Source organism: Pseudoneobacillus rhizolycopersici (genome assembly GCF_054786815.1).
Genome location: NZ_JBTOOE010000015.1, coordinates 1 through 57,671 on the forward strand (window position 1 = coordinate 1; position 57,671 = coordinate 57,671).

58 protein-coding genes, 5 tRNA genes and 1 pseudogene (1 of these 64 running past the window's edge) are annotated in these 57,671 nt (G+C 39.5%); 21 read left to right on the plus strand and 43 right to left on the minus strand.

Going from position 1 to position 57,671, the window contains the following annotated elements:
- Both ACX9YW_RS14920 and ACX9YW_RS14925 read left to right on the plus strand, forming a co-directional pair.
- Positions 1-264: hypothetical protein (locus ACX9YW_RS14920; protein ID WP_460347766.1), on the plus strand; the 264-nt coding region annotated here is incomplete at its 5' end.
- A 136-nt stretch (positions 265-400) separates the two neighbouring features.
- On the plus strand, positions 401-751 hold the full coding sequence (locus ACX9YW_RS14925) for an ASCH domain-containing protein (protein ID WP_460347768.1): 351 nt from the start codon (positions 401-403) through the stop codon (positions 749-751).
- A gap of 62 nt (positions 752-813) precedes the next feature.
- On the opposite strand, the gene ACX9YW_RS14930 is transcribed toward ACX9YW_RS14925, so the two are convergent.
- From ACX9YW_RS14930 to ACX9YW_RS14945, 4 genes are all read right to left on the minus strand, one after another.
- The gene (locus tag ACX9YW_RS14930; protein ID WP_460347770.1) at positions 814-1,143 is read right to left on the minus strand and encodes an ArsR/SmtB family transcription factor; all 330 of its coding nucleotides are present in this window, start codon (positions 1,141-1,143) and stop codon (positions 814-816) included.
- Positions 1,144-1,575 carry an SRPBCC family protein gene (locus ACX9YW_RS14935; protein WP_460347772.1) on the minus strand — a complete coding sequence of 144 codons (432 nt, stop codon included), beginning with the start codon at positions 1,573-1,575 and terminating at the stop codon, positions 1,144-1,146.
- A 148-nt stretch (positions 1,576-1,723) separates the two neighbouring features.
- On the minus strand, positions 1,724-3,331 hold the full coding sequence (locus tag ACX9YW_RS14940; protein WP_460347774.1) for a M20/M25/M40 family metallo-hydrolase: 1,608 nt from the start codon (positions 3,329-3,331) through the stop codon (positions 1,724-1,726).
- 177 nt (positions 3,332-3,508) lie between these two features.
- The gene (locus tag ACX9YW_RS14945; RefSeq protein WP_460347776.1) at positions 3,509-3,853 is read right to left on the minus strand and encodes a hypothetical protein; all 345 of its coding nucleotides are present in this window, start codon (positions 3,851-3,853) and stop codon (positions 3,509-3,511) included.
- 457 nt (positions 3,854-4,310) lie between these two features.
- Between ACX9YW_RS14945 and ACX9YW_RS14950 the strand changes: the two genes are divergently transcribed.
- Complete coding sequence (locus tag ACX9YW_RS14950; RefSeq protein ID WP_460347778.1) at positions 4,311-4,847, plus strand: DUF1643 domain-containing protein; 537 nt, start codon at positions 4,311-4,313, stop codon at positions 4,845-4,847.
- 36 nt (positions 4,848-4,883) lie between these two features.
- On the opposite strand, the gene ACX9YW_RS14955 is transcribed toward ACX9YW_RS14950, so the two are convergent.
- Positions 4,884-5,366: a PaaI family thioesterase gene (locus ACX9YW_RS14955; RefSeq protein ID WP_460347780.1), complete on the minus strand. Its 483-nt coding sequence runs from the start codon at positions 5,364-5,366 to the stop codon at positions 4,884-4,886.
- A 179-nt stretch (positions 5,367-5,545) separates the two neighbouring features.
- On the opposite strand from ACX9YW_RS14955, the gene ACX9YW_RS14960 reads away from it, so the two are divergent.
- The 3 genes from ACX9YW_RS14960 to ACX9YW_RS14970 all read left to right on the plus strand — a co-directional run bounded on the left by ACX9YW_RS14960 (position 5,546) and on the right by ACX9YW_RS14970 (position 8,410).
- On the plus strand, positions 5,546-6,331 hold the full coding sequence (locus ACX9YW_RS14960; protein WP_460347782.1) for an ABC transporter ATP-binding protein: 786 nt from the start codon (positions 5,546-5,548) through the stop codon (positions 6,329-6,331).
- Positions 6,328-7,968: a hypothetical protein gene (locus ACX9YW_RS14965; protein WP_460347784.1), complete on the plus strand. Its 1,641-nt coding sequence runs from the start codon at positions 6,328-6,330 to the stop codon at positions 7,966-7,968. The genes ACX9YW_RS14960 and ACX9YW_RS14965 overlap by 4 nt, the downstream gene beginning before the upstream one ends.
- Positions 7,969-8,059: 91 nt before the next feature.
- Positions 8,060-8,410 carry a hypothetical protein gene (locus ACX9YW_RS14970; RefSeq protein ID WP_460347786.1) on the plus strand — a complete coding sequence of 117 codons (351 nt, stop codon included), beginning with the start codon at positions 8,060-8,062 and terminating at the stop codon, positions 8,408-8,410.
- Positions 8,411-8,458: 48 nt separating this feature from the next.
- Here the strand turns inward: ACX9YW_RS14970 and ACX9YW_RS14975 are convergent.
- From ACX9YW_RS14975 to ACX9YW_RS14990, 4 genes are all read right to left on the minus strand, one after another.
- Positions 8,459-8,532 (minus strand) — tRNA-Gly (locus tag ACX9YW_RS14975).
- Between the two features lie 6 nt (positions 8,533-8,538).
- Positions 8,539-8,614, minus strand: a tRNA-His gene (locus ACX9YW_RS14980).
- Between the two features lie 113 nt (positions 8,615-8,727).
- Positions 8,728-9,477: an oxygen-insensitive NADPH nitroreductase gene (gene nfsA, locus ACX9YW_RS14985; RefSeq protein WP_460347788.1), complete on the minus strand. Its 750-nt coding sequence runs from the start codon at positions 9,475-9,477 to the stop codon at positions 8,728-8,730.
- A 66-nt stretch (positions 9,478-9,543) separates the two neighbouring features.
- Positions 9,544-10,161 carry a LysE/ArgO family amino acid transporter gene (locus ACX9YW_RS14990; protein ID WP_460347790.1) on the minus strand — a complete coding sequence of 206 codons (618 nt, stop codon included), beginning with the start codon at positions 10,159-10,161 and terminating at the stop codon, positions 9,544-9,546.
- A 113-nt stretch (positions 10,162-10,274) separates the two neighbouring features.
- Between ACX9YW_RS14990 and ACX9YW_RS14995 the strand changes: the two genes are divergently transcribed.
- Positions 10,275-10,550, plus strand: a complete 276-nt coding sequence (locus ACX9YW_RS14995) for a YqhV family protein (protein WP_460347792.1) — start codon at positions 10,275-10,277, stop codon at positions 10,548-10,550.
- Positions 10,551-10,579: 29 nt separating this feature from the next.
- Here the strand turns inward: ACX9YW_RS14995 and desA are convergent, their stop codons facing one another.
- The 7 genes from desA to ACX9YW_RS15030 form a co-directional block, all read right to left on the minus strand.
- Positions 10,580-11,614, minus strand: coding sequence for a Delta(5) desaturase DesA (gene desA / locus ACX9YW_RS15000; protein ID WP_460347794.1), 1,035 nt, complete (start codon positions 11,612-11,614; stop codon positions 10,580-10,582).
- Positions 11,615-12,250: 636 nt separating this feature from the next.
- Positions 12,251-14,038, minus strand: coding sequence for an oligoendopeptidase F (gene pepF, locus ACX9YW_RS15005; RefSeq protein ID WP_460347796.1), 1,788 nt, complete (start codon positions 14,036-14,038; stop codon positions 12,251-12,253).
- Between the two features lie 15 nt (positions 14,039-14,053).
- On the minus strand, positions 14,054-14,797 hold the full coding sequence (locus tag ACX9YW_RS15010; protein ID WP_460347798.1) for an HAD family hydrolase: 744 nt from the start codon (positions 14,795-14,797) through the stop codon (positions 14,054-14,056).
- Positions 14,798-14,884: 87 nt separating this feature from the next.
- Positions 14,885-14,955, minus strand: a tRNA-Gly gene (locus ACX9YW_RS15015).
- Positions 14,956-14,964: 9 nt separating this feature from the next.
- Positions 14,965-15,038, minus strand: a tRNA-Trp gene (locus tag ACX9YW_RS15020).
- A gap of 24 nt (positions 15,039-15,062) precedes the next feature.
- A tRNA-Asn gene (locus tag ACX9YW_RS15025) sits at positions 15,063-15,137 on the minus strand.
- Between the two features lie 126 nt (positions 15,138-15,263).
- A complete protein-coding gene (locus ACX9YW_RS15030) occupies positions 15,264-15,404 on the minus strand; it encodes a hypothetical protein (RefSeq protein WP_460347800.1) in 141 nt (46 codons plus the stop codon).
- Positions 15,405-15,575: 171 nt separating this feature from the next.
- Here ACX9YW_RS15030 and ACX9YW_RS15035 point away from each other — a divergent pair, with 171 nt between their 5' ends.
- Entirely contained in the window at positions 15,576-16,400 is an 825-nt protein-coding gene (locus ACX9YW_RS15035; RefSeq protein ID WP_460347802.1) for an STAS domain-containing protein, read from the plus strand.
- A 53-nt stretch (positions 16,401-16,453) separates the two neighbouring features.
- Here the strand turns inward: ACX9YW_RS15035 and ACX9YW_RS15040 are convergent, their stop codons facing one another.
- From ACX9YW_RS15040 to ACX9YW_RS15060, 5 genes are all read right to left on the minus strand, one after another.
- Complete coding sequence (locus tag ACX9YW_RS15040; protein ID WP_460347804.1) at positions 16,454-17,176, minus strand: amino acid ABC transporter ATP-binding protein; 723 nt, start codon at positions 17,174-17,176, stop codon at positions 16,454-16,456.
- Positions 17,169-17,828 carry an amino acid ABC transporter permease gene (locus tag ACX9YW_RS15045; RefSeq protein WP_460347806.1) on the minus strand — a complete coding sequence of 220 codons (660 nt, stop codon included), beginning with the start codon at positions 17,826-17,828 and terminating at the stop codon, positions 17,169-17,171. Before ACX9YW_RS15045 ends, ACX9YW_RS15040 begins: the two co-directional genes overlap by 8 nt.
- A 24-nt stretch (positions 17,829-17,852) precedes the next feature.
- The gene (locus ACX9YW_RS15050; RefSeq protein WP_460347808.1) at positions 17,853-18,629 is read right to left on the minus strand and encodes an ABC transporter substrate-binding protein; all 777 of its coding nucleotides are present in this window, start codon (positions 18,627-18,629) and stop codon (positions 17,853-17,855) included.
- A gap of 182 nt (positions 18,630-18,811) precedes the next feature.
- The gene (locus ACX9YW_RS15055; protein WP_460347810.1) at positions 18,812-18,970 is read right to left on the minus strand and encodes a hypothetical protein; all 159 of its coding nucleotides are present in this window, start codon (positions 18,968-18,970) and stop codon (positions 18,812-18,814) included.
- Between the two features lie 44 nt (positions 18,971-19,014).
- Positions 19,015-20,184 carry a M20 family metallopeptidase gene (locus tag ACX9YW_RS15060; RefSeq protein WP_460347812.1) on the minus strand — a complete coding sequence of 390 codons (1,170 nt, stop codon included), beginning with the start codon at positions 20,182-20,184 and terminating at the stop codon, positions 19,015-19,017.
- 201 nt (positions 20,185-20,385) lie between these two features.
- Here ACX9YW_RS15060 and ACX9YW_RS15065 point away from each other — a divergent pair, with 201 nt between their 5' ends.
- The gene (locus ACX9YW_RS15065) at positions 20,386-20,532 is read left to right on the plus strand and encodes a hypothetical protein (protein WP_460347814.1); all 147 of its coding nucleotides are present in this window, start codon (positions 20,386-20,388) and stop codon (positions 20,530-20,532) included.
- A gap of 54 nt (positions 20,533-20,586) precedes the next feature.
- Here ACX9YW_RS15065 and ACX9YW_RS15070 read toward each other — a convergent pair whose 3' ends face one another.
- The 5 genes from ACX9YW_RS15070 to ACX9YW_RS15090 form a co-directional block, all read right to left on the minus strand.
- Positions 20,587-21,762 carry a M20 family metallopeptidase gene (locus ACX9YW_RS15070; protein WP_460347949.1) on the minus strand — a complete coding sequence of 392 codons (1,176 nt, stop codon included), beginning with the start codon at positions 21,760-21,762 and terminating at the stop codon, positions 20,587-20,589.
- Complete coding sequence (locus tag ACX9YW_RS15075; protein ID WP_460347816.1) at positions 21,762-22,997, minus strand: Zn-dependent hydrolase; 1,236 nt, start codon at positions 22,995-22,997, stop codon at positions 21,762-21,764. The genes ACX9YW_RS15070 and ACX9YW_RS15075 overlap by 1 nt, the downstream gene beginning before the upstream one ends.
- 61 nt (positions 22,998-23,058) lie before the next feature.
- Positions 23,059-24,264 (minus strand): hypothetical protein, encoded by a 1,206-nt coding sequence (locus tag ACX9YW_RS15080; RefSeq protein WP_460347818.1) that lies wholly within the window; start codon positions 24,262-24,264, stop codon positions 23,059-23,061.
- Positions 24,265-24,468: 204 nt separating this feature from the next.
- Entirely contained in the window at positions 24,469-26,241 is a 1,773-nt protein-coding gene (locus ACX9YW_RS15085) for an ABC transporter ATP-binding protein (protein WP_460347820.1), read from the minus strand.
- Between the two features lie 146 nt (positions 26,242-26,387).
- Positions 26,388-26,900, minus strand: coding sequence for a YcxB family protein (locus ACX9YW_RS15090; RefSeq protein WP_460347822.1), 513 nt, complete (start codon positions 26,898-26,900; stop codon positions 26,388-26,390).
- A gap of 178 nt (positions 26,901-27,078) precedes the next feature.
- Between ACX9YW_RS15090 and ACX9YW_RS15095 the strand changes: the two genes are divergently transcribed.
- Complete coding sequence (locus ACX9YW_RS15095) at positions 27,079-28,464, plus strand: phospholipase D-like domain-containing protein (RefSeq protein ID WP_460347824.1); 1,386 nt, start codon at positions 27,079-27,081, stop codon at positions 28,462-28,464.
- A gap of 105 nt (positions 28,465-28,569) precedes the next feature.
- Here the strand turns inward: ACX9YW_RS15095 and ACX9YW_RS15100 are convergent, their stop codons facing one another.
- Positions 28,570-29,100, minus strand: coding sequence for a nucleotidyltransferase domain-containing protein (locus tag ACX9YW_RS15100; RefSeq protein WP_460347826.1), 531 nt, complete (start codon positions 29,098-29,100; stop codon positions 28,570-28,572).
- Between the two features lie 143 nt (positions 29,101-29,243).
- Here ACX9YW_RS15100 and ACX9YW_RS15105 point away from each other — a divergent pair, with 143 nt between their 5' ends.
- Positions 29,244-29,750 carry a GNAT family N-acetyltransferase gene (locus tag ACX9YW_RS15105; RefSeq protein WP_460347828.1) on the plus strand — a complete coding sequence of 169 codons (507 nt, stop codon included), beginning with the start codon at positions 29,244-29,246 and terminating at the stop codon, positions 29,748-29,750.
- Between the two features lie 33 nt (positions 29,751-29,783).
- Here the strand turns inward: ACX9YW_RS15105 and ACX9YW_RS15110 are convergent, their stop codons facing one another.
- Together ACX9YW_RS15110 and ACX9YW_RS15115 are read right to left on the minus strand one after the other, a co-directional pair.
- Positions 29,784-30,191, minus strand: coding sequence for a GNAT family N-acetyltransferase (locus tag ACX9YW_RS15110; RefSeq protein WP_460347830.1), 408 nt, complete (start codon positions 30,189-30,191; stop codon positions 29,784-29,786).
- A gap of 20 nt (positions 30,192-30,211) precedes the next feature.
- Positions 30,212-30,592 carry a YkvA family protein gene (locus ACX9YW_RS15115; protein WP_460347832.1) on the minus strand — a complete coding sequence of 127 codons (381 nt, stop codon included), beginning with the start codon at positions 30,590-30,592 and terminating at the stop codon, positions 30,212-30,214.
- A gap of 195 nt (positions 30,593-30,787) precedes the next feature.
- Between ACX9YW_RS15115 and ACX9YW_RS15120 the strand changes: the two genes are divergently transcribed.
- Complete coding sequence (locus tag ACX9YW_RS15120) at positions 30,788-30,967, plus strand: Spo0E family sporulation regulatory protein-aspartic acid phosphatase (RefSeq protein ID WP_460347834.1); 180 nt, start codon at positions 30,788-30,790, stop codon at positions 30,965-30,967.
- Positions 30,968-31,229: 262 nt separating this feature from the next.
- On the opposite strand, the gene ACX9YW_RS15125 is transcribed toward ACX9YW_RS15120, so the two are convergent.
- From ACX9YW_RS15125 to ACX9YW_RS15135, 3 genes are all read right to left on the minus strand, one after another.
- Positions 31,230-31,715: a tetratricopeptide repeat protein gene (locus ACX9YW_RS15125; RefSeq protein WP_460347836.1), complete on the minus strand. Its 486-nt coding sequence runs from the start codon at positions 31,713-31,715 to the stop codon at positions 31,230-31,232.
- 16 nt (positions 31,716-31,731) lie between these two features.
- Positions 31,732-31,869: a hypothetical protein gene (locus ACX9YW_RS15130; protein ID WP_460347838.1), complete on the minus strand. Its 138-nt coding sequence runs from the start codon at positions 31,867-31,869 to the stop codon at positions 31,732-31,734.
- A gap of 84 nt (positions 31,870-31,953) precedes the next feature.
- Entirely contained in the window at positions 31,954-32,436 is a 483-nt protein-coding gene (locus ACX9YW_RS15135; protein WP_460347840.1) for a hypothetical protein, read from the minus strand.
- Between the two features lie 205 nt (positions 32,437-32,641).
- Between ACX9YW_RS15135 and ACX9YW_RS15140 the strand changes: the two genes are divergently transcribed.
- The gene (locus ACX9YW_RS15140) at positions 32,642-34,363 is read left to right on the plus strand and encodes a S41 family peptidase (RefSeq protein WP_460347842.1); all 1,722 of its coding nucleotides are present in this window, start codon (positions 32,642-32,644) and stop codon (positions 34,361-34,363) included.
- A 60-nt stretch (positions 34,364-34,423) separates the two neighbouring features.
- Here the strand turns inward: ACX9YW_RS15140 and ACX9YW_RS15145 are convergent, their stop codons facing one another.
- Together ACX9YW_RS15145 and ACX9YW_RS15150 are read right to left on the minus strand one after the other, a co-directional pair.
- Positions 34,424-34,762, minus strand: a complete 339-nt coding sequence (locus ACX9YW_RS15145; protein ID WP_460347843.1) for a YmaF family protein — start codon at positions 34,760-34,762, stop codon at positions 34,424-34,426.
- Between the two features lie 127 nt (positions 34,763-34,889).
- Positions 34,890-35,354 carry a GNAT family N-acetyltransferase gene (locus ACX9YW_RS15150; RefSeq protein WP_460347845.1) on the minus strand — a complete coding sequence of 155 codons (465 nt, stop codon included), beginning with the start codon at positions 35,352-35,354 and terminating at the stop codon, positions 34,890-34,892.
- Positions 35,355-35,476: 122 nt separating this feature from the next.
- On the opposite strand from ACX9YW_RS15150, the gene ACX9YW_RS15155 reads away from it, so the two are divergent.
- Positions 35,477-35,854, plus strand: coding sequence for a hypothetical protein (locus ACX9YW_RS15155; RefSeq protein ID WP_460347847.1), 378 nt, complete (start codon positions 35,477-35,479; stop codon positions 35,852-35,854).
- A 107-nt stretch (positions 35,855-35,961) separates the two neighbouring features.
- On the opposite strand, the gene ACX9YW_RS15160 is transcribed toward ACX9YW_RS15155, so the two are convergent.
- The 6 genes from ACX9YW_RS15160 to ACX9YW_RS15185 form a co-directional block, all read right to left on the minus strand.
- A complete protein-coding gene (locus tag ACX9YW_RS15160; RefSeq protein ID WP_460347849.1) occupies positions 35,962-37,368 on the minus strand; it encodes a M20/M25/M40 family metallo-hydrolase in 1,407 nt (468 codons plus the stop codon).
- Between the two features lie 190 nt (positions 37,369-37,558).
- Positions 37,559-38,725 (minus strand): ABC transporter permease, encoded by a 1,167-nt coding sequence (locus ACX9YW_RS15165; RefSeq protein WP_460347851.1) that lies wholly within the window; start codon positions 38,723-38,725, stop codon positions 37,559-37,561.
- A 13-nt stretch (positions 38,726-38,738) separates the two neighbouring features.
- The gene (locus tag ACX9YW_RS15170) at positions 38,739-39,941 is read right to left on the minus strand and encodes an ABC transporter permease (protein ID WP_460347853.1); all 1,203 of its coding nucleotides are present in this window, start codon (positions 39,939-39,941) and stop codon (positions 38,739-38,741) included.
- A gap of 13 nt (positions 39,942-39,954) precedes the next feature.
- A complete protein-coding gene (locus ACX9YW_RS15175; RefSeq protein WP_460347855.1) occupies positions 39,955-40,890 on the minus strand; it encodes an ABC transporter ATP-binding protein in 936 nt (311 codons plus the stop codon).
- Between the two features lie 154 nt (positions 40,891-41,044).
- Entirely contained in the window at positions 41,045-41,716 is a 672-nt protein-coding gene (locus ACX9YW_RS15180) for a response regulator (protein ID WP_460347857.1), read from the minus strand.
- Positions 41,713-42,906 carry a sensor histidine kinase gene (locus ACX9YW_RS15185; protein ID WP_460347858.1) on the minus strand — a complete coding sequence of 398 codons (1,194 nt, stop codon included), beginning with the start codon at positions 42,904-42,906 and terminating at the stop codon, positions 41,713-41,715. Before ACX9YW_RS15185 ends, ACX9YW_RS15180 begins: the two co-directional genes overlap by 4 nt.
- A 185-nt stretch (positions 42,907-43,091) precedes the next feature.
- Between ACX9YW_RS15185 and ACX9YW_RS15190 the strand changes: the two genes are divergently transcribed.
- Both ACX9YW_RS15190 and ACX9YW_RS15195 read left to right on the plus strand, forming a co-directional pair.
- The gene (locus ACX9YW_RS15190; RefSeq protein WP_460347859.1) at positions 43,092-44,204 is read left to right on the plus strand and encodes a BsuPI-related putative proteinase inhibitor; all 1,113 of its coding nucleotides are present in this window, start codon (positions 43,092-43,094) and stop codon (positions 44,202-44,204) included.
- A 155-nt stretch (positions 44,205-44,359) separates the two neighbouring features.
- A complete protein-coding gene (locus tag ACX9YW_RS15195) occupies positions 44,360-47,536 on the plus strand; it encodes a DEAD/DEAH box helicase (RefSeq protein ID WP_460347861.1) in 3,177 nt (1,058 codons plus the stop codon).
- 40 nt (positions 47,537-47,576) lie between these two features.
- Here the strand turns inward: ACX9YW_RS15195 and ACX9YW_RS15200 are convergent, their stop codons facing one another.
- Both ACX9YW_RS15200 and ACX9YW_RS15205 read right to left on the minus strand, forming a co-directional pair.
- Positions 47,577-47,915 (minus strand): zinc ribbon domain-containing protein YjdM, encoded by a 339-nt coding sequence (locus ACX9YW_RS15200; protein ID WP_460347863.1) that lies wholly within the window; start codon positions 47,913-47,915, stop codon positions 47,577-47,579.
- A gap of 25 nt (positions 47,916-47,940) precedes the next feature.
- Positions 47,941-48,900, minus strand: coding sequence for a GNAT family N-acetyltransferase (locus tag ACX9YW_RS15205; protein WP_460347865.1), 960 nt, complete (start codon positions 48,898-48,900; stop codon positions 47,941-47,943).
- 137 nt (positions 48,901-49,037) lie between these two features.
- Between ACX9YW_RS15205 and ACX9YW_RS15210 the strand changes: the two genes are divergently transcribed.
- Complete coding sequence (locus ACX9YW_RS15210) at positions 49,038-49,946, plus strand: nuclease-related domain-containing protein (protein ID WP_460347867.1); 909 nt, start codon at positions 49,038-49,040, stop codon at positions 49,944-49,946.
- 925 nt (positions 49,947-50,871) lie between these two features.
- Here the strand turns inward: ACX9YW_RS15210 and ACX9YW_RS15215 are convergent.
- Positions 50,872-52,531: pseudogene (locus ACX9YW_RS15215) on the minus strand (hypothetical protein).
- A gap of 138 nt (positions 52,532-52,669) precedes the next feature.
- On the opposite strand from ACX9YW_RS15215, the gene ACX9YW_RS15220 reads away from it, so the two are divergent.
- The 4 genes from ACX9YW_RS15220 to ACX9YW_RS15235 all read left to right on the plus strand — a co-directional run.
- Positions 52,670-53,128 carry a hypothetical protein gene (locus tag ACX9YW_RS15220; protein WP_460347869.1) on the plus strand — a complete coding sequence of 153 codons (459 nt, stop codon included), beginning with the start codon at positions 52,670-52,672 and terminating at the stop codon, positions 53,126-53,128.
- Positions 53,112-55,598, plus strand: a complete 2,487-nt coding sequence (locus ACX9YW_RS15225; protein WP_460347871.1) for a molybdopterin oxidoreductase family protein — start codon at positions 53,112-53,114, stop codon at positions 55,596-55,598. The genes ACX9YW_RS15220 and ACX9YW_RS15225 overlap by 17 nt, the downstream gene beginning before the upstream one ends.
- Before the next feature lie 123 nt (positions 55,599-55,721).
- Entirely contained in the window at positions 55,722-56,618 is an 897-nt protein-coding gene (locus tag ACX9YW_RS15230) for an LppY/LpqO family protein (protein WP_460347873.1), read from the plus strand.
- Positions 56,619-56,806: 188 nt separating this feature from the next.
- Positions 56,807-57,671: the 5' portion of a nuclease-related domain-containing protein gene (locus ACX9YW_RS15235; protein WP_460347875.1), read on the plus strand. The gene runs 65 nt beyond the window's last position; 865 of the gene's 930 nt are visible here — the first part of the coding sequence; the start codon lies at positions 56,807-56,809; the stop codon falls past the right edge of the window.

Here is a 57,671-nt window from a genome sequence, read left to right on the forward strand (position 1 = left end):
CTCGGTCCGGTAGAACTCGGTCCGGTAGAACTCGGTCCGGTAGAACTCGGTCCGGTAGAACTCGTAGAACCAGCAGAACTTGTAGAACCAGCAGAACTTGTAGAACTTGTAGAACTAGCAGAACTTGTAGAACCAGCAGAACTTGTAGAACCAGCAGAACTTGTAGAACCAGCAGAACTTGTAGAACCGGTAGAAGCACAGGTAAAAGAAGTACTGGCTGCTGTTGCTGCTGCTAAAATTGTTATGTCTTCTATACCTTTCTGAAAAAGCACTCAAAAGAGTGCTTTTTACGATTCACTTTCCAAATGTTTTTTTCTTCACCAACCCAAGATTTTCTTTCAAAACAATTTTGTGGTATTGTTTATAGGTATAACTTAATACATAGGAGGTACCAATTCATATGACAAACCAGCATGATAATACTGCAGCATTACCACCAAAAACATGTTCAATCGAACGTTTAATTACCATGCCTTCTGATATCGAGCTAGTCCTCGCAGGAAAAAAAACTGCCACTCGCCGAAACGGAAGATATGCAGATGTCGGTGAAATTATGACTCTTCAAGGAAATGACTTTGTCATCGAAAAAGTATATTCCCAGTCTCTAGGCGAATTAACTGACGAACACGCTAAACAAGAAGGATTTGAAACCGTCGAAGAATACAAACAATCCATCCTCTCCTACCACCCAGGAATGCCATGGCTTCCTCAAATGAGAGTATGGGTCCACGAATTCAGCCAAAAAAAATAATAAACAACAAACACTTTAACACATTAAAGCGTGTGGGGACTGTCCCCACACGCTTTAATGTGTTAAAGTGTTTCTTCGTTTTCTATGACATATTTTAGTTTGGTTAGTTTGTTGTTCCAGAATTGTTCGTAGTAGGATAGCCAGTGTTTTAGTTCGAGCAGGGACTCTGGTTGGAGACGATAGCGTTTTTCGCGACCGACTTTTCTCCCACAAACAATTTCTGCTTGGGATAGAATTTGCAAATGCTTGGCGATGGCTGTACGACTCATTGGAAAGTGAGAGGTGATTGCTGAAATCGGCATTTCTTCTTCTGATAGGAGCCGAATGACCTCCCGACGGGTCGGATCAGCGATAGCTTGAAAAACATCGTGCTTAACAGCTGAAGCAGCCACTTAGCCCTCCACAATATTACGAAGCTTTTGCACAAGGCCAGCCCATCCGCCTGACATATGCTCGCGGATAATCGAGCTTTTTTCGTTCGCTTTTTTGATCACTTCATCCGGTTGCTTCCAGCCACCATGAATCAAGGTAAACTCGGTCTTGTCCCCACCTAAATCTTTTAATAAAAATGATACATACCATCCTTCAACGTCCCATGTGAAGGAAATTTTATTGGGCTCGTCTATCTCGGTAACTTTACAAGGCGAGGGTCCAAAGGGGGATTGCAAGTGGAACTCATGGCCCACCTCCGCACGAAAATCATTTGGCATAAACCAGGAACTGATTCCTTCAGCTGTTGAGATTCTTTCCCAAACCTTTTGGATTGGGGCATTGATGACTACTCTTTGATTTATATCCTCTAATGTTTGTTGATTTGTTCCCATTATTCTACCTCATTCCAAAAATATATGAAACCAAATGGTGTTACATCTACCACATTTCATATTATATAAAACCTTTTGGTTTCATGTCAATCACATCTTTCCTAACAAAAAAAGCACTAGACATAGGCTATGTCTAGCACCAAAGTTTTTATTCATTGATTATCATTTTGATCATTTCTTCGACAAGCTCAGGAACGATTTCAAAAGCACTTCTCATATGAAGGCGTTCGGTTCGTTTGTGTGCGTCCTTCCCAAAAGGGCCAACGTTTAATACAGGAGCCGTCAACTTCCTCATTTCATCAAACGGTATGTTATAGCTCTCTCCCCAAACAGGTGTATTGGATTGGAAGGTTGTCCAACCTGCTTGCTCATCAATATAGTTGACGTAGCTTAAGTCACTAATTCCATTGAAATAATGAACTTGCTTGACTGACAAATCAAACTTTTTAAGTGCTTTACTTTTAACAAAATCAATACACCTTATCACTAATTCGTTGTTGGATGAGTTTACAGCTGGATAATACGGTGGTGCATAAAGCAGCACTACAGCAGGCGCAAGTTCCTGACATTGAATCATTAGCGTATCAGCAATGCGAATTGACTTTTCACGATCATCCCAGTCACTATTTGCTACAATCGCTTCTTTAATGGCATCAACGAAATCAACGCCAAATTTCCTCACCGCATACTCTACCAATTTTTTATAGCGAATGACATCAACTTTGCCGACTGGATTTACGTTTTGTTCACTACACATTTCTAAGTATACCCTATTGCAATCCGAAACGGCCTCTGAGGCTATTTTTTCAAAAATTTCCATCACATCGGCGGCATTTTGTTTCATTAAAAATACATTATATAGGGCAGCTGCCCGATATGGTGTTTGGACAGAATAATCCATTTTTAAATCCTTCAGCTGAAGGGTAACCGGAAGTGGAGTCGATTCACCTAAATCAATTTCTTGAAAGCTCCGATTCCATTCCATTCTCTGAGTCAAAAATGAGGCAATAAATGGAGCGGTCATCCCGCTCATAGGTTCACCAACATGCGTTTCCTTTCCATAAAAAAGGGCAGAAGGCATAATTTTTCCAATTGACCCTGAATAAACATAATACTGCTCATCTCCGGGCTGTTGAGCAAAGACCGGTTCTCCGTTCAAAAAAAGAGTATATTCTAGGTTATTCTCTTCCTTCATTTCCAGAAGTTTGTTCACAGCTGCTCGCATTCCTGCTGAATTAACTTCTTCATCGGGAACAGTCAGTAAAAGTAAATTAATAGGCCAACGCTCCACTGAAGCTTTTTCAATTAGAGCCATATGCATCACGAGCCCCATTTTCATATCCATTGTCCCACGACCGAACAAGTATTCACCTGACTCCAGGTCTAGACGGGCATCATCAGGTAATTCGGCCCTTTTTTCATAAAGCAGCTTCGTCAATGCCTCAGGTTGAAAAGCATATTCTTCCAGATTCCCATATTCCTCCGTATTTACGACATCAAAATGGCTGATTAAAACAATTGTTTTTTTGGCATTTGAATGATGATAAAGAGCAGTTAAAAACCTGCGACCCAAATCGGATTCGTGAAGGTTAAGGTGTTGCGGATTTTCCTTAAAATAAGACAAATCCATAAGTATTGCTTGAATCTTGCCCGGAAATTGACGTTCTCCTTCGGTAAGGGTTATGCTTTTCCAACTGACTATCTCACATAACAAATCTCTCAAAGCTTCGGGTGTGTCCCAATTTAATGGTTTCATAGACTTGTAACTCCTTAATAGAATTTTGCTTGATTTTACCTTGTCAGGACCAACCCTTTCACTTTATCAAACAAGTTCTTTTTCCTTTGGAAGGCATTCGTGCTAGTAGGAATGAAAGAGGAAATCAATAGATTATGAAGAAACGGAAGGTGCCAAATAGAACTTTGGCACCAGTGTTTAATTCGAGGCTGTTTCCTGATCAACCTTTATATCAAGTTTATAATCAATATTATTTTCGCGGAATAATCTTTCTATCATTTTTAAGTTTTCTAGCATATATTTATTTCGTTCAAATTCCATGACATAGCCATCATTAAAAGTCAGAACCAAGTTTCCGACTCCTTCTTGGATATTCGTTATCACCATCCGACTTTTTTCAACATCCTCCCATTTGTATGAGATTTTGTCCAATTTCAAAAGTGGCTTTTCCCCGAAATTATCTTTTGTGATAATCATATAATGGTTACTACTAATAAAAATAAGGGCAACTCCAACTAATAAAGAAGCCACTGACCAAATCATTAGCCTCTTTCCAAAATACCTTAAAACACAAAAAATAACTAAAAACACAACAGCCACAAAAAACACTATGTTTGCTATTGTTGGTGTATAAATGTATAGGGTTCGGCCATTTCTCAAGAAAATCTCCTGAATTAGATTAGGACCAAAAAAGGAAAAAAAGGGTCCAAAAATACCAATAATAACTGCCCATGCCGCCCATACCAACTTTTTCTCATCTCCGTGAACCAAAACAAAAATCTCCCTTCTTATCTATCACTGATTATTATTTATTCGCTATTTTAGGATTGTATTCCTTCTTTATTGGATAAAGTTTTCCAAATAAAGAACACTTGATCATTCCATAGTACTAGTTTTTATTCATGGGCAAAGTGGGCAAGTCCGTTGATTCTATAGTGTTATTTCACTTGCCTGCCTCATAAATATAGGAAGGAGACGAAACCTAGAAGGGGGAACTCTGTTGAGAAAATCTGCCGTAATGGAAGGAAAATATCGTTATTCATTGAAAAGGGAATGGGACCTAAGAAATCCTAGAAAAGCTGTTTTCATGATGTTAAATCCAAGTACTGCAGACGATAAGGAAGATGACCCGACGACAAGAAAATGCATAACATTCGCCAAGAGTTGGAATTGTGGATCACTTGAAATCGTAAACGTATTTGCCTATCGCTCAACTGATTTTCAGGAACTAAAAAAATTAAACAAAGACGTGGCAACCGGAAAAAACAATTGGGAGTTCATATTGGCCGCTTTAGAGAATGCGACGATTATCGTTGTAGCATGGGGCACAAATGTCACTGTCCACCATCAGGATTATGTAGAACTAGAGGAAATGTTAAAAGGCTATCGCTTGTTTTGCCTTGGTCAAACAACGGAAGGACATCCACGCCATCCGCTTTATGTAAAAAATTCAACAAACTTAGAAGTTTTTCATTTTAATAATCATGCAATTCGTTTTAAGAAATTACATTTGCGGGTCAACCTACAAAAAGCTTAATAAATTTATAGGCACCAGCGAACTGGGTGCCTGTTTTTATTTTTGCAAAAATGTACTTGGCATGACGACTGCAACGACTTCGCCACGGGCACAGAGCGTTTCTCCGGCAAAAACCTCCGTATCAATTTTCCACTTTTTCGGATGGATTTCCTGGATTGTGCCTATTGCCTTTAATGGAACCCCTTGTGGAGTTGGATTTAAGAAGTCGACCTTAAGTGAAGCCGTGACAAATCTTGGTGGCGCTTCCTCGTCTCCCGGCTCATGACCATTCTTACGGTGCAGTGCAAGTGCTGCCGACCCCGTTCCGTGGCAGTCAATAAACGAAGCGATCACCCCACCGTAGACAAACCCAGGGATAGCTGTGTGCTTTTGCTCCGGTGTGAAAATAGTTATAGTTTGCTCCCCCTGCCACCCTGTACGGAAATGATGTCCTTCCTCATTTAGCCTACCACAGCCATAACAATGGGCAAAATCGTCGGGATAATTATCTTGAATAGCTTTTTTCACTGTTTCTTCCATGGGTAGTTTCCTCCTTGGTACTTTAGCTTTAATACATAAAAATCTAACTGGGTTAACCCCTTCTAAATCACTATACCTCTATTACAATCGCAAATCGGTCTGTTTTGCAATCTATTTTTATAAATATTAGAAAATAAATGGTAAAATGGTAAAAAGCAGACAGAATTGAGGAGAAATGAATGATTGGGGAAGAAGTGTTAGCGATTAAAGATTTGCAAAAGAACTATGGGACGAAGGCCGTCTTAAAGGGAGTTAGCTTTCAAGTCAATCGCGGGCAAATTATTGGCTATATCGGGCCAAATGGTGCCGGAAAAAGTACGACCGTTAAAATTATGCTTGGGATTGAAGAAAATTTCACTGGAGAAGTAAAAATCTTCGGACAGGATATTACGAATGGCGATATTAGTTACAAACGAAAAATTGGCTATGTGCCGGAAATTGCAGAAGTTTACGATAATCTTACGGCCCATGAATATTTAACGTTTATCGGTGAATTGTATGGCCTTGACTTTGATTTAGTCGATTCCAAGGCTAGGAGATTAATGGAGCTGTTTGGTGTTGGCGAAGTGTATCATACACGGATTGCGTCTTACTCAAAAGGAATGCGCCAAAAGCTCTTAATTATCTCCAGCTTGCTGCATAACCCGGAACTGCTATTTTTTGATGAGCCGATTAATGGGCTAGATGCTAATAGTGTGATGATTTTTAAAGAAATCCTTGCCCAGTTGGCCTCACAAGGAAAAACGATATTCTATTCCTCTCACATTATGGACGTTGTTGAAAAAATCAGCAGTCGGATTATTTTACTTCACGATGGGAAAATTGCTGCCGATGGCACGTTTGCCGAATTAAAGCAACAAAATAATGAAGGTTCCTTAGAGGAAATATTTAATCAATTAACCGGATTTAGTGAGCATGTTGAAATTGGCAAACAGTTTGTATCGGTTGTAGAGGAGATGTCATGATGCAAGATTTCAAGACTCTCAAATTACTAGACAGGTTTGAAGGTGCTTTCCGCGGTTTTGGTATTGATTATCAGTCGATGCGAAAAATATTACAAGTGAAACTCTTGATGGATCGTCGCCGTGTTCCAACCATTTTCAATCAATCGGCTAAAAAGAAACAGAAGGATGAAAACAGTTACATAAAATCGCTATGGATATACATATTACTCGGTTTGTTTACAATCCCTTTTCTCATTTTTGGGGATCAGTATTTCTTCCAAATGAGCATCGTGTTTGGAATATTGATGTTTATGGTGATGACCTCCATGATTTCCGATTTTTCATCGGTATTGCTTGATATTCGCGACCGACAAATTCTTTATCCGAAACCAATCGACAAAAAAACGCTTAGCGTGGCTAAAATCATTCACATTACCATTTATTTATTTTTTCTAACAGGGTCAATTATTGGTATTCCTCTTGTGATTGGGTTATTTAAAAATGGGATTATCTTTTTTCTAATGATGTTAATTGCCGTGATATTGATTATTTTTTTAATTCTGGTACTGACCACCTTGCTTTACATGTTTATCCTGAAATTTTTTGATGGTGAGAAACTAAAGGATCTTATTAATTATGTCCAAATTGGTCTTTCACTCGGGATGATGATTGGTTATCAGCTACTGGCAAGGTCATTTGAAATTGTTGATTTGAATATTACCTTGGATCCGAAATGGTGGCATTTATTTCTCTTACCGATGTGGTATGGGGCATTAGTCGATATGGTCATGTCCGGCCATTTTAACGGTTTTTATATTCTGCTTGCCGGTTGCGGCTTGGTCGTTCCCATCATATCATTTGTCGTCTATTTACGGTTGTTACCTACATTTGAAAAAAACCTGCAGAAGCTGGCTCAATATGGGAAAGGAAAAGCCAAAAAGCGCTCATCTTGGCGGGAATGGCTACTTGCTCGCATTTGCTCTTCTAAAGCAGAAATGGCAAGTTTCCGTTTTGCCAGTTTAATGATGAAAAATGAACGAGATTTCAAATTAAAGGTTTATCCAAGCCTAGGATTTGCGTTAGTTCTTCCATTTATATTGCTTGCGAATAGTTTTAGTTTCCGAACATTCGCTGAGGTGGCAGCTAGTAAATCGTATTTGAATATTTATTTCAGCTCGCTGTTGATTCCGACTGTCGTCATGTTTCTGAAGTACTCTGGCAAATATAAAGGGGCATGGGTATATAAGGCTGCGCCAATCAAGGGACTTTACCCGATGTTCAGCGGTACGATGAAAGCATTTTTGCTCAAACTGTATCTACCAATTTATCTTGTTTTAAGTTTTATTTTTATCGGTATTTTCGGGATGAGAATTTGGGGAGATTTATTAGTGGTATATTTACAAGCAATTCTTTATGCGGTGATTTGTTTTTTACTAACCCGAAGAGCACTCCCCTTTTCCGAGTCGTTTGATGAGCAACATAGTGAATCGACGAAAGCGATTTTGCTGTTATTGATACTGCCAATCTTTGTTGGGCTGCATTATGTTTGTACGCTTATTCCATATGGAGTACATGGATATATCCTATTGTTAGTTATTGTAATTCCCACTGTTTGGCGAAATGCCTTTAAGGTAACTTGGGCAAAAATTCAAGGCTAAGATTAGGTCCCTAATGGGGCCTATTTTTTTGATATATTTTTCTAACTTACAAATAGAATAATAGAGAATGGACAAGAATGGAGGAATCGCGGTGAAACCGGAAATTATTTTAAGTCTCGGCTCTAACCAGGGTTCGATTACTTTATACGGCATAAACCTTGGTCATGATTGGAGCTTTTTATTAAAATGGGATAAATCGCAAACCGAAATGGTTTCAGACATTCAAGTATATAAAAGAGGCCTTGAAGAGGTACTGGAAGTTTTAGATGACCATGGATGGCATTCTTTGATTCCACGGACTGTTCATCCTTTATTTGCAAAGCAACTTCTAGTAGAAATTGAAAAAAGAATTCCATCCCACCACCTTCGTTTTAGTTACTGGAGGCGGTTGGTCCGGCGAAGTCTTAGCCTCTCCCAAGACCGATTTGGGGTCTTACATTAAAAAAACGCAATGCTACATGATGATAGCATTGCGTTCTGTTTTTATGTATGGAGCGGGTGATGGGAATCGAACCCACAACATCAGCTTGGAAGGCTGAGGTTTTACCACTAAACTACACCCGCGTAAAATGGGGCGATCGAGGGGAATCGAACCCCCGAATACCAGAGCCACAATCTGGCGTGTTAACCACTTCACCACGACCGCCATATTAAAAACCTTCCGACACCAAATTATTATAACAGAAAAAAATAATGTTGCAAGATATTTATTAATAAAGTACCAAGCCGAAAGAAAGTTTGCTTGGCACTTTATTGACACTATTTGAGGTCAAACCCTTTCTTCTCAATGAATTCCTTCATATACATCCTTTTGGGCTGGACGAGCATTTTAGCCATTTGTTTCGTCCATGTGTCTGTTCTTTTTCCTCCGGTGCGATCATTATAATATGCTGAAATAACTCGATTGTATTCCTCAAGCTGCTGTTTATAGTATGTGGAATCCTGTTGATAAGTATCCTCATGATAAATATGTTGCAACGGAAGTCTTGGCTTTTTGTCCGGATGTTGTGCTGGATATCCAACAACTACTGCAAAAAGAGGAATAACGCGGTTTGGCACTTTTAATATGTCGCAAACCTCCGGTAGGTTATTGCGGATTCCTCCTATATAACAAGCCCCTAATCCCATTGATTCCGCAGCGATGACGGCATTTTGGGCAGCCAGAGATGCATCGATGAGACTAACCATAAATTTTTCCGTACTTTGAAGGGAAACCGAGAGATCTTGCTGCTCGATTTCTGCAATAACCTCATGTCTATGGAGATCTGCGCAAAAAATAAACAAGTGTCCATTCGATTCCACATAAGCTTGATTTCCAGCTAATTCGGCAAGTTGCCTCTTCTTTTCCACATCTTTTACCCCAATGATGGAATAGGCTTGAATAAAGCTCGAGGTTGATGCAGCTTGTGCGGAGGCAACAATGATTTCAATTTGTTCTTGTGACAATGAACGCTCCTCGAATCTTCGGATAGAGCGGTGATTTAATATCGTTTCAATGACTGGATTCATGTTTGCTTACTCTCCTCTATATTTCTAATCATAATGTATTACTTTCATTCTAAAAAAACAAATTGCCTAAAAAAGTTTGATAAGCTGAATGCCGATAAATAACGCCACTCCCCAAATCAAAATGGCCGAAATTTTATTAATTAATGAGATCACTTTCCCACTAGAATCAAATTGACCGACTGACCTTCCGGTGACGGCAAGCCCGAAAAACCAAAGCCAAGAAATCCCGATGCAAGCCGCGGTAAATGCCACTTTTTCAGAACCTGTGTAGCTAAGTGAGCTTGTGCCGATTACACCGATTGTATCGAGGATGGCATGAGGATTTAATAGTGAAACCGATAGAGCAAACATCATTTGTTTTTTGGGTGGCATTGCCTCGTTCCGATTGTTAGCCCCTACCGCTGTACTTTTCCAAATAGACCAGCCCATATACAACAAAAAGCAAAATCCAATCGAAAAAAGAAGTGTTTGTAATAATGGAATCGTAAAGACAATCACGGAAACCCCAACAACCGCTAATAAAATGAGCATTGTGTCGCAGAGGGATGCTGTTACAACAACAGGCAGTACCCTAATAAACCTTGATTGCGATGCTCCTTGATTAAAAACAAACACATTTTGAGCCCCAAGAGGGAGAATTAATCCAAAAGCTAAAACAAGACCGTGTAATAGTGCACCTAACAAGCTGTTAACCTCCTTTTTCATTTATTATAGCTTACGAATTTATCAATGTTTGTCCTTCTTGCTTAGGATTAAGCATATATATATTTACTAGGAAATTTTCGAGGAGGGACGGCATGTTTATTTTCTTAGAAAAGGCGATTGTTGGGATGGCATTATTGCGCATTCTTTCTGGCAGCATTGAGGTGATTATGGCATTTTTTATTTTAAAATCGAGCACGATTGAAAAAGCGCTTATCTTAAATACTTCTCTTGCTTTTGTTGGTCCGCTCGTCCTTATTGCGACTACTACGATTGGCCTTTTCGGAATGGCTGAAAAGGTTTCATTAGTGAAAATGCTTTGGATATTTGGTGGAGTAGCCTGCATCCTATATGGAATAAAAAGCCAATAAAAAAAACTCCCCAGCCTGGGGAGTTTTTTTTAACGTTCCGTTTCTACTTGGAGTGCGCTGTTCTTATTCAACAAATGCTTGATTTCTTTGAAGCTGACAAAATTTTTCCTTTTCTCATCCCATAAGCGGAATTTAAGAGACTGAAGGCTTGTTGCCAGTGTAACGGTCGGTACGTTTTTTAAAGGTTCCGTATTATTATGTGCTTCCTCTAAACGATAGTTTGGTACCCTTGGGCTTAAATGGTGGACATGGTGGAAGCCAATGTTACCAGTTAGCCATTGCATAATTTTAGGGAGCTTATAAAACGAACTTCCTTCAACTGCGGCCAATACGTACTCCCAATCTTTATCCGGTTCAAAATAGGAATCCTCAAAGTTATGTTGGACATAAAATAACCAAATGCCTGCCGAACCCGATATCATAAAGATTGATCCTTGAACGATTAGAAAAGACTGCCAACCGATGACGGAAATGACTGCTGCATATAACACTACAATTAATACATTTGTTAAATACAGATTCATCCGTTCCTTCTTTTTGGCTGCCTTGCGGTTAAATCTGTTCATTATTAAGAATTGATAAATCGGGCCTAATCCAAACATCACAAACGGATTGCGATATAAGCGATAGGCTAAACGCATTTTCCAGGAAGCGGCTACATATTCATCTACTGTCATCGTCCAAATATCGCCGACTCCACGTTTGTCGAGATTTCCACTTGTCGCATGATGAACTGCATGGTCGTGCCCCCATTGATCAAATGGGAACAACGTAATTACCCCTGTAATCGTTCCAACAATTCGATTTGCCTTGCGGCTTTTAAAAAAGGAATGGTGAGTGCAATCGTGAAAAATAATGAAGATTCGCACCAAAAAGCCCGCTGCCAAAATGATTGGTACTAATGCCAACCAATAGGATACAGAGAGACTTAGATGAGCAAGAACCCATAGTCCCAAAAATGGAACCAACGTGTTCAATAATTGAATTGTACTTTCTTTAACTGTTGATTTTTCATAAGGGGTAACTTGTTTTTTTAAGTTTTTCTTCGTTTGTTCTAGGGTCATTTTTGATATATTCCCCTTTCTTTAACTTGTTAATTTAAGTATAGAGGAAGGGTTTTTCCCTTTGTAGTAGCAAGTGTCATGACCAGGGTATGATAAATGTCATGTTATTGGTTAGAATCCCCGTTTTATCTAAAAAATTTCATCAAATTTTTTTCGATTATTTTTTTGTGAAAATTTAGCAATAAGCAAAACCTGGTGGACCACTTTCTTTGCTCTTCCCGAAAATCGGGCGTCAAAAACCTCTCTTGGCTACCACTTTCTTTGCTCTTCCCGAAAATCGGGCGTCAAGAACCTCTCTTGGCTACCTCTTTCCGTGCTCTTCCCGAAAATCGGGCGTCAAGAACTCCTCTTGGCGACCACTTTCCATACTCTTCCCTAAAATCGGGCGTCAAGAACCTCTCTTGGCTACCACTTTCTTTGCTCTTCCCAAAAATCGGGCGTCAAGAACCTCTCTTGGCGTCCACTTTCTTTGCTCTTCCCAAAAATCGGGCGTCAAGAACCTCTCTTGGCGACCGCTTAATCTGCTTTTCCCAAAAATCGGTCGACAAGGACCTCGCTTGGCAACCAAATAACGATGAATAAAACTAAATCAACAAAAAAATCCCGGGAAAAGAACTTTCTCCCAGGATGTTATTCTTATAACTTTGAAAAATCCTCTACCAGCTCCGCAAAACGCTTTAGAGCATTTTCAATGGGCTCAGGTGTGGTCAAATCAACACCCGTTTTCTTCAATAATTCAAGCGGATAGTCTGAGCTGCCGCTTTTTAAGAACTCTAAGTAGTTTTTCAACGTTTCTTGATCGCCTTCGAAAATTTTCGTAGCTAAGTGAATCGCTGAGGCAAAGCCAGTTGCATATTTATATACGTAGAACGGACGATAGAAGTGAGGAATTCTTGACCAGCCGAATTTCACTTCTTCATCAAAAACAACTTCATCGCCGTTGTACTCACGGAATAATGCCTCGTATGTTTTATTAAATGCATCCACATTTAAAGGTAAACCTTGTTCAGCCATTTCATGAGTTCTCTTTTCAAACTCAGCAAACATGACTTGCGTAAAGAAGGTTCCTTTAAACTGATCGATAAAATGGTTTAATAAAGATTTGCGAATGTCTGTGTTAGTTTCTGTTTTTAATAAATAATTAATAAGTAAAACTTCGTTAACTGTAGAAGCGACTTCGGCCACGAAAATCGTGTATCGTGCAGTGATTTGTGGTTGATGCATCGCACTCAGTTTGCTGTGGACCCCGTGACCACATTCATGTGCTAACGTAAATAAACTATCTAAGTCATCCTGATGATTCAATAAAATGTACGGATGCACCCCATATACACCTAGATTATAGGCCCCAGAGCGTTTTCCAGGAGTTTCACGAACATCGATATAGCGATTTTCCTTAAACTCCTTTAAAATGGCAAGGTAATTTTCACCTAACGGGGCGAGTGCTTTTCGCATCGTTTCATAAGCATCGTCGTACGAGATGACTCTTTTGACTCCTTTGACGAGTGGGGTACTTAGATCATATTGTCTTAATTCATCAAGTCCCAACTTTTCCTTGCGAATTTGCGAATAACGATGCATTGGGGCAATATTAGCTTTCGTTGCAGTGATTAGGTTTTCATAGACTTCTTTTGGAACCTTATCACCAAAGAGTGCCTTCTCTAAAGCAGAAGGATAATGGCGAATTTTAGCAATGGTGACATTATTCTTAATTGCCCCAGCAAGAGTCGAAGCAATGGTATTTTTAGCTGCAAGATATGGTTTGTAGTATGCTTTGTAGGCTTCACGGCGCTTTTCGCGATCTTCGTCCTCGATTAATTTTGAATACAGCCCTCTGGTGAGTTCGATTTTTTCACCGTCTTCATTTGTTACCTCGCCAAATTGAATATCTGCATTGTTAATCATCCCGTAAGTATTGCTAGGAACTGCAAGTGCCTCTCCTAGCTGGGAAAGAATCTCTTCTTGCTCTTTACTCAGAACATGCACTTTATAACGGAACGATTCCCAAAGATCATCGGCAAAGTAATCAAGGCCTTTATCCGCAGCTATGTAGCCTTTAAGTGTCTCCTCCTCTAAGCTTAATAAAAATGGCATAAAGAAAGAGGTTGCCGCACTTACCTTGACACTGAGAGCTCTCGCCCGGTCAAGCAATGACTGAGAGGTTGTGTCTCGGGTGTCCTCATCCACCTTAAGCATGCAATAAGCAAACACATGGTTAAAAGTATAGGATAATTCCTCCTGTAGTTTTAAGAATTGAAAAAGGCTCTTTCCATCTTGAATGGCTCCGTCGAATTCTTTCAGTTTTTTAGCCATTTCCTCAACTTTTTGTAAATCCGCTTCCCACTTGTGCACATCAGAATATAAATCCTCTAGGTTCCATTTTTCCGTGATTGGGACCTCAACTCTAGAAGTGTATGTTGTCATGTGGATTCCTCCTTTTTAGTTTATTAAAACGGGCAACATCAAAATTTCATTTAGATGTTCGACGATAAAATCTGGTTGCGTATCACCAGACAATGGTTTACGGCTCCGGTTGAGCCAAACACTCTTGATACCAACTCGGTTGGCTCCAAAGACGTCGCTTGTTAAAGAGTCGCCAACATGGAGAACTTCATCAGCTGATAAACCACTCATCTCAAGGGCATAGTGATACATATCTTGATGAGGTTTATAGACTTTGACATGTTCACTTGTGATGACGCCATCTACTTTTAAATGCAAGAGATTAATCGCTTCGGTTATATCTAAGTGGTCTACATTGGAAAGTATATAAACAGGCAAATGATTATTTTCAAAAAACGCTACTGCATCGGTAAAAATGGTTGGGCTTTTCCAATGGTGAAACATTAATTGAAGTAATTCTTCTTCGTTTGCCTTCGAATTAAACTTCTCCAATGTATTTTTTAAGGAATCGGTACTGACTTGCCTTTGTGATAAAAAGTTTTCACCTTGGCTAAATGTAAGCAATTGATTAAATTCCTTCGTCCAATAATAGCCGATTTCACCTACAGATGCTTTGGTATCAGAATTTTGTTTGATTCTATGACAAATTTCCAGCAATGATTCCTCATTTTCATGTACAACTGTTCCGTAAAAATCTAAAAAGATGGCTTTGATTGGCATTTCTCTCCTTACCTCATTTCCTAAACTGACATGATCTGTCTTAATTTTAAACCTTTTCATGGCCATCTCCCATTAATTTGCTTAAATAAAAAACGCAGTACCCATTTCCTTGAAAGAAATGAACACTGCGTTGGTTATATGCGGTTAAGCGGGTGATGGGAATCGAACCCACAACATCAGCTTGGAAGGCTGAGGTTTTACCACTAAACTACACCCGCATATTCAATTGGCAGGGGCAGTAGGAATCGAACCCACACTGAAGGTTTTGGAGACCTTAGTTCTACCTTTAAACTATGCCCCTATTAGGAAAAACATGACAAAAAAATGGCTCCGCAGGTAGGACTCGAACCTACGACCGTTCGGTTAACAGCCGAATGCTCTACCACTGAGCTACTGCGGAACAATAATATGAAGATATTAATTATATTAATATATATTTTGCCCATTTTTCAATAAAAATTTTTATCTTTTTTTAAAAAAATTAAAATTGCCTAGTCATTCACTAGGCAATTCCATGGGTGAAGGGTTACTCTTTTATCCCTTCAAGCCAGTCTTGGTAACAATTTTTGCATAACGGCTTTTCTAAAAGATCATTTTGATGGACAAAACTTCCAAAGTAATATCCATCTTCAATGGTATCGTTACAATAGAAACATTGTTCATCCATATACAATTCCCCCTTAGAAAGCTTGTTAATAGAATGTGCAACTTTCATGAAATTACGATGGAATTCAATGGAATATAATTTTACAATAAATAATATTTCAGGTTTATTAATTTAGAAAAGTGGGTAAATATTCTTCGCGCATGTTGAGTGAATAAGGGGGAAAATTTTAATATGGGGATTATGACGAAGGAGTTTACCCAAATTAAAGAATTTGTTCAAGAAAATAAACAAAGCTTCGAACAGTCATTATTAAAAGAAGCGGTAAACGTAAAAGATAAGATAAATGAAATTCTCAAGGTAGGCAAAATTGACCTAGTCAATAACGCTCATAATCTCGTTATATATATTATTGATGGCAAGGAGAAAGAATTGCTGTTATTCGCCAAACAAGAAGGAATTGCCTGGGCGACACAGTCCATTCCTCTATCGTTTAAATTGGAATGGATTCAAGCGATTCGAAGAACACTGTGGTCCTTTGTTCATAAGTATAACGAACGATTCCACCGATTTTCAATTGAGGATTTTTTCGTTATGGAAAAGAAGATAAACAATCATATCGACGAGTTTTTAAATACCTTTTTCATTAATTATTCAACCTACAAGGATTCCTTAATTGCAGCGCAACGAAAAATGGTTGAAAATTTGTCTGTTCCCATTATTCCAATTAACAAAAGTATTTGTATCCTACCGCTAATCGGCTCGGTCGATATTTATCGCTCCAATATTCTTGAGGAAAAAGTTTTGACCGAGATTGGTAAATTACGCATTCAAACGCTGATTATGGACCTTTCTGGAATTGCTGAGATGGAAAATGACGTCATTGAACACATCATGAAAATCATTCAAGGGACGGCGTTAATGGGTTGTACCTCGGTGATTACCGGACTACGAGCAGAAGTGGTTCGAAAAATGATCCATATGGGTGTAAAGTTTGATAAAAATGCCAAAACGCTTGGCACGCTGCAGCAAGCTTTAAAGGAGTATTTAATTTTATAGCTCTTTAAAAAAAGACAGCCAAGAAAAATTCTTCGACTGTCTTTTTTAATGAGTTATAGAACCTTATCAAGAAAGTCCTTTGCACGTGTTGTTTTCGGATTAGTAAAGAACTCTTCCGGAGAGCCTTCTTCTAATAGCACGCCACCTTCAAGGAACATGATGCGATCAGCTACTTCACGAGCAAATCCCATTTCATGGGTTACGATTGCCATCGTTATCCCAGATCCGGCAAGGTCCTTCATAACGTTGAGGACTTCTTTAACCATTTCCGGGTCAAGCGCGGATGTTGGTTCATCAAACAACATCAAATTCGGTTCCATTGCTAAAGCACGGGCAATTGCCACACGTTGTTTTTGTCCTCCGGATAGACTATTTGGATAGGCTGCCTCTTTCTCAGATAAGCCGACCTTTGCAAGTAAGTCGCGGGCTTTCTTTTCCGCTACCTCGCGCGATTCCCCTTTTACCTTCATCGGAGCATAAGTTAAGTTCTCTAATACTGTCTTATGAGGAAAAAGGTGAAAATGTTGAAACACCATTCCGATCTGTTGGCGGACATTCATAATATTTGTTTTACGGTCAGTAATATCTTGGCCATCAATCCAGACCTTCCCTTTTGTTGGCTCCTCAAGTAAATTGAGGCAACGTAAAAAGGTCGATTTTCCAGAACCTGAAGGGCCAATAATCGCGACCACTTCACCAGCCGGTATGGCCGTTGAAATATTTTTCAATACCTCATTGTTTCCGAATTGCTTGGAGAGATTTTCTACTTTAATCACTGTATTTCAATCTCCTTTCGACACCCTTACCGATTAAGGTAAGAACCATGACCATCGCCCAATAGATAAAGCCGACAAAAATGAGCGGTTCAAAGTTTCGGTACGTATCAGCACCAACAACCTGGGCACGACGCATTAAATCTAAATAGCTAATTGTCGAAACAATCGCTGACTCTTTTGTTAAAGTGATAAATTCATTCATTAAAGCTGGCAAAATATTTTTTAGCGCTTGTGGAAAGATGATGTCTTTCATCATGAGATGATAAGGAATTCCGAGCGCTTGAGCTGCTTCTAATTGCCCTTTATCAACAGCCTGGATTCCTGCCCGAATGATTTCGGATATATAAGCAGATGAATTTAAACCAAAAGCCAAAATGGCTGATAAAAATGGTGAAATGTCGTATCCCGTTAGTTGCGGAATCGCAAAATAAATAATCATAAGCTGTAAAATCAATGGTGTTCCTCGGAAAATCGAGGTATATGCATCAGCGAACCAATTTAATGGTTTTAGGCGAGAGATTTTAAACAAAGCAAGAATACTACCAAATATAAAACCAAAAATAATCGAGACAATCACAAATTTTAACGTAACCCATATTCCTTCTAGGATAAAAGGAATATAAGGCACCATTTGGCTAAAATCCAAATTCATGCCTTACACCTCACTTCAACTATTTTATTCTTCTTTTAACCATTTTTCTTTTAGTTCTTCTAGTTTACCGTTCTCTTCCATCTTTTTAAGAACATTATTCACTTCTTCTACTAGCTTGCTACCTTTTGGAAAAGCAACCGCCATCCCTGGTGAGCTTGTCGTTGGGTCATCGAATCCAACTAAACCTTGTTCCGCCATATAGCCTTCTGCAACTGTTTTATCCATATAAGCGACATCAATTCGCTTCGTTAAAAGTTCTTGAATTAATACTGCTGCGTTGTCAATTGGTTTTAGCTCAAAATTTACTGTTTCTTGAATCTTTTTGGCACCTTCTTCTTGAATCGTTCCTAATTGAACGCCAAGTTTCTTCCCTTCAATCGCTTCTAATGCTGTAATGTCAGAATCTTTCAGAGTTATAAACATTTCGCCAGAGTGATGATACGGAGTGGAGAAATCAACATTTGCCTTACGTTTTTCGGTAGCTGACATTCCCGCTAAAACCATATCAACACGATTGGTTTGAAGCGCACCAATTAAACCATCAAACTTCATATCTTCAATTTTAAGTTCGTACCCAAGCTCATCAGCAATATAATGAGCTACGTCAATATCAAAGCCTTCAAATTCACCAGCTGGAGTTCTTGATTCAAATGGAGCAAAGTCAGCGGATGTTCCCATTACTAATACCTTTTTATCTGTTGTGCTATCCCTATTTGCTGCATCGTTGCTTTTAGATGTGCCACATGCAGCTAATAAAATTAATGTCAAAATCATCGTCAATGCTAGTAAATTCTTTTTCATTTTGTCTCCTCCTACGAATATATATCGATTAATAGATTTGAATTTTTATTCACTGAAATGAATTTTAACACATGTATATTTTTTTGAATAGGTACTTTATTAAAATAAAAATATTCAGATTATTATTTCTTAAAATAATAAAAAAACAGACTGACTTTTCTAAAACAGTCAGTCTGTTTCCGCTAAATTAATGGGTTACCTGCAGTTGGAGAAATGTTCGGGTCACCGCCTGGCTGGATCATCGTACTAATCATTTCCAATTCAGCCAAATCGACATTCAACACACTTGCCGTTTCATCTCTTTCATCATTATTCTTGGTCTTCTCATTTTCCTTTACCATTTTGCACCACCTTTTCAAAAGTAGTGTTTGAAAAGGCTTCTTTTTTATACACGAGAATGTTTAAACTCTTCCTTAATTTGCTGTAGAAGTTCCTTATTTGTTAAAATTTCATATCCCGTCAACGCCATTGCCTTAGCGCCTAGCATCATCGCTTCACGCGCTTGTTCACTCATCGCAGCTTCCCGGAATTCGTGGGTATGGCAGGCATATGCCTCGTTGCAAATTTTAATATAAGGATGAATCGACGGCACATGCTGACTGACATTGCCCATATCTAGCGATCCAGATCCATCACGGTCAGTATGGATTTCTTCAGTTGGCACGCCAAGGGCGATGAGTTCTTTGGTAAACGCCTCTGATAAGTGGTTATTCGTAATCATGTCATCGTAAGAAAATTCATAGTTTGAAATTTTTACTGTAGCGCCAGTTTGTAATGCAGCACCTTCCGCACAACGTTTTACTTTTTCAACCAATTCATTTAAATAATCACGTTTGCCAGCTCTAACATAAAATTGCGCGACTGCATAGTCAGGTACGACATTGGCTGCTTTTCCGCCTTCAGTGATAATTCCATGAATTCTTGCATCAGACTTGATATGCTGTCGTAATGCATTGATGCTGTTGAAGGTTTGCAGAACGGCATCTAATGCATTAATCCCTAAGTGTGGACTTGCTGCCGCATGCGATGACTTTCCAAAGAATTCAAATTGAATCGCGTCCATTGCTAATGAAGAGCCGCTTTTCAAATAACGATCGAGTGGGTGAACCATCATCGCTACATCAACTCCGTTGAAAATGCCCTCCTCAGCCATCGTCACCTTCCCGCCCTTTGTTTCTTCCGCTGGAGTTCCAAAAACAATTACTTTCCCGCCAGTTTCCCGGATCACTTTGCTTAGTCCAATTCCAGCAGCAATCCCCATTGTACCAATTAGATTGTGGCCACAAGCATGTCCAACTTCAGGTAGCGCATCATATTCAGCCATAAAACCAATCACTGGCCCTTCTTTCCCACTATCATATGTAGCTGCGAAAGCGGTTGGTAGATTGCAAGTACCAATTTCAATACTGAAGTCGTGCTTTTTTAGTGTTTCTGTTAGAATCGCACAAGCTTTAAATTCCTCGTGGCCAAGCTCCGGATTTTCCCCGATATAAATACTAATATTATAAAAATCGTCGCGAAAGCGCTCGATCTCATCGATAATTCTCTGTTTCATAGATCTATCTCCCTTCAGTTTTACTTAATAATCATACACCTAAATGTTTATTTATTAAATAGTAAATTTAGTTTTGACATATTTGTGAAATAGCTCACAAAATAATTTCCATATGCTATACTAAACATGTGAAAAGATTCACAATAATTAACACGCAAGCAAAATTTCATCAATTCATTAACCATTTAGGAGGGAACGCTTGTGTTTAACTTTATCTATTATGAATTTAGAAACTGGTGGTTAGGTGAGACTGTGGATATGATGGATGAGTTTCAACGTATGGAATCGCAGCATACCCGAGTTCACTATGATGATGATATATACGAAGTGATTAGAATCATTCATTAAACTATTAATAAGAGAAGCAATCGTCAAAATAACGAGCGCTTCTCTTTTTTTACCCTAATTTTCATTCAGATAGGCCCAAGCATACTGTGCATATAACTCTGCACCAGTTGCTAATGCCTCTTCATCGATGTTGAATTTTCCATGATGGTGGGCCCACTCAGTATCTTTATTAGGATTGCCACTTCCTACAAGGGCGAAGCTACCCGGGGCTTCATCTAGATAAAAACTAAAGTCCTCCCCACCCATTGTCGGCTTTTCATGGTAGATGACGTCCTTCCCGAAGGCTTCTAAAGCCACTTTTTGAACAAGCAAAGCACTAGATTCATCGTTCAGAACAGCCTGTGTTCCACGAATGTATTCAACTTTAACCGTTGCACCATACATTGCCGCAACATTTTCAGCATAATGATGTAACTGAGTTTCAATATGTTCTCTTGTTTCTGAGTTAAAGCAGCGAACTGTCCCTTCTATAACAGCATTCTCCGCTATAACATTAAAACGGGTGCCAACGACCATTTTACCGATGGTTAATACAGCTGGGTGTTGAGCGTCTATCGTTCTAGAAACAATCGATTGGACATTCATGACAAATGAAGAAGCAACGATTGCTGCATCTATGCAGTCATGTGGCATTGCGCCATGCCCACCCTTCCCTTTAAATGTGACTTTAAAAAGATCCGCTGAGGCAAATGAGGGACCAGGTGTGCAGGAAATCCGGTGGGTAGGCATTTGTGACCAAATATGAATTCCAAATACATTATCGACGTCAACCATTGCCCCTTGTCGGACCATTTCCTTTGCGCCTTGTGCAATTTCCTCAGCAGGTTGAAAAATCAGTCGAACATTGCCTGGAATCTCCTCTTTTATTTCATTTAAAGCTTTTGCCGCTATCATTAGCATGGCCGTGTGAGCATCGTGACCGCAAGCATGCATCTTTCCCGCTTCTTTAGAGGCATATGGCAAATCTGTATTAAGTTCCTCAACAGATAAGGCATCCATATCTCCACGCAAAGCCACGGTCTTCCCCGGCTTACCGCCTTGTATTTCCGCAATTAGCCCAGTCGGTTCTGTTTTGCGGTATGGGATTCCTAGCCTGTCAAGATAATCGCACACAAACGCTGTCGTTTGATATTCCTCCCATGAAAGCTCTGGTTGACTATGAAATTTTCTTCTTAACGCTATTAACTCATCTTGATAGTTCAGTATGGCTTCTTTTATTTTTGCATGAATCATAGCTGTTCTGCCTCCGTTAACTTTTTTGCTACTTCGTAAAGAACATTTACTGCATTGGCGATATCACGGGAATCGGACCATTCCTCGGGACAATGGCTAAGGCCATTTTTACTAGGAATGAAAAGCATCCCAACATCGGTATAGTCCGAAAACACCATTGCGTCATGACCTGCTCCGCTGTTGATAGAAGTAAATGGTAGATTCAATCTTTCACTCGTTTCTTTTAAAAGAGAAACAATCGATGAATTCATAGCTTTTGGCTGGATATAAAGCTGTTCTATGACAGAAGCTTCAATGCTGGTACCTTGGTATGAAGCGATTAATTTTTTTACCTTTTCTACCACATTAAGAACATGCTCTTCATTCCCGGATCGAATGTCGACCGTGAAGACTACTTTATCAGGAATGACGTTCGCTCCGTTCGGGTAAACATTTAGTCTGCCAGTGGTGATGACGGTTCCTTCCCCTTCTTCCTTAGCTAACTCAGGGAATTGTGCAATCATTCCCGCAGCGGCAACTAATGCATCCGCCCGTCTGTCCATCGGTGTTGTGCCAGCATGTCCAGCTTGCCCATTTACGGTTACCTCTAGTTGTGTCAGACCGACAATGGCCTCAACTACGCCTATTGGGATATTTTTTTCCTCGAGGATTGGTCCTTGCTCTATATGCAATTCAAGGAACGCTTTAATAGACTTTGTGTCCCTTTGTGTCGGAAGAGACGAATCAAGTCCGATTTTTTCCATTGCTTCAACAGTAGAGACTCCGTCTTTATCTCTCAGGTTTTTGAAATCTTCCTCACTTAGTAACCCGACCATGCCCCTTGAACCCATTAGTCCTCCACCAAATCTAGAACCTTCTTCTTCTATGAGCGCTATGACTTCTAATGGGTATTTCGGTGTAAGTTTATTTCTCACAAAAAGGGCGGCCACCTCTAATCCTGCTATCACTCCTGCAGGACCATCATAGGCTCCACCGTTTGGAACGGAGTCAAAATGCGACCCGATTAGAACACTTGGAGCATTGGGGTCTGAACCTTCTAGTTTACCAAAAATATTCCCAAGCCCATCTTCGCTGACTTGAAGGCCATATTCCTTCATCTTATCCTTTATATAATTCCGTGTTTGTAAATCTTGTTGGCTATAAGTTAATCGGGTTGTACCATTACCTGGTGTGGCGGTGAATTCACTAATCGTATTGATATGGCTTTCAATTCGTTCTTCTAAATGATGCATTTTTAATAACACTCCTATTAATATAGAATAGGGCGGAGCAAAGCTCACACCCATTCCATAATTATTTTAAGAACCCAACAAAGATACCTGCTAGAATAACCGATACGATGGTGACGGTGATGAATCCGCCGACGAGCATTGGAGGAAGCATACGGCTTGTTAGCATTTCTCTTTCTTTTTCATCGTCCGTCAAAGCTTTGATGACCTCTGCGGTAATAATGTAATCTGCAGGGAATCCGTATAGAGCAGTTAGGGATACGGCAAATGCCATTTCCTTGCTCACCTTTAACAATTTTCCTGCGATGAAAGAGAAAATGTACATCCCAATGACCCCTAACACGATTGTTCCGACAAGAGGGTAAAGAATATCGAGCATCATCGTTGGCGTCGCTTTCTTTAATCCGTCGAAAATGAATAGCATAAGTCCCATAATCGCAAAGCCGAATCCGTTAGCCTTTTGTAAAACCTGCTTTTCAAGGAAACCAATGCTTGATGCAATCACTCCAAACAACAAGCAAAGCACAAATGGGCTGATCGATACGATCGGTGCTAAAAGAGTTGAAACTTGATAGGCTAGGAAAGCCACTAAAGCTAATCGGAAAAACTTAAAGAAATCGGTATTATATTTTTCAGGCATATTTTTAAATAACTTTAGTTCAGTTGTTGGAGCTACAGTAGCAGCAATTTCTGCAGAGGCCTTTTTCTGATCCTCATCTTTTAGTTCTCCATTACGATACTGCTGCAATAGGCGCTTGCCTTCCTTTTTCAGAACAATTGAAGTTAACGGATAGCCGGCAAAACCTTGCATAACGTAAATCACGATTGCGAAGACAGAAAGTGAAACTAGCCCTGCTTCCTTTGCCCCTTCAGACATGATTAATGCGGATACGACACCCCCGACTAAAGGTGGGATAGCTACGACTACTGTATTGAAACCAAATAGTAATGTTCCAACTCCAAATAATAGGGCGATAATTCCGAGGATTCCGGAAAGTGCAATAATAATCGTCTTCCACTGATTCTTTAATTCCTGTAGTGAAAGTAGCGTGCCCATATTGGTAATTAACAGATACATTAACATCGTCGCTACAACAGGTGGTACGCCGGCTAATTCTACAATGTTTTGTGGAAAAAACGTCCAATAGCCTAGAAGAAACAAAGTCGCACAAATGAAAATAGATGGTACCCACGCTTTTGTTCTAACTGCAACAAAATCTCCAATAAATAAGATCAATAATAAAATGACTAATGCTAGCATCTGAGACATATGTACCCCTCCATTTTCTTTTTGGTTTTATTTTTTCGGGTTACGAAAAATAATTGATAGGTAGAATACTAATATAATTTTACTTTTCAGTCAATAAGATTTTTCAGAAAATTCTTGAAACCGTTTTCAACCTCGGTTATAATAGGTCTTTTGTTCTACAACTTTGATATAAAAAATACCCCATTTTCCATGGGGTATCTCTCCTCAACCAACCGCAAGTTTACGGGATTCGCTATTTGAATGGTGCTGTTTCGTATAAAGTTCATGATAATAACCATTCCGTTTCAGCAAACTCTGATGATTTCCACTTTCAATTATTTCGCCATTTTTAATCACAAAAATCTTGTCTGCATGCAAAATCGTCGATAACCGATGGGCAATCATAATAATGGTTTTATCAGTCGAGAATTGATTTATTGACTCTTGAACAAGCTTTTCACTTTCATTATCTAGGGCACTGGTTGCCTCATCTAAAATGATCAATGATGGATTTTTCAAAATGACACGTGCTAAGGCAATTCGCTGCTTTTGACCACCGGAAAGTTTGATGCCACGCTCACCTATTTCAGTATCATAACCATCAGGCAGTGCCGTAATAAAATCATGCGCGAATGCTTTCTTCGCAGCTGCTACCATCTCTTCATCGGTTGCATCTAATTTTGCTAATTTAATATTATCTTTGATTGATGTGCTGAATAAGAAATTATCTTGTGTGACGATACCCATATGTTCTCTTAAACTGGCGATTGAATAGTCTTTGATATTTATATCATCAATTAGAACTTCCCCTTTTGTTGTATCGTACATTCTAAGGAGCAGCTGGAGAATCGTACTTTTCCCACCACCACTCTCACCAACAAACGCATAAGTCTTCCCTTTTTCCATTTTTAGTGAGAGATTTTTGATAATATTGTCAGTTCCATTGTAGGAAAATGTTACCTTTTGAAACTGAATAGATTGTGTGAAATTCTGCAACTGAACTGGATGTTCTTTTTCGACAATCGTCTTTGTTGTTTGAAAAAAATCAAAAATCCTTTGCCATGCGACACTGCCTTCTGTGATAGCTGGATAAGCATTGACGAGGGCAGCTACCGGGCTTCTCATTTTATCGACATACGCGAAAAAGGCAATCAAGCTACCCGTCGTTAACTGTCCATCCAGTACAAATAAGCTAGCGATCATTGCAACCACAAACGGCGTCATATCGCTTAGAACATTGACAGATGAAATCATAAACGCATTCACTTTAGCATGCTTATCTGTCAGTTTATCAAAATGAGCTAAATGCTGGTCTAATTCCTCTTGATCATGTTTTTCAGAAGCAAATAGCTTCGACAGGAATGCTCCTTGAATTTTTTCAAAAATGAACCCGCTCATAACAGAACGATAGCTCATCATGCTTCTCGTGGATTGTTTAAATTTTTTTGATAAAAGATGGGCCAAAATGAATTGAAAGCCGACTAAGAAAACCGATAATATTGTCAGTTTAATATCCAAGGTGAACATGACCGTCACGACAAAAATTAACACAATCATCTCTATCCAAATGTTTCCGAAAACCGCTGTTAAAAAGCCTCTTACCTTTTCAATATCATCAAAAAACCGGGTGCCAATTTCACCACTTTTGTTGTCAACGAAGTACTTCGCGTCTAAAGAGTGAACTTTTTTAAAGGCATCCTTGCGTAGACTTTTGATAATTTCGTTATTCGCTTTATGGATACAGAACTGTCTAACAAACTCCATCGGCGCACGGATTACTAGGAATACAATGAGCATACTTGCGGCAATCCAAATTAATTGTTCTAGTTTTTCTGTTCGAGTCAATAGATCGTTTTGGAGAAGGTTGTCGAAGATGTATTTTAAAATTAATGGCACAAATAATGGGATGAGGAACCGAAACAGACTACCAACAAATCCAATCAGGTAAAGTCCTTTTACACTTTTGACATATGGGAAAAACGATTTGAAATCATTCATGATCAAAACTCCTTACATAGTTTGTGAATGATTTCATTTTACGGTTGATTGGAGGATACCAAACCGCATAGTTAAAGGGTAGCTACCGCATCAATTTAGAGGTGTACCGCAACAAGATGGGGGTGGTACAAATAAAAATCCCCCTTTTAAAGGGAGATTTTTGATTGTATGAAACTCTTTAATTCTTCAACGTTTGGAATGTCACGCTTTGGAAGGATATAAGCACTGACAGCACTATTGTATAGGTATAAATGATGTTGGTCCTCCTTGAAATCTTTGATACCGGACCAATTCACCTTCGTTTCTCCGTTTTTAGTTGTGTCGATGAGCCCCTCATCCGAGATATGTAATATGTGTTCGCCAAGCAAATCGTCATTTCTGCCTTCCCTAGTCATCTTTCTAACTTGTTTAACGACGTGGCTATAGAAATACTTTGGAAAAAAAATATACCAAAGAATAGCAAATAATAGGAATATCGGAAGTGAAATGGTTAACGGAATATCAGATATAAGCGAAAGGACGTAACCGAAAAGCAATAAGGTAATCGGTGTAAAAATTCGTTGAATCATCAAAGCCTTGTTAGCAGACTTTGAATTTTTCATATGAAACAAATTAAAGTTTAAATAATCTTTTTCTGTCAGATTGTATTTTAGCTCCATTCTTGAATCACCTTTACGTATTTTTTTATAGTATAACAAATTATTCGTTTAATGATAGCAATCTGACACTCACACTTTCATATTGAAACAAAAATTTGTACAAACTAGAAAAACGAAGGAGGGATTTCTAATTGTAAAACGTATTTTTAAAACCCTTATTCTTTTCATTTGTATTTATTTGGTTTATGCCACCGTTTTTGCGGCAGTCATTTTTTATTATAAAGAACCTGGACATAGTAACTATGCTAAGAAACATCCTGTTGAACGCTTTTATGGAAAAAATACTTCTCAGGATCGCGTGGTTCTTTTAGAAGAAAAGAAGTTTTCGGCATTGGCTCGGATTAATTTAATTGAAAATGCGCAAGAATCGATTGATGTTGCTTATTATGCGATTCACAAAGGATATATTAGCGATTTATTAATCGGCATGATATTGGATGCAGCTGACCGCGGTGTGAAGGTGCGGGTTCTATTAGACGGGATATTCCATAATTTACGTGGAGAATACAAAGGCATACTGTATGCCTTTATCGGTCATCCCAATATTGAAATTCGGTATTACGAGCCGTTTAAACCTTTAAAGCCTTGGACATGGAATAATCGTTTTCACGATAAACTACTGATGGTTGATTCTAAGTATGCTATCATCGGTGGTCGAAACATTGGCAATCGCTATTTTATCCAGGAGGGTGACAAAGCGCCAACCAGTGACCGGGATGTGCTAATTATGAATACAGACCTGCAAAATGCTGCAACAAGTGTCATCGCCGAGATGGAAGGTTATTTTGATGAGGTTTGGAAGCATCCTTATACCGTTAATCCAGTTAAAAAATTATCATCAAGCCAGTATGAAAAGGGTGTTGAAAAAAGTAGGCAGTTAAAAGATAAGTTTCATCAATTGCAGGATTTAGACCCTAAATTATTCCATCGTAACTACGATTGGATGAAATTGTCGGTACCAACAAAAAATATTACTTTTCTGCACAATCCACTGCAACGTTTTAATAAGGAGCCATGGATTTGGGAGGAATTGAACAATTTAATGGCATCCGCTAAGAAGTCAATCGTGATTCAAAGCCCGTACATCATCCCGACAAAGCAAATGCGAAAATTTGAAGGTGAATTGGGGGTTGGGAATGAAAAAGTAACAATTTTAACCAATTCATTGGCTTCCACCGCTAATGTAATTGCTTTTTCAGGCTATATTAGACATCGCGATGAGTTGATTAAGCGCGGTTTTCATGTGCTGGAATATCAAGGCCCAGATTCCCTACATGCCAAAACCTTTATGTTTGATGACCGGTTGAGCGTGGTTGGCGCGTTTAATATGGATTCTCGCTCCACCTTTCTGAACACGGAATCTATGGTGGTGATTGATAGCATAGAGTTTGCTAACGTGTTAGGTAAAGAGTTAGAGTATTATTTCGACAAAAGCTTGGAGGTCACAAAAGGTGGCGGATATTGGAAGGGCACGAATGTCGATGAAGGCGAGTTTTCCTTTGTGAAATCCGCTGGCGTTAAAGTGTTGAGTTATGTAACGATGTTATTTCAGCATTTGTTGTGATTGTCGGTAATGATTGAGGACAAATTCTTTTCTTTTGGGAAGGGAAATGTCCTCAAGATGGCTTATTGAGGACATTTTATCAGCTTCGAATGAACTGAAATGTCCTCAATCCCCTTTTTGAACTTCATGATTATTGGCAATCATCCCCCTAAGTATCTCAATGCTTTTCAAATCTTTCGCACGAAGCTTGCGTCCAGTCCCTTCTTCGTACACTAACTTCTCTTCCAATAGCTGCTCTAAGCTCAAAACATGGGCTGTGATTCCTTCCAACCTAAGTGGCTCCGCCTGGAGTGCATTCCTCTGCCATTCCCAATCCGGAAACCCGTTTGCTATAATTCGACCATCTTCTGTTAAGTTAACAAAAACAAGGCTGATATCGACATTATTTTTAAGAAAGTCCGTTTGGAACTTCCCAATCGGAATCAGCTGATAACCCGTTGCAACTAACAGCTGTTCTAGCGTTTCCCGATTCGAAGTCAATGTAACTAAATCAAGATCCGAATGTTCCCGGGTTATTTTTCCGATGTGAAAATCAATCGCCCAACCGCCACGCAACCAAAACGTTACACCTTGAGATTGCAATAGATCGGACAATTCCTTTAATATTCTTAACTGAGTAAATGTTTGTTCATTCACTTATAATCACACTCCTTTACCAAAATATTCTCTCTCCAATTTAAATCCCCTCTTTCTTTTCTGAAAAAATTCATGCATTAAGGTGAAGTATTGTAAAATGGAAAATAGAATAGATTAAATAACTAGGTGGTAAGGGGGATCTTATGAAGGTATTGGAAACTGAAAAATTGATTTTAAGGTGGTTAACAGTCGAAGATGCACCGTTTATTCTCCAATTATTAAACGAACCCTCTTGGATTAGATTTATTGGCGATAAAGGCATTCGCACTCTTGAGGATGCTCGGAACTATATAGTGGACGGTCCAATCGATATGTATGCCCGATTGGGATTCGGACTCTACCTAGTAGACTTAAAGGAAAGTCAAACCCCTATTGGGCTATGCGGTTTGATTAAAAGAGTTACTTTAGTTGATATCGATATTGGCTTTGCCTTTCTTTCGGAATACCAGTCGAAAGGATATGGTTATGAGGCTGCGGCAGCTACCTTGGAATATGGGAAAGAGCAGTTAGGTCTTAAAAGAATCGTCGCCATCACCACCCAAGATAATCAACCATCCGGCAAGCTTCTTGAGAAAATTGGCATGAAGTTCGAGGGATTAGTTAGGCTATCCGATGAAGAACTGAAATTGTTTGCAGTTGATTTTTCATAATACGAAAAAAGCACTTCCGCTTAAGAAGTGCTTTTAAATATCTTTCGTAAAGATAATCTCCATAGCCTGGCTCTCCAATATTAAACAGCCCGCTTCCTTATAATTTAGTTTTCGGTAAAAATGCTGAGCATTTTCATCCGTTTGAGTCGAGGTCATCACAAGATTAAAACCTTTGCTTTTCATCTCATTTTCCCAAAAGTGTACCAAATCTCTCCCCCAACCCTTTGAACGATATTCTTGATCGATAAATAGCATATTCATAAACGGAATATTATCCCAAAAATAACCATAGCGAAGCCAACCGATTCTCTCGTTTTCATCATTTTCTAGAATAATCAGTTCCTTCGCAACTATTTTTCCGAGAATAAGTTCCTTGGGCAAATGTTTGTCTTTTATTTTTATAAAATCGTAATCCGAGTCGTTTGCATAACGGATGCTCATCTTCATTCCTCCATCGAATGTCACATAATCAGATGATAAATTTTGAAAGTTAGCCAAAATATGATGATTAGCCACACCATGATAATCAGCGAACCTACAATCCAATTTTTCGGCTTGCCTTTTTTCATCATTTGGTTTGCCTGTTCCTCGCAATCAAGAATGACTTGCTTTGGGATCATTTTTAAGGCAAGGAAGATTCCTAGTGGCACGAGAATGATATCGTCTAGATAACCAAGAATTGGTATGAAGTCTGGAACTAGGTCAATTGGGCTGAATGCATATGCTACTACGCAGATGATAAAAACTTTAGCATACCATGGTACCCTGGTATCTTTCGATGCTAGATATAGAATAAATATTTGTCGTTTTAAATTTTTTGCCCAAGCTTTGATTTTTCCCATGATAACTCCTTTACTTTTTCAACCCGCTTAGAATTTCCTTTTTCATTTCTCAGCTTTTTCTTTAAAATTTTACCACAGTTGTCTATTCACTTTGAGAGTATCACCCAAAAAAGTGACCCAATAAATACATTAACTTTTGGTTTAGAGGAAAAATAACGAATGTAATAAAATTTTAGTAATAAGAGGGTCTAAGAAATGAACAAGAAACTTGAAGAAGAAAATGAACTTTGGACCAAAATTTGTCGTATCCGCGAAGAAATGGTTCGAATAGCTACAGAAAAGAATTATGATTTTCTTGATGATGAAGTTTTATACTTAAGTCAAGCTTTAAACAAACTTTTGAACGAATATGAAAAACTATTACATAGAAAATAAAAAATTCTAGCCAATGAAAAGTTCCATTTCCCATCTTCTTTGATTAGTTCATAGTTTATTTTTTACTATAGACTCTGGTGAAAGTAGAGTCGAATTATCATGAAGTAATGCCACAACGGTAGTTCTCTTATCAGTTCCTCCATAATCCTTAATTTGCATCACCTCAACAGGTACCCACTTTCTTTTCCAGTTTAATAAAAAAAGAGGCTTAATATACAAATTAGGCATCTTGTATATTAAGCCTCTTTTTTTAAGTCTTCTTTTATTCCCAAATTTGATCCAATTGATCTGAATAAAAATCAATGGCCCTTTTATATTTCAGAATGGAAGGGTCAGTGCTAGTATCCGTTAGATTTTTTAACAGAATCTCCATCGCCTTGTCATGTTCTTTAAGATTATATAAGGTCATTGAATAGAATACTTGAAGGGCACGATTATTTGGGAATAATTCTGTCCCTTTGACTAAAGTTTCTCTTGACTTTTCATATTCTCCTAGCGTTCGATATGTACTGCCTAATCCTAATAGAGCTCCTTCTAAATCACTGCCTGACAACCCCAATTTTATAGCATTTTCATAATAAGGAACTGCATTGGATTCCTCACCTAGTACATCATGGCTCCAGGCGCATTGATAATTTAGGAATGCGTCATCAGGGAATTCTTTTACCAATCGGAGAAATATATCATTAGATTCTTTATAATGCCCGCTCTTTCTTAAATCAATTGCTCTTGCTATTTCTTTCTCCATTCCATCCATCCCTAAACTATTTTTTCTTGGCAATCTCTTCCCTTAATTTTTTTATTTCTTCGGTTTGTGCCAAAATATTTTTATTTACCCCTCTAATAACATCATAGATTGCTAGAAAACCAACAAACAACAATCCTATAAATAAAAATTCCATTCTTCTCCCCTCCAAATACATCTACCTAATAAGACGCTCAAACATGCACAAAAGTTTCCATTAGACAGCGGTGCTGCGCTAGAATTACTTTAGTTCGACAACAAATGTATAGGAAACGGATCCGTTCGCCCAATTTGCGATAACTTCATATATATATTTACCTGATTCTGATGGAACAATGATTTGATTGACATCTAGTTGAATTTCTTTAAGGCGGCGCCCTTCTTCATTCCATAAGTAGACTGCCGCTATGTCTGGATCTTTTTCGATTTTAATACCGAGTTTTTGATTTGGTTTGACGTGAATTGGTTCTAAATATTGAGCCATTTGGGAAGGTCCAGCATGGTCTGTTTGAACAGTCTCCATTCCCAACCCCTTTCTCCGCTCCCATTTGTAGCCACCCTCTTCAATCGGAAATTCATCTTCACCAATCGTGATGAATGCAGCCATGTGTGGGGGAAAATTCTCATCGGTTAGATCTGTTGCGTATAACTTAAAAATAAAATAGGGTCCAACACCAATTATCAGTAAACAAAAAAAACCTAACAAGAGAACTCTCATTTTCAAAGCGATAACTCCTTCAGCTTTTTTTTCACCTTTAAAAAATACTATTTTGACTGGCATATAAAAATCTAACTTTATCAATTAATTATACATTAAAGTTAAGAAGATTCTAAACTTTTTGTAAAGTTTTTACAAAACTGGAGGATTACAATAAATCCAAGTCTAATATAGTTTATAAAATATTCTAATGGATTGGGGGAAAACATTAATGAAAAAGTTATGGATTATCACTTTCATTTTCATTTTATTATCTGGATGTAATCCCGCTAAGGATACTGTTAAACAAGAGGATATTGATATCAATATTAAAAATGTGAAAATTAATAATGAAATAACAGATTCTGAAACATCGATAAATCATTTATTCGTATTGGGTAAGGTATGGGGATTTTTAAAATATTACCATCCAAATGTAGCAGCCGGAAAGTTTGATTGGGATGCCGAATTGATGAATGTCCTTCCGCAAATTCTTGAATCTGATAGTTCACAGGAAAGGGATCGTGTATTAACAAATTGGATTACAAGATTAGGTACTTTTGATGAGGAAAAAAATCAAGCTATTGAAGAGGACATTATTTTTGAACCAGATTTAAATTGGATTTCCGAATTAAATTTTGAAGAAAGGTTAGAAACAAAACTAATTCAGATTAAAAATGCAGAAAGACCAAATGAACATCACTATGTGTACTTAGCTGAAAATGTTGGCAACCCTGTTCTAAATGAAGATTCATATGATTCTATGAGTTTCGAGAATGACGGGTACCGCCTATTGTCATTATATCGCTACTGGAATATCATTGAATATTTTTTTCCGTATAAGAATTTAATCGATGAGGATTGGGATGGGGTCCTGCAAGAATTTATTCCTAAATACATATCCGTTTCGAATGAACTAGATTATAAACTAACCATCTTAGAACTCATCGGTCGTGTTCATGACACTCATGCGAATATTTGGATGCAAGACGCTACATTAAATGAGTTCTGGGGAATACACTCTGCCCCGTTAAGACTTTCTTTTATTGAAAACAAACCCGTTGTCACAGGGTATTATGATGATGAGTTTGGTGAAAAGTCAGGTCTAATCAATGGTGATGTCATTATCAAAATTAATAATCAACCTGTTGAAGAAATCATCGAGGAAAAACTGAAGTATATCCCGGCTTCTAACTATCCAACAAAATTAAGAGATCTAGCGCCAAAATTATTACGAACAAATGAGGAAAAATTGAATGTTGAATTTATTAGGGCTGGGAAAACGAACCAAGCCCAATTAGAAGTATATTCATTATCTGTTTTAGGAAACCCTAGCGGATATTTAAAGTCCGATAAAGATGGTTTTAAAATGTTGGACTCCGAAATTGCCTATCTCTACATTGGCAATTTATTTGAAAGTGATTTACCAGACATATTGGAAAAAATTCAAAGGACGAAAGGTTTAATTATTGATATTAGAGGTTATCCTTCCGATAATGTCCTATATACCTTGGCCGAATTTTTACTCCCTGAAAAAACAGTGTTTACAAAGATTTCAAACGGAAGTATAGAAAACCCTGGTCTCTTTAAAATCGTTCGTGCATTAGAGGCTGGAAAAAAAAATAAAGACTATTATAAAGGAAAAGTTATTATTCTTGTAAATGAACAAACCCAAAGTGCATCAGAATTTGATGCGATGGCGTTTAGACAAGCACCCGGAGCGATTGTGATTGGCAGTACCACGGCAGGTGCCGATGGGAATGTATCGTTTTTTGATCTTCCAGGCGGAATTAATACGGCTCTATCAGGAATCGGCATCTATAACCCAGATGGGTCAGATACCCAAAGAGTTGGGATACTTCCGGATATTATCGTGGAACCGACAATAGAGGGAATTAGACAGAAGAAGGATGAGGTGCTTGAAAAAGCGATATTATTACTAAACGATGAATAGGTAGATTAACCAAATCGGTCACCAAGAATAAGCCTTGGTGACCGATTGTATTAATTTTGATTATTTATTTCCTGGTGCTGGTTTATCGACACCTTTAACATGGTGTCGATGCCCATTTTCTTCACTTGTATAAAAATCATAATAATGGACATGCATCCCATTACCTACTGGAATGGCTGGTCCGGAATAAGCCTTATAATGATGAGTATGACCATCTTCAAAAACGACATAGCCCTCTGTATAATGAATATGGCCATGATCAGCAGTAGGGATTGGCGGCGATGTTACATCTAAACATTGATGAACATGTCCAGCCTCCACGGAAGTATAATCAACTGAACCATGGTTATGATGAGGTACAAATCCATTTACAAAATCATCTTTACCAATATTAGCCATTATTTACCCTCCTTATAGAAATTCTTTAATACAGGGTATTGTTAAAATTTTTCAATTATGAACGGACAAATTGTTAAAATTTAGATACTTTCAAAAGTGTAAGTAGGAAAACTTTGAGTGGTGTGGTTTAGATAGATTTAGTGGCTGGTGTTAAGAATTTTACAAAATGAAAGCAGCCACCCGCTTGTTCAACAATTGTGTAGCCCATTTTTTGGTAGAGACGTATCGCAGAATCCCAGTCTTCGTTTGTTTCCAAGACTATTTCCGTTAGTTTTTTCGCTAATGCAACAGATTCGAGATATTCAATCATTCTTTTGGCGTATCCTTTACCACGGAAATCTTTTAAAACCGAAATCCTAACAATTCTGCCACAAGTTGGTGATTCTTGGATTAGTCCGCCGGTACAAACATATAGTCCTTCGTATTGGCCAATGACAAAGGTATCGCCGTTTTCGATAAAGGTTTTGTAGGGATGGTGCGTGTCTGGGATAAAGGATTCATGAATATTGCCGAAACGTTCGAAAAGTCCTTGATAAATAATTTGTTTGGCCATATATTGGGTTACTTGGTCTATGGTTTCCAATTTTAACATGGTGATTCCGCCTTTGATAGAATTATAGAGTTTATTGTACCAAATTCTCCTTTGAAACTGTATTAATCTCTCAGGACATGCATACATATGAAAATAGAATACTGAGACAAGGGGTTTTGGCCATGAATAAATTTTTGAGTTTAGTCGGAGTGCTATTATGCCTAGGGTTGGCATTTTATTATGATTCCTCGACGGCTTCACTAACGAATGAATTTCGCGCATCTATCCTCTATACCCCTGAGGAAATGGAGACCGTTTCTATGCAGGATGAGGTTAGGATTGAGGAAGAAACTGACGAAACTGACCAAACTGAAGGCATTATTCCAACCTTTGAATATCTTTTGGAAAAAACCGAAGAACTGGACGGTTATGTGGTCGAAACCTACCGTGAATACGAATTTTACCGAAATGACAATGGTCAGTTGCTAAAAAAAATTCCCACTAAGCACTTGGATTTTATTAGGTATAAGAAGACGGAAGCTAAGCCATTCGTGCGATAGGGAGTGCTCTTTTGGTAGCTGACTATTTGGGATATGTCTAGGGAAGTTTTATATGAGCAACTTGAATAGAAATGCTCAGAGCTTTAATTGCTCTGAGCATTTTTGTGTTATGCCTCTTTTTGGGCTACTTTTGCTGAATCTAGGGATCGTGCAAACCCTTGCAGCATGTAGGCCATATGGACAATCCCGTCCTCGAAGTCTTGTAATCTAATGGCTTCGTTTGGCGCATGCACCTTTGAACCAACCCAGCCCACACCTGTACTGATAATCGGCAGCTGTAACTTTTCGCCAAATTCAAACATCGGTCCAGTTCCCGCTGAGTTCGGTGCGAGAATCGCTTCACGACCATAAACTTCCTTTGCCGTTGAAGTGACATGGGCAATAAACGGATGGCTAAAATCTGAGCGATATGCCTTTTGTCCGTTGACCATAGTGACTTCAATATCATGGAAACTGTGTTTTGCTAAGTGCTTTTGCACGCAAGCTAAAATATGATCCGGATCTTGTCCAGGAACTAGGCGACAGTCAACTTTTGCCGTGGCGTTTTTAGGAAGAACCGTTTTGGCTCCTTCTCCTGTATAGCCGCTGACGATTCCACAAATGGTCATCGTTGGCTCTAGCACCATCGCTTCTCTTGGGTCTTGGCCTTTTTCCTTCGTAATCAACGGCCGTTTTAAACCATAAAGGTTGGAAACCGCTTGTTCATTGAAGGGTAGTGCATGTACTGCTTCAAGAACCTCAGCCGAAGGTGCCTCAACTCCATCATAAAATCCTTCTACTAAAATTTCATTTTGCTGATTTTTCATAGTTGCAAGCGCTTGGACAAGTCGCCATGCGGCATTATCGACATATGCTCCTACCGATGAGTGCATGTCGATGTCCGCCCCGGTGGCCGTCATCTCTAAGTAGGCCATTCCCTTGATGCCGGCGACCATGCTAATTCTATCCTGCTCGTCTTTGCCACCAAATTCCCAAATACAAGCATCCGCTTGGAAACGGTCTTTGTATTTTAGTAGATATGGGGCAAGGTTAGGGGAACCAACCTCCTCTTCCCCTTCAATAAGAAACTTTATGTTGCAAGGTAAGCCACCTTCAAGTTTTTGGAGCGTTTTAATGGCCGTTAATCTTGCCACCAAATCCCCTTTATTGTCAGCTACTCCCCTTGCAAACAGCTTGCCATCTCGAATGGTCGGTTGAAACGGCTCGGATTCCCATTCACCCAGTGGTTCCGGCGGTTGAACGTCGTAATGGTTGTAGAATAGTAGTGTTTTTGAAGAGTCCCCATGATCGCCGGCTGGAAAGAATCCATAGACGACAGGGTTTCCACCTAGGTCGTTGAGTACTTCTGTTTCTCCACTTGCTTCACGAATCATCCTTACAACATATTCGACGGTTTCAGGTATGGCTTTGTTTTGTGCTGAGATTGTTGGAAATTGCAAGTATTGCGATAGTTGATCGATAGCTTGTTCCAGTGAGTTGGTTACTTCAACTCTTAATTTTTGAAGATTGTTCATTTGGGAGCTCCTTTCGGTTGTAGGTTAGTTATTATTTCGCCAGGCGAAGGAAAACTCCTGCTTGTTTTTTGAAAAATCAGCAAACTTAAATTTAGGTTGAAATGATTAACTTACCTAGTTGAAATGATTCGGTAGGTTTTCTACCATTTCGATACAAAACCTACCGAAGTCGTACATTTATTCTTCCGAGCTACTCAAATCGTATCTTCCGCATCCCGAGTACTAAAAACAATACGGCAAATCCCATCAGTACCGCTAAGTTATCTACAATAGCACCGAGCCCTTTCCCACTGATAATGATTTCAGTGAAGCCGCGCATCGCCCATGTTTGCGGTAGAAATTCGGCGATTTTTTGCATGAATATAGGCTCGATCTCAAGTGGCCAATAGACACCGCTGATCATGCAGGTAGCAACAACTACCAGGTTTCCAATCGATGCTTGCTGTTCGACCGTTTTTACCATACCGGCAATAAACAAGCCGAGCCCGACAATCGCTAATAATAAGGCTGATACTAGTACAAACACCGATAGTGGGTTACCCCAACTTACATCAAACAAAACATTGGTTGCAATCATCAACACGCCAAATTGAATCCAGCCAATCAGAAAGAATGACATTAAGTAACCAAGGGCAATTTCAAACTTGCCTGCAGGTGTTGATAATAGCCGATACCAGACACCGTTTTTTCGCGCTTCCAAAATCGTTCCTGTCACACTCATCATCATGATCATCACGAACATAATTGAAAATCCGGATGCCCGTTCGGACATATTATTCACCTTAGTCACTGAAGAGTCCTTTTCATCGACCTTAACCTCGCGAATTTTCAACGGTTCGGAAGATGCTTGTTTCTCGATTCCAGAATACATCACTTCCCAAGATTCACCACTATACTCACTCCACTTCAAAGAAGCGGCTACCTCTGTTTTTATTTTCGCCAGTTTGTCTGCAAGGTACCCGTTAACCGTTGCGCTTGAGGTAAACTCGGGTATTTTTTGAAAGCTGATTAACGTCTCACCTTTCTCCAATAGCCCTTCCTGAAAGCCTTTCGTGATAAAAATGGCGGCCGGATATTCCTTTGAATCTAGCCAATTCATCGCCTCCTTAGCAGAAGCCATCTTAACATCAAATAATCCATTTCCTTGTTTCAACCCTTTAACGAGCGAATCCGACAAGGAACTACCGTCTTCATCGACCACTAAAACTTGCAACTTCTCCTCTGTTCCCCCACCCATTAGCGAGCCGAAAATAAACGTGAACAGTAGTGGCATCGCAAACATGAGGATATAGCTTTGGCGTTTTTTTAGTAGTCGGCTGATTTCCATTGTACAAATAGCCCATGATTTTTTTAACATTGAAAAACCCTCCTTATCGTGCCTTCAATCGCCATGTGCCGATTGTTAGCGAAAAGAATCCCATCAGAATGAGGACCATTATCGGAACCAACAATTGATCCCAGGTCGTACCTGTCATAATCTCAATAAAGCTCGTTAATGCCCATTTATTTGGGGTGATATTTGCAAGCATCTGAAGTGACTCTGGGAATACATAAATGGGAAGCATTGAACCTCCAAGGATGGAGAAAATTTGAATCCCCACTCCGGAAATAATGTCAGTTGTCTTTTCCTCTGACACAACAGCTGCGATAATCATCGATAAACCGGAAACCGCAACTGAGTAGGAGATTCCGATGGCCATGATTTGCAGTAGATTCCCCCCCCAGTCAACGTTAAAGAACAGCGTTGTCGTAACATAGAAAATCAGCATTTGAATAAGCGCAAAAAATAAAGTTCCTAAGAATTTCCCTATTAAAATCGAGCTATTGCTAGTTGGTGACATCATTAAGCGCGCCAAAGTTTCTGTACTGCGTTCTTGAATGATTGATTTCGCCCCCATTGTTGCATTAAATAGTAGGAACATTACTGCCATCGCTGCTGCATAATACTGCATGGATGACACCATCTTCTCGCCTACCGAGACCTCGGTTATTTTGACCTGGCCCTTTCCAGCCGATACGATATCGGCCATTATCTGATTAGCTTCCAATTTCAAATCGAGATTCCCAGTCATCACCTGTTGCGATTGTGATAAGTCGCTGATAACGGCATTTGCGCTTCCGGCAATCGTTTTGGCGCGTTCACTATAGGATTCGAGTACCGATTGAATCACGGATGCCTTGATTTTTTTATCAGAGCTAGAGAAAATCGTAACTTCCTTTAAGTTGCCATTATCGATGTCAGCTCCCCATTCTTCCGGAATCGCTAAGCCAACATCAATTTTCCCTGCGTCCATCCATTCTTGGAGCTGCTGCTCGGATTTGGCTTTTTTAACTGTGACAAACTCTAATTCTGGTAAAACTTCTTTTCGAAATTGTTCAGTCATCCTGTCTTGATCACCTTGATAGATACCGAGAGTCGTTTCACTAAATCCACCATCGCCACCCATGACGGAGCTTAAGGCCATACCTAGAATGGCGGTTAAGATGAGCGGCATTAAAATCATCGTTAAAAATCCTTTGCGGTCTTTGATGCGAATATTAAAATCCTTCCAAGCAATGTGTAAACTTTTCATCCTAAATCCCGCCTTAATCCCGTAATGTTCTTCCTGTTAACGATAGGAAGAGAGTTTCTAAGTTTGGCTCTTGCACTTCGAACGATAGAACCTGGATTTGATTTTGCAACGCGCAAGCTATGATGTCGCCAAAAGCCTGTTGATGATGTTGGACGAAAATCTCTAGCGTATTCGTCTCTAAGTTTGTAACGATTCTTTCCACTGTGGGTATGTTCTTTAGTCCAGCCGAAAATTTATCGTTTATAGATGTAACGTTAAGCTTAATCATCGTTCCACCCGCTAGTCGATTTACTAGTTCTGCCTTCGTTCCAAGAGCAATCATCTTACCTTGATCCACGATGCCAATTCGTTCACACAGGTATTCAACCTCTTCCATGTAATGGCTGGTGTAGATGACGGTCATGCCGTTTTCATTGAGACGTTTAACCGTTTCTAAAATATGATTGCGGCTTTGTGGGTCGATTCCGACGGTTGGTTCATCCATAATTAATAGTTGTGGCTCGTGCATAAGTGAGGCTCCGATATTGATGCGGCGCTTCATTCCACCGGAAAAAGTTTCTATTTTGTCTTTGGCACGGTCACGTAATCCGACATATTCAAGGACCTCATCGGCACGTTTCTTTGCCTGACTGGCTGATAAACCGTACATTTTCCCCCAAAAAAGTAGGTTCTCACGAGCTGTCATCGTTGGGTAGAGAGCAATTTCTTGGGGAACAATGCCGATTTTCTTTTTCACCTCTAAAGGTTGTTTCTTAACTGAGAGGCCATCAACCGTGACGTCACCGCCATCGTAATCTAGTAATCCACAAATCATTCCGATCGTCGTTGATTTTCCGGCACCGTTTGGGCCAAGCAGACCAAAGGATTCACCTTTTTTAACTGAAAATGAAACGCCACGGACAACTTCCTTTTTATCAAATGATTTTTTAATATCGCTTACTACTAACATGGTTCAGCACTCCTTTTAACTTCTTTTCTTATCCTAAGTGTATTTTAATTTGAAAAACTTTCCATGTAGCGCGCGATAGATTTTTAGCCACCAAAAAAAGGCCCAATCAGGCCTTTTTAGAAATCTTATATGCCAAAAGTCATGTGCCAAACGTTTACTCAAACATTGTAATGCCGTAACGCACCGCAAAAATCGCGGCTTGGGTTCGGTCGCGTATCTCTAGTTTATTTATAAGGTTGGAGACGTGATTTTTTACCGTTCCTTCTGTTATGAAGAGCGAATCGGCAATTTCCTTATTGCTATAGCCGTAACCCAGCTGTTTTAAAACCTCTAATTCTCGATCAGTTAAATCGTCGATAATTTTCGGGCGTTCCGTTTTTGCACTAGAAAGCCCTTCTACCTCTTTTGTTCTTTTCAGTTCTTTTAGCATTTGCCCTGTAATATCTGGCGGGAGAACGATCCCACCTGAATGAACAGTCATAATCGCTTGAACAATGGTATCAGTCGGCATATCTTTTAACAGATAACCGCTAGCCCCTTTTTCTAATGCCTCAAAGATTAATTCACTATCTTTGAAGGTGGTTAGCATAAGCACCTTGGTTTCTGCCATATTTTGAGTAATGAAATGAGTCGCATCTACTCCATTTGTTCCCGGCATTCGGATGTCCATTAACACGATATCTGGATGAAGTCGTTTCACTTTTTCAAAAGCCTCTTGGCCATCAGCTGCGGTACCGACCACTTCAAGCTCAGGTTTTAGGCCAAGCAAGGTTGCCAGTCCATCACGAATGAGAGGCTGGTCATCAACAATCATTATTTTTATCATTTCGCCCCACCTGTCTTCCATGATTTTTGTAAAAGTGGAAAATGTATGTTCATTTGAAAGCCTTCTCCAAAAGTACTTTCGAAATAAACACTACCACCGTGTTCCTCAATTCGTTCCTTCATATTAATCAGGCCGAATCCTGGATTAATCGAATCTACACCTTGACCATTATCCTTCATGAACAGGCTAACAGCTTCGACTGTGCAATTCATTTTTAATATAAAAGAAGTCGCTTGCCCATGGCGTTTGGCATTTGTTAACGATTCTTGTATCGTTCGAATGATGGCTGGTTGGAGGGAAATGGATATGACTGTTGGGTCACCGCTTAGTTCAAACACCGATTCCAGTCCGGTTGTTTTATAAAAATCAGCAAGTAGCTTTCGGATGGCTGGGATTAATGGTAAATGCTCTTCTTCCTCTAGGTGAAGAGTCCGGACGGAAAGTCGAATTTCCTGCAGAGCATCTCTTGCCAAGTTTTCACAAACAGTGATGGTTTCTTCGGTCTTTTCGATATCAAGCTTTAATAATGCTTTACTGAGCTCAAGTTGAACGAGTAGGGCTGTCATTTTATGACCAACAGTATCATGGATTTCCCTCGCAATTCGGTTGCGTTCGTGAACGGTCGTTAATTCTTCGACTTTCTGGGAGTAATTCTGAAGCTCCACATGTGCATCCGATAATGCTTGATGGGAATGGTTTAGTTGTTCGTATTGGCTGTTCATCGTTTCTCTCGCGGAGAGTAGTTTGCGTATTAAATCTCCCACAATCGAACCAAAGACAACAAAGGTTGCACTTAGGATGTTGTCGAAAAAGCTAATCTCGCCGAATTTGCTCCACCAATACCCCTCCACGAGAAGCCACATAGTGAAAAAGATTGCTATGCATAACCGTAGCTTTTTTTTATCGGGGATTGTTAGGAATACCGTCACAGCGATAACTCCGAGAAAAATTAAGTAAATAGTTATACCAGGAAATAAAAATCCGTATAAAAAGCTTACCAGTATTTCAATTAAAAGAATCGGAAATATCCATTTTATTTGTTTAAAGAAAAAAATGAGAAAATGGTTTAGGAAGAATAACACTGTTGCCATGATGACATAAACCTTTAGCCATGATTGGTCTTCAGGTATCATCTGGTAATAACCAAAAGATAGTAGTGCAAGCATGACTAATCTTGTATAGGTTAGCAATCTATCACCTCTATTTTATTGTCCAAATGTTCATTTACATCATACTACCAACTCAGGAAAATTGTATATGTTTTTTAAATTTTCTGTTTGTAATATTTTTGAAATATTTATCCCATTTTTTGCAACTATTTGACTGGTCGGTCGTCTAAATGGGTGAAAAAGAAAAACAAAGGAGATTGATTAGTATGAATAAGATTCCGTTTATGATTTTATCATCTGTGATGATTGCGAGTTTATTGGCTGGATGCGGGGCAAATCAAAAAACGAATGGGGCTGCCGATCAAGGTAATAACGCTCCGGTTGAGGAAAAGGTTGGAGTGGAAGAGGCTATTTTAGGTAATGTCAAAGTTTCCGAGGAAAATGGGAAAATCCATATCCGATATGAAGCGAAAAACATTTCTAAACAGACTCAGAACTTGACGTTTCAGAGTGGCATGAAGGTGGATTATATCCTGTATGACCAAGAAGGAAAAGAAGTCGATCGCTATTCAAAAAATGCGATAGCGACTATGGCACTTGAAGAGGTTGCCCTAGACGCACAGGAGGCGATTTCCGAAGAGTTTGTCATTGATAATCTCCCTAACGGCCATTACTCGATGGAGGTATTTTTAAACGAAAAGGATCAAAACGGTAAAGAGGTCGTTAGCTTTGATGTAACAGAGTCTATTTACAACAGAGTGGTTGGAACTCTAACTGGTAGAATTGACCTGCATTCAGTTGAAATCATGATGGATGGAGTACCTAAAGCTTTTCAATTAACTGATTTTGCACAAGAACAATTAATGACGCTTGAAGATGGTGTTGAGGTCGAGTTTATTTATACAGACACAGGTATTGAACAGGCAACCATCGAAAAATTGATTATGGCACCAACCACGGTTAATTTAAATAAATCAATATTAGAAGTTGATAGCGAGCTAGCTGGAGTTCAAGAAAGAATTAGAACAACAAAGAGTTTAGAGGTGATGGCCGGTTATCAGCCTTTAGACGTGTTTAGTCTATATATGTACACTAGAGCCGGAGAGGATTATGAAACATTATATTACTTCCATAATATTGACGAGGATAACCTACCTGTCGATAAGTATGTAGCAGAAAATCGAACAGATGATGCAACTGCAGAAAATCGTGATTTCATGAAGAAATTGAATGAAGTTCGCGAATTCCAGGTTAATAGAATCGATTCCACTCGTGCAAACATCAATTTCAAGCTACCTGGGTCGGATGAAATACTAGAATTTAAATTAATCAAAGGCGAAGACAACATCTGGCGCGCACTATGGCTACCGTTACAATAAAATCCACTTTAACACTTTAAAGCATGTGGGGACTGTCCCCACATATTTTAAAGCATTAAAGCACTAAAGTGCTTTTGTGGTTGTTTCTTTAATAATTGGATGTTAAGGATTATAATGTTTATAAAAAGGGCCCATCCGAAAGGAGAAGCAGCGATTTGAATATCAAATTAAGTCCTAAGATCATTGAAGACCGGTGTGGTGCAGTCTCCTTTAAAAGAGGAGACTCTTTTTATCGTACTGGTAAGGTTTTTTTTACAAAATCTAATGAGGATGTGTGTGAGGCAAAGGTTGTTGGCGCAGAGGATTTTCATGTTCATATTGAACGGGATTCAATAGGTTCATTCACTTCTACTTGTAGCTGTCCGAAATTGGCCTCCTTTCAAAAAGATTGCCAGCATGTTGCTGCTGTTTTAATTGCTTTACATGACAGACAAAAGAAAGGCTCTGTGCTGGAAGATTCTCCGGCAGACCTATCAAATGAGTTACTGGCACTATTTAGTAATAAACCAAAGCGCTCAAGTGGTCACCAGCTTCATTTTGAGAACCGTGACGTTCTTGATGTCGAGTTCATTTTTCAACCCATTGCTTTAAGAAATGGAGAATATTTATTAGGAGTAGAGCTAAAGGTCGGACCGGTCAATGTCCGGGATATTCGGGAATTTCTTAGTTTCGTCAGGAAAGGAAAGCCGTATTGCTTATCTCCGTTATTTACCTACGATTCTAATCGCTTTTGTTTTGAAACAGAAGCAGACGCTTTGATTCAACAGCTGATCCAAGTCGTTTTCGATGAAAAAATGTTTACCGAGGGAATGAATTATTCTATCAAGGAACATCTTTTACTTGTCCCACCAACTTCATGGGAGAGACTAGTACCGCTTTTAAAAAGAGCTTCTAAAGTAAGACTTGACTTTGATGGCAAATTTTTTGATCATCTTTACTTTACTGACGAAAAGCTCCCCCTGCAGTTTGAGTTGACTGAGGACAACGGCTATAAACTTCGAGTTAATGGGTTAGAGCTAATCGTTATTTTCCAATCTTATCGACTTGTTTTATTTAAAGGAAAATTATTGCCATTATCTCAGGAAATTTGCGACCGCCTGTTAGAGCTTAAAGGGCTGATCACACCAACAGGTCGCAATGAAATTGGAATTAAAGCGGAGCAATTGGATCTATTTTATGAAAAAGTTCTCCCAGGATTGAAGAAATTGGGGGCTGTACAACTGTCAGACTCGGTTAGGAGAAAGTTCTACCAAACGCCTTTAATAGCAAAGCTTTACTTAGATCGTATTAAGAACCGGTTTCTTGCCGGTCTTGAGTTCCAATATGATAATTGGCTGATTAATCCTTTGGAGGAACGGGATTCACCTCGTTCTATCATTATTCGCGATGAAAAAAAGGAAGCAGAGATTTTGCAGCTAATGGAGGATGGCCAATTTGCCAAGACGGATGGTGGCTATTTTTTGCAAAATGAGGAATTAGAATATGAATTTCTCTATCATATTCTTCCGAAACTGCAAAAATTAGTACAAGTTTATGCGACAACGGCAGTCCGGAATCGCATTTTCCGGGAAAGCGCCCCTCCGAAAATTCGTGTAAAGGTCCAAAAAGAACGCACCAATTGGCTGGAATTTAAATTTGAAATGACCGGGATTGCTGATAAAGAAATTCGTGACCTTCTTCAAGCGATTGAGGAAAAACGTAAATATTATCGATTGAGAGATGGCACGTTGTTTTCGCTGGAAACACGGGAAATCGAGGAAATTCAGCGGTTCATGAAAGCTGTCCCCTCCCAGCCTGAGGATTGGAAAAGCGGATTAAATATTCCAATCGTTCATGGATTGCGTTTACTTGATTCAGCGGCAGTTCCTGAGCAAACCTTTGAATTTGAGGAGTCATTTCGAGGGTTTCTTGATGATTTTTACCATCCCGAACGCTTAGATTTTCCCGTACCAAGTGGATTAATTTCGACATTACGTGACTATCAAGTGAAAGGTTATAAATGGCTTAAAACTCTTGCCAGTTATGGATTTGGAGGGATTCTCGCTGACGATATGGGACTTGGGAAAACATTGCAAAGCATTACCTTTGTAGTGTCCGAGCTTTCGAGGATTCGTGAAAAGGGCTCTCCTGTGCTAATTGTTTGCCCAGCCTCCTTAACCTATAACTGGCTGGATGAGTTGATGAAATTTGCTCCGGAAGTACAAGCGGTTGTTGTCGATGGCACAAAAGAAGAACGGGTAAAGCTGCGGCGGGAAGTAGATGCGGTCGATGTCGTGGTTACCTCTTACCCATTGGTTCGCCGGGATATTAAATGGTTTGAACAGCAGAATTTTCATTCGGTCTTTTTCGATGAAGCGCAGGCTTTTAAAAATCCGTTGACGCAAACAGCACGGGCGGTAAAGCGAATAAAAGCTGACCATCGATTCGCTTTGACTGGTACACCAGTTGAAAATTCCCTTGAGGAGCTGTGGGCCATTTTTCATGTCGTCTTTCCTGAGTTGTTCCAGGGTTTGCAGGAATTCAGTCATCTAACTAGAAAACAGATTTCGCGGCGAATCCGTCCATTTTTGCTGAGGCGGTTGAAGGAAGATGTTTTAAATGAACTGCCTGAAAAAATGGAATTTGTCGACTCTGCGGAGTTACTTCCGGAGCAGAAAAAGCTGTACGCTGCTTATTTAGCTAAGCTTCGAGAGGATACGTTAAAGCATCTAAATAAAGAAACAATTGATAAAAATCGCATTAAAATTCTCGCAGGTTTGACACGGTTGAGGCAAATTTGCTGCCATCCTGGTTTGTTTATTGATGGATACCGTGGGAGCTCAGCAAAATTTCAGCAATTGTTGCAGATTGTCGAAGAGGCACGACTTTCTGGTCGACGAATGTTGATTTTTTCGCAATTCACCAAAATGCTTGGTCTGATTGGTCGTGAGTTAAATGAACGTGGATACCCATTTTTTTATTTAGATGGAACGACGCCTCCCGAGGAACGGGTACAGACTTGCCGCCGTTTTAACGATGGCGAACGTGATATATTTTTGATTTCCCTGAAGGCTGGTGGTACTGGGTTAAATCTTGCCGGTGCTGATACAGTAGTGCTTTATGACTTATGGTGGAATCCGGCTGTCGAAGAACAAGCCGCTGACCGCGCCCATCGGATTGGTCAGAAGAATGTCGTCCAAGTAATCAAGTTGGTGGCTCGCGGTACGATTGAAGAAAAGATGAATGAACTTCAGGAGAAAAAGCGTGTTCTCGTCGAGGAGGTCATTGACCCGCGTGACGGCACATCTTATCGATTGACCGATGAGGATATCCGGGAGATATTAATGATATAAAATAAATAGCCCAACTTTGATGTTGGGCCTCTTTCGTTTCTTATACTTTTTTCACAAATTCTGATTTTAACTTCATAGCGCCAAAACCGTCAATTTTACAATCGATATCATGGTCCCCGTCAACTAGGCGAATATTTTTAACCTTAGTGCCTATTTTTAGTGTTGACGAACTTCCCTTCACTTTTAGGTCTTTAATGATGGTTACGGTATCACCATCGTTAAGGATATTTCCATTGGCATCTTTAATAATTCGTTCCTCAGAGCCAACTGCTACTGCCTCTGAACTCCACTCATATCCGCATTCCGGGCAGATGTATAGGGCACCATCCTCATATGTATATTCGGATTGGCATTTAGGGCAGTTTGGTAGATTCGACATTACTATTCTTCCTCCATTTCTTCTTTTAACAAATATCAAATTCAATTGGCCAGTGTATAAGGCCAATTTGTTTGCTATCACTTTTCACCTTTTGACAATATTCAGCGATTTCGCGGTTTTCAGGATTAAAAATATTAATCATTCCTGCTCCCCAAGCATTTATTTGCGCTTCGTATGGATAACTTATATTGGATTTCACCCAATCGGAATTTGGGTGAATCGGTAAGGTGATTGATTGAGCGTCTGCCCCCATTAAACCATTTAAGAACTGAATTAGCAACCTGGATGCCTTTGAATCCTTAGCTAGAAAATAGCTAATATTGGCTGGTCGGTTTGTTTCATAGCGGATATAGCCAATTGGTGAGGCATCGTCTTCTATTATTGCAGATGTCATTTTTTTACTTGTGCTAATCCAACTAATTACCGAATTACTTGGTTTAATCGAGAGATCCTCTTTGGCAAACATCATTTCCCAGGTTGAAATCAAAAAGCCAAGGTCCTTGTGCTCGACTCTTCTTGCTTTTAGATGACTAGCTTCCTCTGTAATATTTTTACGATTAATGGCAATGGAAACAGAGCCATAGGTTCCGGTCTGGTATCCAAAACGAGGATAATAGTCCGGGTGGCCAAGAAGAATGCTAAAGTCATAGCCTTTCTCTATACATCTCTTGTGGCCCTCTTCTATTAAAAGCTTGCCAACTCCCCCCTTTTGATATGCGGGATGAATCGCAATCGGTGCTAGATTAACGACTTTATGCTCCTTGCCTCCGACTATCATTTGCAATGGATTAAACAAAACATGACCAACGATTTCACCGCCATACTCCGCTACTAATGAAAGTTGCGGATCAAAATTTGGCCGATGGCGCAATGCATCCACAAGCATGACCTCACCCATCCCATAATCATGAGTAAAAGCCAAAGCATGAACCTCAGCAATTTTGAAATAGTCTTGGACTGTTTCGCTTCGAATCGAAATATTCATGTGGGCCCCCTCCCTTTTTATCCATAGAATACCATTTTAAAAAAAGGTTAACAAAAAATTCATGATTATTCCAATTGTTTGCTAGTATTTTTATTATGATTAATTTGAGTTAATATTTTTGAATGGAAGTGATAGATATGGCATTTAAGGAGCGAAAGGAATCAAATCTATTGAAATTGCTAAGAGTTTTAAACTCAAGAATGGAGTTGCCAGAGGATACTAAAAGATACTACTACAATCTTGAAAAAGGCTTTCAAGGTGAATTGCAATTTGACCGGTTAACCGAAAAACTGCGAAGTAATTGTTATGTTTTAAATGATTTATTGCTCAAATACAACAATAGTGAGTTTCAACTAGATACCGTCATTATTTATCAAGAAACAATTTACGCATTAGATGTTAAAAATCATGAAGGTGACTATTGTTTTGAATCCGAGAAATTGGTTAAAATAGGACGCAAAGAAGTCCAAAATCCCCTGAATCAATTAAACCGAGCGAAATCATTATTCCGCCAACTACTCGATTCACTTGGATGTAAATTGAACGTTGAAGCATATGTCATTTTCATCAACCTCGAGTTTACTTTATACCAATTACCTCCAGACTTTCCGTTTATTATGCCAACACAAATTACTAGTTTTTTAAAGAAATTAGACGCGAAACCTTCTGTACTAAATAGCTCCCATAAGAAATTAGCCGAAAAACTTTTGTCCTTACATATTATCGAACCTCCACCTTATTCCCGTTACCCGATTTACGATCTCGGTATGATAAAACCGGGGATGTCATGTAAAAACTGTTACTCCCTATCTACCACAGTTGAGAAATCAAAATTTATTTGTAAAGTTTGTGACTTCGAGGAACCTATCGAAGCTGCTGTTGTTAGAAATGTTGAAGAACTGCGGTTGCTATTTCCTGAACGTAAAATTACTACGAATCTGGTATATGAATGGTGTAAGATTATTGAGTGTAAAAAGCGGATAAGTCGGATACTTATGAAAAACTATAGGAGATTGGGTTCACGGAATACGACATATTTTGAATAATTACTTTTAATTGAGTGGCTATTGGTGTTTAGTGTATTTGTTTTAGGTTATTTCGTCCATGAAAAGCTGATTCATAGACATTTTGAGCTTTTCACGGATTCAGTTTGTCTATGAAAAGCTGTTCAATGGACATTTTGGGATCTCGCTTGACTCATTTTGTCTATGAAAAACTATCTCATGGACATTTTGGGCTTTTCATTGACTCATACTGTCTATGGAAAGCTGCTCCATGGACATTTTGGGCTCTCGCTTGACTCAGTTTGTCTATGAAAAACTATTTCATAGACAGTTTGGGCTTTTCATTGACTCATACTGTCTATGAAAAGCTGTCCCATGGACATTTTGGGTTCTCGATTGACTCATTTTGTCTATGAAAAGCTGTTCCATGGACATTTTGGGTTTTCAATTGACTCAGTTTGTCTATGAAAAGCTGTTCCATGGACATTTTGGGTTTTCAATTGACTCAGTTTGTCTATGAAAAACTATTTCAAAGACATTTTGGGCTTTTCATTGACTCTCACTGTCTATGAAAAGCTATTTCATAGACAGTTTGGGACTTTCATTGAATCATACTGTCCATGAAAAGCTATTTCATAGACAGTTTGGGTTTTCGATTGAATCATACTGTCCATGAAAAGCTGTTTCATAGACATTTTGGGTTCTCGATTGAATCATTTTGTCTATGAAGTGCTGTTTCATAGACATTTTGGGTTCTCGATTGAATCATTTTGTCTATGAAAAGCTGTTTCATAGACATTTTGGGTTCCGATTGGCTCATTTTGTCCATGAAAAGCTGTTTCATAGACATTTTAAGCTCGTCAGCGACTCATTTTGTCAATGACGAGCAATCGTATAAAAACTTTTGAATAAACCATTTTATCCATTATATAGCCTTTACAAGTCATCTAAGGACCCTGCCAGTCTTTTACAACCCCTCAATCACAATCTTCTTCACCGGCAAGAATTGCTCTTCCGTATCCAAATAGTTAATCCGAACTTTATCTCCTTCTTTCAGATAGATCACAAGTGGATTTATCGCTGAAGACATAATGAAATTTTGTCCACTATCGAGCAAGAAGGATACCAATGTGTTGTCACCTGACTTTTCTTTGTAAACTCTAACTACCTTACCCCCTACAACCTTTTCCTCCGCTTTTGAATGACCGTCGACTGAACCTCCTCCTCGTTGCAGTGCTGTTTTATATAATTTGATGGCTTCATTCGGCGTAGAGGCATACACGGATATTTCCGGATTGGCGGCTGAAACGATAAAGTAATTTTGCAAAAAGCCGTTAGAATCTAGTACAGGTGTCAACCAGCTTGCCTCACCGTAGAAATTATACAAAATCGGCATTTCGCCAAACCATTTTTTCTCAATGAATTTCTTTTCAATAATTTGTAAGGCACCTTGTGAATCCATATAGGACTCCTCCAGATTGCCCGTATAATAAGTCGCCTTCCCGGTTCGGGCATTTGTTAGCGCATAGCCGAGCATCGAATCAACACCCTCTTTAGGGCTCGTGAAATCGGTGAAATAATACATTTCGCCGTTTTCGTTAAAAATAGGACTCACATTCGCCTCGGTCCCCTCATCAGAAGGAAGCTTCACATCCGACTTCCCAAACATACTGTTCCAAAAGCCATGAACATAATTTCCAAAATAGCTGTTTTGCAAACTGACGACCTCAGGTGAAACGGCTCCATCGATAAACTCCGGGACCTCTGATAAGGAATAAGCCCTTATCGCCCCACTCAGAGAATCCACCACTACAAGTCCTTTAACTTTAAAGCCATTTCGGGCCGAAATAAACTCACCAAATGATCGAATATAATACGGTTTCCCATTATCATCGACCTCTAATTGAACATCACCACGAAAAATCGAGTTCGGATACTGCATGCGAATGTGACGTTCTATATTTTTATTAAAATAGGACGATGGTGTGTACACCATTTCCGAGCGCATGAATTTGGGGTTTGCTGTTGAATCGGTGGCGCTTAAAATAAAGTATCCGGGACTGCGTTTCCCCTTCCACCATTTAAAAATATCGGAAAACTCAACTGGAGCAATATATACGTATTCACCGTTCACCTTTTGAATCTGCAGGTTTCCGAGTTCATAGTAGCTCGTATTCGGAACCTGTCCGAAGGCTTTCTTCATTTTATTCCGTGCAAATTTTGGTGGCACGCTTGCCGGCGTTTCTTTCTCATCAAAGGCGGTAATTTGAACTTGCTCGTCCATTTGCGCGGTTTGATATTTTTCATCCGCATTAAAACAAAAACGCTGTTAAAAAATAGCCTCCAACTATTAGGCAAATTAAAAATAGAACTCCTTTTACTAGTTGCTCTCGGCCGGACGAAACCAGCATCCCTACTGTTGTTATTAGAACCAGAAAAAACCAATATGAAGAGAAATTCCGATCAATATTGGTCCAGTAATACCAACCCAAAACCAATATGCTAATTAAAATAACTCCAGCAACTTGAAGACGGATTCGCGGACGTTCGTTTTTTCGGTACATAGGGATTAAAATCATGGCTGAAACAAGACCAATAATCAGTGAAAATATATAAATGTTCCCCATCTGTGACAACTTCCTTCCTATTAATATAGCTTGTACAGTATATGGTTCATATCGTCCTAAAGATTCCTATTACTTCCTATATCATGTGCTACTTCTCCTATTCATATAATGGTACAAAGAAAAGGAAGTGGGTGACTGATGAATCCAAATTTATATAGACACCTATATAAGGGATACCAAGCCGTTCAAGGTCTATTGCAAGGGTTTCCGGTTAATCAAAATCCACTTGAAATGAGGATTGCACCACTTTTAGCTGAACAACAGACATTTATTTGGAACGGACTCCATTTATTGCAGCAAAAATCATTTGACCAAAAACAATTTAAATATGTTATTTCGGTTATCTATCGAAACAATGAGGCGTTTGACCCGATGTATCGTGGATGGATTCGCGCTTCGAAATGGACGGAATCAGTTTTACCACAGACCCTTGAAAATAAAAATGAACTCGCTAAACAATTACGGCATGAAATAGTTAGTACTGTACCTCACGTACAGAAAATCTACGGGGAGGAAGAAGCTAAGTTTATTATTCCTCCATTGTTTCGATATGAAGCTAAGGTTCAAAGGGGGCTATCTAGTGGGATGGATAGATGAACGTGTCGATACGAATGTCTATTCGCAAGGGGCAGTGGATCGGTGGGTTTATAACACTTGTAATATTTGTTCAATTGGCTGTGGTTGTTTTACCGCGGTGAAAAATAACCAAATAGTCGGGATTCAGGGAAATGGTGCCCACCCAATCAACCGTGGTCGTTTGGGACCCAAGGGTGAAAATCAGTGGTATGCCAATAATAATCCAGACCGTTTATTATCACCACTCATTCGAAATAAGTCTGGGAAACTGGTAAAGGCTTCGTGGGATGAGGCCATGGGTCTGATGGTTGAGAAGGCGAAAGATACACTAAGAACCCTAGGTGCAAACGGAATTGCTATCTATTCCACTGGTCAATCTACACTGGAAACCTATTATTCAATTGCTAAAATTGGTCGTGCTGGCCTTCGCTCTCATCTACTAGATGCCAATACGCGACTCTGTACGGCAACGGTGGAATGGTGTCTGATGCAATCATTTGGTTCGGATGGCGTTCCTTCCTCTTTTGATGATATTGACTTAACGGACACCCTTCTCCTGTTCGGCCACAACGTCGCCGAAACGGGGACCGTTCTGTTTGAGCGAATTATCTCCCGAAAGAGGCTGACCGGAAAACCGTTTATCATTGTCGTGGATCCGCGCAAAACATTAACGGCAAAAGAGGCGGATTTATTTTTACAATTGAAGCCTTGCAGTAATGTTGCGCTATTAAATGGAATTCTTCATTTAATACTTAAAAATGGTGACATTGATGAAAAATTTATTACGAATCACACGATTGGGTTTGACCGGATGAAGAAATCGGTTGAAGATTGGACAGTGGAACGGACGGCTGAAGTGACGGGGATTCCGAGTGAGCTAATCATTCTAACAGCTGAAAGGCTTGGCAAAACCGTCTCTCTTGTGTCAACTACCCTTCAAGGGGCTTTTCAGAGTGAGGATGCCACCACGACAAGTGTGGCAATTAACAATTTACATCTTATTCGGGGTTTAATCGGCAAGCCTGGCAGCGGGCCATTTCCAATGGCCGGTCAGCCTAGTTCCTCGGCAAACCGCACTGTGGGTGGAGTTGGCAGTTACCCTGGACAACGAAATAACGATAATCCGAAGCATATTGAAGAAATGGCCCGACTATGGAACATAGACAAATCACACCTGGAGGTTGGGCCAGAAAAAGATATTGAGGAAATCATTCATCTCATGCAAAAGGGATTGGTGGGGTTCTTTTGGAATATTTTCACCAACCCGATGGTTTCCCTGCCAAACCGCACCCATGCTCGAAAAGCTTTTGAAAAAACATTTGTTGTTGTTCAGGACCCCTTTTTAACGGAAACAACCGAGGTTGCTGACATTGTCTTGCCACCTGCGATGTGGGGCGAGATTGATGGGACAATGGAAAATGCGGATCGGACTATTAATTTGTTAAAAAAAGCTGTCAATCCTCCAAATGGGGTGCGTTCTGATTTTGATATTTTGCTAGATTTTTCGCGAAGAATGGGCTTTAAGGACAAGAATGGTAACCCGTTAATCGACTACTCAACGCCGAGAGAGTGTTTCGAGGAATGGAAGAAGGTCTCTAAAGGTAGGCCAGCGGATATGACTGCGATAACCTATGAAAAACTGGAGCAGAATAACGGATTACGCTGGCCGGTAACGGATGAACACCCGCTTGGAACAAAACGTTTGTATAGTGATTTTCAGTTTCATACCAAGCTTGACTACACGCAGACGTACGGAAAGGATTTGTTAACTGGACGCCCAAGGACACGAGAAGAGTATATCGCAATGAACCCGGATGGCCGGGCGATTTTATATGATACTCATTATGTGCCACCAAGTGAACGTCCACGACCGGAGTATCCTTTATGGTTAACAACAGGTAGATTAGTTTGGCATTGGCATACGCGGACGAAAACGGGGCGCTCCCCTTACCTACAGATGATTGCACCACAGGGGTATGTGGAAATGAATGTTGAGGATGCGCTTAGGTTGACACTTCTACCCGGCGAGGTTGTGAGGGTTGTGAGTCCACGCGGTTCCATTAAAGTTCCAGTCCGAATTGTCGATACGGTCCAGCCAGGTATAGTATTCGTACCCTTTCACTACGGAAGTTGGGAAAATCACCAGGCTGCCAATGAACTGACGGTTGATTTTACGGATGCTTTATCGGGTCAGCCTACTTATAAGCAATGTTCCTGCCGAATTGAAAAAATACGGAAATCAGTAAAAGTGGAGGGAAGCTTAGAGGACTTGGCGGCCGACCATGGTCTTTCGGTCGAGGAATTAGCACAGGCAAACCGAATGATGCCGCCATATCGAGCAGATATTGGTGATCAAGTAGAAGTTCCACTGTCTATGGTCAATGTGGAAATCCCTCCTTATATGCCGTATCGGGATATTGAAAAAACACCAGCGTTTAAGCAAGCAGGGCTGAGTGTGACACAGGAATCCAATAGTAAAAAGATCCGATAGCAAGCTGGTATTTTCTCTCACCAGTTTTTCCATTGGATTTTTTATCCATATAAGGCTTATGTCCATGGCAAATGGATTCACCCCACATACATTAGCCATGAATATGAATTTGAGGTGATTGGCTTGGACAATAATCAACCAGATAAACTATGTCAGGAATTTGCAGATATCCTAGGTGCTACACCTGGGGTTGTTAATGGCGTTTGTACAGCCACCAAATTTAGAACGAATCTTCATCCTATTGTGTTGGGACGAAGAGCGGAGTCCTTTATGTTTGTTCCGCAGGCTTTTTCCTATGAAAATATTGATAAGAATGGGCGAGCACTTTGTCTAGGGGAAACGGTGATCCTCGAGGAGGAAATTAACCCCTTCCTCTCCGTCCTTCGCCGCCATGGAATCATTGTAACAGCTATCCATAATCATTGGCTGTTCGATGAGCCACGATTAATGTATATGCACTTTGAGGCGATTGATGAGCCGCTAAACTTTGCCAGAAATGTCCGTGATGCGTTGGATGTTTTAACCACTAGGGAAATCGGAGGCCGCCATCATTTTGGTTTCGGCCGTGGGTTTGGTATGAATCGGCATCATGGACATGACGGAGGAGAGGAGTTATGCGAGGAGTTCCATCAGATCCTTGGAGGTATGAGTACGTTTGAAAATGGTGTTTGCACCGTAATGAGGGCTCGGACAAATATTCGACCGACTGTACTCGGCCGTAGAGGCCAATCATTTTTACTAATCCCGCAGATGTTTACGTTCGAATCGTTGGAAAGGGACGGCACCGCGCTTTGTAGTGGTGAGTCAGTCATTTTGGAAGAAGAATTTAATCCGCTTGCCAGCAAGCTTCGTCAGCATGGAATTTTCATAACCGCCTTCCACAATCACTGGCTGTTCGATGAACCACGTTTGATGTACATCCATTTTCTAAAAATTGATGAACCAATCTGCTTTGCAGATGCAGTCAAAGATTCTTTTAGGGTTTTGACGACCGAAACAATTAGTTGTGAAAAAGGCTAATATTCTTTATTCTTTCAGGTATTCAAATATTTGGGTACCTGTTTTTTATTTTCTTGGCTTGATTATGGTATTCAATATATTCACTATCTCTGGATTGGGTAAACGTTAACAAAGAATTCATTTTTTTCGATGAATGGTTTGTTTATGATGGAATTAGTGGTCCAATATTTCTGAGAGGAAGATTGCTAATGCCGTTCAAATCCCGTAATGTACCTAGTCTTTTGAGGAAACTGCGAATATTGGACAATCGGATGGAGTTATCTGCAAACGATCAATTGAACTACTTTTACCAAGAAAAAGGTTATCAAGGCGAGCTTCAATTTGATGCATTAACAGAAAAACTCCCAAATAATATCTACATCATTAATGATTTGCTGCTTAGGATTGGAACTACTGAGTGTCAAATTGATACAGCAATGATATGTTTTGACGTGATTAAACTGTTTGAGATTAAAAACTTTGAGGGTGAATTTATTTATTTTCCCGATAAGTTACAAAAGCTTTCCGAAAGAGAAATAAATTATCAAAACCCTTTAGGGCAGCTGAATCGAACCAAAATCCTTTTCCAACAACAACTCTATCAAATCGGATGTAATTTACACGTTGAAGCTTATGTCGTTTTTATCAACCCCAACTTCACATTATTTCATGCTCCACATGACTTACCTTTTATACTTCCAACACAGATCAATAGCTTATTGAGAAAATTAAATAATCAGCCAGGTCGATTAGGTAGCCGGCATATTAGGCTAGCGGAACAGCTAGTTTCCTTACATTTACCTGAACCAACAGCTCCCCCTCAATTGCCAACATTTAATTTTAAAAGCTTGTTAAAGGGGATATCTTGTAAACAATGCTTTCACCTTACTGTTGTCGTGAATAGCGGAAAAGCTATTTGTCGTGATTGTGGATATGAAGAGACTTTGGAGGCTGCTGTAGTGCGGAATGTTGGTGAGATACAGTTGCTGTTTCCGAATAAGAAGATTACGACGAATGTGGTGTTTGAGTGGTGCGGTGTGGTTACTTGTCGGAAGAGAATTTATAGAATACTTA

Excerpts from the sequence above, each read along its gene's own strand:
- ACX9YW_RS14925 (WP_460347768.1), top strand. The coding sequence starts at position 401 with ATGACAAACCAGCATGATAATACTGCAGCATTACCACCAAAAACATGT.
- ACX9YW_RS14935 (WP_460347772.1), bottom strand. The coding sequence starts at position 1,575 with ATGGGAACAAATCAACAAACATTAGAGGATATAAATCAAAGAGTAGTC.
- ACX9YW_RS14940 (WP_460347774.1), bottom strand. The coding sequence starts at position 3,331 with ATGAAACCATTAAATTGGGACACACCCGAAGCTTTGAGAGATTTGTTA.
- ACX9YW_RS14945 (WP_460347776.1), bottom strand. The coding sequence starts at position 3,853 with ATGATTTGGTCAGTGGCTTCTTTATTAGTTGGAGTTGCCCTTATTTTT.
- ACX9YW_RS14955 (WP_460347780.1), bottom strand. The coding sequence starts at position 5,366 with ATGGAAGAAACAGTGAAAAAAGCTATTCAAGATAATTATCCCGACGAT.
- ACX9YW_RS14960 (WP_460347782.1), top strand. The coding sequence starts at position 5,546 with ATGATTGGGGAAGAAGTGTTAGCGATTAAAGATTTGCAAAAGAACTAT.
- ACX9YW_RS14965 (WP_460347784.1), top strand. The coding sequence starts at position 6,328 with ATGATGCAAGATTTCAAGACTCTCAAATTACTAGACAGGTTTGAAGGT.
- nfsA (WP_460347788.1), bottom strand. The coding sequence starts at position 9,477 with ATGAATCCAGTCATTGAAACGATATTAAATCACCGCTCTATCCGAAGA.
- ACX9YW_RS14995 (WP_460347792.1), top strand. The coding sequence starts at position 10,275 with ATGTTTATTTTCTTAGAAAAGGCGATTGTTGGGATGGCATTATTGCGC.
- desA (WP_460347794.1), bottom strand. The coding sequence starts at position 11,614 with ATGACCCTAGAACAAACGAAGAAAAACTTAAAAAAACAAGTTACCCCT.
- pepF (WP_460347796.1), bottom strand. The coding sequence starts at position 14,038 with ATGACAACATACACTTCTAGAGTTGAGGTCCCAATCACGGAAAAATGG.
- ACX9YW_RS15010 (WP_460347798.1), bottom strand. The coding sequence starts at position 14,797 with ATGAAAAGGTTTAAAATTAAGACAGATCATGTCAGTTTAGGAAATGAG.
- ACX9YW_RS15030 (WP_460347800.1), bottom strand. The coding sequence starts at position 15,404 with ATGGATGAACAATGTTTCTATTGTAACGATACCATTGAAGATGGATAT.
- ACX9YW_RS15035 (WP_460347802.1), top strand. The coding sequence starts at position 15,576 with ATGGGGATTATGACGAAGGAGTTTACCCAAATTAAAGAATTTGTTCAA.
- ACX9YW_RS15045 (WP_460347806.1), bottom strand. The coding sequence starts at position 17,828 with ATGAATTTGGATTTTAGCCAAATGGTGCCTTATATTCCTTTTATCCTA.
- ACX9YW_RS15050 (WP_460347808.1), bottom strand. The coding sequence starts at position 18,629 with ATGAAAAAGAATTTACTAGCATTGACGATGATTTTGACATTAATTTTA.
- ACX9YW_RS15055 (WP_460347810.1), bottom strand. The coding sequence starts at position 18,970 with ATGGTAAAGGAAAATGAGAAGACCAAGAATAATGATGAAAGAGATGAA.
- ACX9YW_RS15060 (WP_460347812.1), bottom strand. The coding sequence starts at position 20,184 with ATGAAACAGAGAATTATCGATGAGATCGAGCGCTTTCGCGACGATTTT.
- ACX9YW_RS15075 (WP_460347816.1), bottom strand. The coding sequence starts at position 22,997 with ATGCATCATTTAGAAGAACGAATTGAAAGCCATATCAATACGATTAGT.
- ACX9YW_RS15080 (WP_460347818.1), bottom strand. The coding sequence starts at position 24,264 with ATGTCTCAGATGCTAGCATTAGTCATTTTATTATTGATCTTATTTATT.
- ACX9YW_RS15085 (WP_460347820.1), bottom strand. The coding sequence starts at position 26,241 with ATGAATGATTTCAAATCGTTTTTCCCATATGTCAAAAGTGTAAAAGGA.
- ACX9YW_RS15090 (WP_460347822.1), bottom strand. The coding sequence starts at position 26,900 with ATGGAGCTAAAATACAATCTGACAGAAAAAGATTATTTAAACTTTAAT.
- ACX9YW_RS15105 (WP_460347828.1), top strand. The coding sequence starts at position 29,244 with ATGAAGGTATTGGAAACTGAAAAATTGATTTTAAGGTGGTTAACAGTC.
- ACX9YW_RS15110 (WP_460347830.1), bottom strand. The coding sequence starts at position 30,191 with ATGAGCATCCGTTATGCAAACGACTCGGATTACGATTTTATAAAAATA.
- ACX9YW_RS15115 (WP_460347832.1), bottom strand. The coding sequence starts at position 30,592 with ATGGGAAAAATCAAAGCTTGGGCAAAAAATTTAAAACGACAAATATTT.
- ACX9YW_RS15120 (WP_460347834.1), top strand. The coding sequence starts at position 30,788 with ATGAACAAGAAACTTGAAGAAGAAAATGAACTTTGGACCAAAATTTGT.
- ACX9YW_RS15125 (WP_460347836.1), bottom strand. The coding sequence starts at position 31,715 with ATGGAGAAAGAAATAGCAAGAGCAATTGATTTAAGAAAGAGCGGGCAT.
- ACX9YW_RS15130 (WP_460347838.1), bottom strand. The coding sequence starts at position 31,869 with ATGGAATTTTTATTTATAGGATTGTTGTTTGTTGGTTTTCTAGCAATC.
- ACX9YW_RS15140 (WP_460347842.1), top strand. The coding sequence starts at position 32,642 with ATGAAAAAGTTATGGATTATCACTTTCATTTTCATTTTATTATCTGGA.
- ACX9YW_RS15145 (WP_460347843.1), bottom strand. The coding sequence starts at position 34,762 with ATGGCTAATATTGGTAAAGATGATTTTGTAAATGGATTTGTACCTCAT.
- ACX9YW_RS15150 (WP_460347845.1), bottom strand. The coding sequence starts at position 35,354 with ATGTTAAAATTGGAAACCATAGACCAAGTAACCCAATATATGGCCAAA.
- ACX9YW_RS15155 (WP_460347847.1), top strand. The coding sequence starts at position 35,477 with ATGAATAAATTTTTGAGTTTAGTCGGAGTGCTATTATGCCTAGGGTTG.
- ACX9YW_RS15160 (WP_460347849.1), bottom strand. The coding sequence starts at position 37,368 with ATGAACAATCTTCAAAAATTAAGAGTTGAAGTAACCAACTCACTGGAA.
- ACX9YW_RS15165 (WP_460347851.1), bottom strand. The coding sequence starts at position 38,725 with ATGTTAAAAAAATCATGGGCTATTTGTACAATGGAAATCAGCCGACTA.
- ACX9YW_RS15170 (WP_460347853.1), bottom strand. The coding sequence starts at position 39,941 with ATGAAAAGTTTACACATTGCTTGGAAGGATTTTAATATTCGCATCAAA.
- ACX9YW_RS15175 (WP_460347855.1), bottom strand. The coding sequence starts at position 40,890 with ATGTTAGTAGTAAGCGATATTAAAAAATCATTTGATAAAAAGGAAGTT.
- ACX9YW_RS15180 (WP_460347857.1), bottom strand. The coding sequence starts at position 41,716 with ATGATAAAAATAATGATTGTTGATGACCAGCCTCTCATTCGTGATGGA.
- ACX9YW_RS15190 (WP_460347859.1), top strand. The coding sequence starts at position 43,092 with ATGAATAAGATTCCGTTTATGATTTTATCATCTGTGATGATTGCGAGT.
- ACX9YW_RS15200 (WP_460347863.1), bottom strand. The coding sequence starts at position 47,915 with ATGTCGAATCTACCAAACTGCCCTAAATGCCAATCCGAATATACATAT.
- ACX9YW_RS15205 (WP_460347865.1), bottom strand. The coding sequence starts at position 48,900 with ATGAATATTTCGATTCGAAGCGAAACAGTCCAAGACTATTTCAAAATT.
- ACX9YW_RS15210 (WP_460347867.1), top strand. The coding sequence starts at position 49,038 with ATGGCATTTAAGGAGCGAAAGGAATCAAATCTATTGAAATTGCTAAGA.
- ACX9YW_RS15220 (WP_460347869.1), top strand. The coding sequence starts at position 52,670 with ATGAATCCAAATTTATATAGACACCTATATAAGGGATACCAAGCCGTT.